Origin of the sequence: Thermococcus sp. AM4 (assembly GCF_000151205.2) — an archaeon.
In the GTDB taxonomy this organism is placed as follows: domain Archaea; phylum Methanobacteriota_B; class Thermococci; order Thermococcales; family Thermococcaceae; genus Thermococcus.
Window position 1 is genome coordinate 2,030,754 of the sequence record NC_016051.1, and the last position, 55,675, is coordinate 2,086,428.

56 protein-coding genes, 1 tRNA gene and 1 rRNA gene (1 of these 58 running past the window's edge) are annotated in these 55,675 nt (G+C 55.5%); 39 read left to right on the top strand and 19 right to left on the bottom strand.

Annotated elements, in window-relative coordinates:
* The 7 genes in view from TAM4_RS11195 to glmM are tightly spaced (at most 39 nt apart) and all read left to right on the top strand, a layout consistent with a single transcriptional unit that may run on beyond the window.
* Positions 1-967, top strand: the 3' portion of a protein-coding gene (locus tag TAM4_RS11195) for an extracellular solute-binding protein (RefSeq protein WP_014123343.1). The gene continues 452 nt to the left of window position 1, outside the view; 967 of the gene's 1,419 nt are visible here — the last part of the coding sequence; the start codon falls outside the window, past its left edge; its stop codon occupies positions 965-967.
* Positions 968-1,002: 35 nt separating this feature from the next.
* Positions 1,003-1,902 (top strand): carbohydrate ABC transporter permease, encoded by a 900-nt coding sequence (locus TAM4_RS11200; protein ID WP_014123344.1) that lies wholly within the window; start codon positions 1,003-1,005, stop codon positions 1,900-1,902.
* Complete coding sequence (locus TAM4_RS11205) at positions 1,902-3,233, top strand: sugar ABC transporter permease (protein WP_014123345.1); 1,332 nt, start codon at positions 1,902-1,904, stop codon at positions 3,231-3,233. The genes TAM4_RS11200 and TAM4_RS11205 overlap by 1 nt, the downstream gene beginning before the upstream one ends.
* A gap of 39 nt (positions 3,234-3,272) precedes the next feature.
* Entirely contained in the window at positions 3,273-7,406 is a 4,134-nt protein-coding gene (locus TAM4_RS11210; RefSeq protein ID WP_014123346.1) for a glucodextranase DOMON-like domain-containing protein, read from the top strand.
* 27 nt (positions 7,407-7,433) lie between these two features.
* A complete protein-coding gene (locus tag TAM4_RS11215) occupies positions 7,434-8,549 on the top strand; it encodes an ABC transporter ATP-binding protein (RefSeq protein WP_014123347.1) in 1,116 nt (371 codons plus the stop codon).
* A gap of 22 nt (positions 8,550-8,571) precedes the next feature.
* Entirely contained in the window at positions 8,572-8,970 is a 399-nt protein-coding gene (locus TAM4_RS11220) for a UPF0146 family protein (RefSeq protein ID WP_014123348.1), read from the top strand.
* 22 nt (positions 8,971-8,992) lie between these two features.
* Entirely contained in the window at positions 8,993-10,363 is a 1,371-nt protein-coding gene (gene glmM / locus TAM4_RS11225; protein WP_014123349.1) for a phosphoglucosamine mutase, read from the top strand.
* Here glmM and TAM4_RS11230 read toward each other — a convergent pair.
* A complete protein-coding gene (locus tag TAM4_RS11230) occupies positions 10,332-11,147 on the bottom strand; it encodes an MBL fold metallo-hydrolase (RefSeq protein WP_014123350.1) in 816 nt (271 codons plus the stop codon). The two genes, glmM and TAM4_RS11230, sit on opposite strands and share 32 nt — an antisense overlap.
* 106 nt (positions 11,148-11,253) lie before the next feature.
* Between TAM4_RS11230 and TAM4_RS11235 the strand changes: the two genes are divergently transcribed.
* The 3 genes from TAM4_RS11235 to TAM4_RS11245 all read left to right on the top strand — a co-directional run bounded on the left by TAM4_RS11235 (position 11,254) and on the right by TAM4_RS11245 (position 14,689).
* Complete coding sequence (locus TAM4_RS11235; RefSeq protein ID WP_014123351.1) at positions 11,254-12,516, top strand: M20 family metallo-hydrolase; 1,263 nt, start codon at positions 11,254-11,256, stop codon at positions 12,514-12,516.
* A 68-nt stretch (positions 12,517-12,584) separates the two neighbouring features.
* Positions 12,585-13,913: a serpin family protein gene (locus TAM4_RS11240; protein WP_237702095.1), complete on the top strand. Its 1,329-nt coding sequence runs from the start codon at positions 12,585-12,587 to the stop codon at positions 13,911-13,913.
* Between the two features lie 29 nt (positions 13,914-13,942).
* On the top strand, positions 13,943-14,689 hold the full coding sequence (locus TAM4_RS11245) for an RlmF-related methyltransferase (RefSeq protein WP_014123353.1): 747 nt from the start codon (positions 13,943-13,945) through the stop codon (positions 14,687-14,689).
* On the opposite strand, the gene TAM4_RS11250 is transcribed toward TAM4_RS11245, so the two are convergent.
* Both TAM4_RS11250 and TAM4_RS11255 read right to left on the bottom strand, forming a co-directional pair.
* Complete coding sequence (locus tag TAM4_RS11250) at positions 14,675-15,967, bottom strand: ATP-binding protein (RefSeq protein WP_014123354.1); 1,293 nt, start codon at positions 15,965-15,967, stop codon at positions 14,675-14,677. The genes TAM4_RS11245 and TAM4_RS11250 overlap by 15 nt on opposite strands.
* Positions 15,968-16,104: 137 nt before the next feature.
* The gene (locus TAM4_RS11255) at positions 16,105-17,295 is read right to left on the bottom strand and encodes a class I SAM-dependent rRNA methyltransferase (protein WP_014123355.1); all 1,191 of its coding nucleotides are present in this window, start codon (positions 17,293-17,295) and stop codon (positions 16,105-16,107) included.
* A 130-nt stretch (positions 17,296-17,425) separates the two neighbouring features.
* Between TAM4_RS11255 and TAM4_RS11260 the strand changes: the two genes are divergently transcribed.
* Positions 17,426-17,734 (top strand): DUF5748 family protein, encoded by a 309-nt coding sequence (locus TAM4_RS11260; protein ID WP_014123356.1) that lies wholly within the window; start codon positions 17,426-17,428, stop codon positions 17,732-17,734.
* A 9-nt stretch (positions 17,735-17,743) separates the two neighbouring features.
* On the opposite strand, the gene TAM4_RS11265 is transcribed toward TAM4_RS11260, so the two are convergent.
* The 6 genes from TAM4_RS11265 to TAM4_RS11290 all read right to left on the bottom strand — a co-directional run bounded on the left by TAM4_RS11265 (position 17,744) and on the right by TAM4_RS11290 (position 24,316).
* Positions 17,744-18,859 carry a tripartite tricarboxylate transporter permease gene (locus TAM4_RS11265; protein WP_014123357.1) on the bottom strand — a complete coding sequence of 372 codons (1,116 nt, stop codon included), beginning with the start codon at positions 18,857-18,859 and terminating at the stop codon, positions 17,744-17,746.
* On the bottom strand, positions 18,841-20,034 hold the full coding sequence (locus tag TAM4_RS11270) for a hypothetical protein (protein ID WP_014123358.1): 1,194 nt from the start codon (positions 20,032-20,034) through the stop codon (positions 18,841-18,843). Before TAM4_RS11270 ends, TAM4_RS11265 begins: the two co-directional genes overlap by 19 nt.
* 56 nt (positions 20,035-20,090) lie before the next feature.
* Complete coding sequence (locus tag TAM4_RS11275) at positions 20,091-20,819, bottom strand: RAD55 family ATPase (protein ID WP_014123359.1); 729 nt, start codon at positions 20,817-20,819, stop codon at positions 20,091-20,093.
* Positions 20,820-20,833: 14 nt separating this feature from the next.
* A complete protein-coding gene (locus tag TAM4_RS11280; protein ID WP_014123360.1) occupies positions 20,834-21,580 on the bottom strand; it encodes an ATPase domain-containing protein in 747 nt (248 codons plus the stop codon).
* Positions 21,581-21,920: 340 nt separating this feature from the next.
* Positions 21,921-23,903 carry an IGHMBP2 family helicase gene (locus tag TAM4_RS11285; protein WP_014123361.1) on the bottom strand — a complete coding sequence of 661 codons (1,983 nt, stop codon included), beginning with the start codon at positions 23,901-23,903 and terminating at the stop codon, positions 21,921-21,923.
* 131 nt (positions 23,904-24,034) lie between these two features.
* Positions 24,035-24,316: a Fur-regulated basic protein FbpA gene (locus TAM4_RS11290; RefSeq protein ID WP_014123362.1), complete on the bottom strand. Its 282-nt coding sequence runs from the start codon at positions 24,314-24,316 to the stop codon at positions 24,035-24,037.
* A gap of 450 nt (positions 24,317-24,766) precedes the next feature.
* Between TAM4_RS11290 and TAM4_RS11295 the strand changes: the two genes are divergently transcribed.
* From TAM4_RS11295 to TAM4_RS11315, 5 genes are all read left to right on the top strand, one after another.
* On the top strand, positions 24,767-26,164 hold the full coding sequence (locus tag TAM4_RS11295; RefSeq protein WP_014123363.1) for an L-aspartate oxidase: 1,398 nt from the start codon (positions 24,767-24,769) through the stop codon (positions 26,162-26,164).
* 46 nt (positions 26,165-26,210) lie between these two features.
* Positions 26,211-26,411 (top strand): antitoxin family protein, encoded by a 201-nt coding sequence (locus TAM4_RS11300; RefSeq protein ID WP_014123364.1) that lies wholly within the window; start codon positions 26,211-26,213, stop codon positions 26,409-26,411.
* Positions 26,395-26,868 carry a type II toxin-antitoxin system VapC family toxin gene (locus TAM4_RS11305; RefSeq protein WP_048150741.1) on the top strand — a complete coding sequence of 158 codons (474 nt, stop codon included), beginning with the start codon at positions 26,395-26,397 and terminating at the stop codon, positions 26,866-26,868. Before TAM4_RS11300 ends, TAM4_RS11305 begins: the two co-directional genes overlap by 17 nt.
* 59 nt (positions 26,869-26,927) lie before the next feature.
* A complete protein-coding gene (gene nadA / locus TAM4_RS11310) occupies positions 26,928-27,836 on the top strand; it encodes a quinolinate synthase NadA (RefSeq protein WP_014123366.1) in 909 nt (302 codons plus the stop codon).
* 128 nt (positions 27,837-27,964) lie between these two features.
* Positions 27,965-28,519, top strand: coding sequence for an HdeD family acid-resistance protein (locus tag TAM4_RS11315; RefSeq protein ID WP_014123367.1), 555 nt, complete (start codon positions 27,965-27,967; stop codon positions 28,517-28,519).
* A gap of 2 nt (positions 28,520-28,521) precedes the next feature.
* On the opposite strand, the gene TAM4_RS11320 is transcribed toward TAM4_RS11315, so the two are convergent.
* The gene (locus tag TAM4_RS11320; protein ID WP_014123368.1) at positions 28,522-29,763 is read right to left on the bottom strand and encodes an NDP-sugar synthase; all 1,242 of its coding nucleotides are present in this window, start codon (positions 29,761-29,763) and stop codon (positions 28,522-28,524) included.
* A gap of 97 nt (positions 29,764-29,860) precedes the next feature.
* On the opposite strand from TAM4_RS11320, the gene nadC reads away from it, so the two are divergent.
* The 11 genes from nadC (at position 29,861) to TAM4_RS11375 (ending at position 38,521) form a co-directional block, all read left to right on the top strand.
* Complete coding sequence (gene nadC / locus TAM4_RS11325) at positions 29,861-30,694, top strand: carboxylating nicotinate-nucleotide diphosphorylase (protein WP_014123369.1); 834 nt, start codon at positions 29,861-29,863, stop codon at positions 30,692-30,694.
* Between the two features lie 85 nt (positions 30,695-30,779).
* Positions 30,780-31,670, top strand: a complete 891-nt coding sequence (locus tag TAM4_RS11330) for a hypothetical protein (protein ID WP_148258762.1) — start codon at positions 30,780-30,782, stop codon at positions 31,668-31,670.
* Positions 31,667-32,446 (top strand): hypothetical protein, encoded by a 780-nt coding sequence (locus TAM4_RS11335; RefSeq protein ID WP_014123371.1) that lies wholly within the window; start codon positions 31,667-31,669, stop codon positions 32,444-32,446. Before TAM4_RS11330 ends, TAM4_RS11335 begins: the two co-directional genes overlap by 4 nt.
* Complete coding sequence (locus TAM4_RS11340) at positions 32,443-32,844, top strand: hypothetical protein (RefSeq protein ID WP_014123372.1); 402 nt, start codon at positions 32,443-32,445, stop codon at positions 32,842-32,844. Before TAM4_RS11335 ends, TAM4_RS11340 begins: the two co-directional genes overlap by 4 nt.
* Positions 32,837-33,589: an ABC transporter ATP-binding protein gene (locus tag TAM4_RS11345; RefSeq protein ID WP_237702097.1), complete on the top strand. Its 753-nt coding sequence runs from the start codon at positions 32,837-32,839 to the stop codon at positions 33,587-33,589. Before TAM4_RS11340 ends, TAM4_RS11345 begins: the two co-directional genes overlap by 8 nt.
* Positions 33,590-33,738: 149 nt before the next feature.
* Positions 33,739-34,746: a pyridoxal 5'-phosphate synthase lyase subunit PdxS gene (pdxS, locus tag TAM4_RS11350; RefSeq protein WP_014123374.1), complete on the top strand. Its 1,008-nt coding sequence runs from the start codon at positions 33,739-33,741 to the stop codon at positions 34,744-34,746.
* 34 nt (positions 34,747-34,780) lie between these two features.
* A complete protein-coding gene (gene pdxT, locus TAM4_RS11355; protein ID WP_014123375.1) occupies positions 34,781-35,374 on the top strand; it encodes a pyridoxal 5'-phosphate synthase glutaminase subunit PdxT in 594 nt (197 codons plus the stop codon).
* A gap of 74 nt (positions 35,375-35,448) precedes the next feature.
* On the top strand, positions 35,449-37,440 hold the full coding sequence (gene fdhF, locus TAM4_RS11360; RefSeq protein WP_014123376.1) for a formate dehydrogenase subunit alpha: 1,992 nt from the start codon (positions 35,449-35,451) through the stop codon (positions 37,438-37,440).
* Between the two features lie 24 nt (positions 37,441-37,464).
* On the top strand, positions 37,465-37,653 hold the full coding sequence (locus TAM4_RS11365; protein ID WP_014123377.1) for an antitoxin family protein: 189 nt from the start codon (positions 37,465-37,467) through the stop codon (positions 37,651-37,653).
* A 122-nt stretch (positions 37,654-37,775) separates the two neighbouring features.
* Complete coding sequence (locus TAM4_RS11370) at positions 37,776-38,036, top strand: UPF0175 family protein (protein WP_014123378.1); 261 nt, start codon at positions 37,776-37,778, stop codon at positions 38,034-38,036.
* Positions 38,033-38,521, top strand: a complete 489-nt coding sequence (locus TAM4_RS11375; RefSeq protein ID WP_048150747.1) for a DUF3368 domain-containing protein — start codon at positions 38,033-38,035, stop codon at positions 38,519-38,521. The genes TAM4_RS11370 and TAM4_RS11375 overlap by 4 nt, the downstream gene beginning before the upstream one ends.
* Here TAM4_RS11375 and purF read toward each other — a convergent pair.
* A complete protein-coding gene (purF, locus tag TAM4_RS11380) occupies positions 38,511-39,845 on the bottom strand; it encodes an amidophosphoribosyltransferase (protein WP_014123380.1) in 1,335 nt (444 codons plus the stop codon). The two genes, TAM4_RS11375 and purF, sit on opposite strands and share 11 nt — an antisense overlap.
* Positions 39,846-39,999: 154 nt before the next feature.
* Between purF and purC the strand changes: the two genes are divergently transcribed.
* A complete protein-coding gene (gene purC / locus TAM4_RS11385; protein ID WP_014123381.1) occupies positions 40,000-40,707 on the top strand; it encodes a phosphoribosylaminoimidazolesuccinocarboxamide synthase in 708 nt (235 codons plus the stop codon).
* Here the strand turns inward: purC and TAM4_RS11850 are convergent.
* Together TAM4_RS11850 and purM are read right to left on the bottom strand one after the other, a co-directional pair.
* Positions 40,679-40,843 (bottom strand): hypothetical protein, encoded by a 165-nt coding sequence (locus tag TAM4_RS11850; RefSeq protein WP_014123382.1) that lies wholly within the window; start codon positions 40,841-40,843, stop codon positions 40,679-40,681. The genes purC and TAM4_RS11850 overlap by 29 nt on opposite strands.
* Before the next feature lie 32 nt (positions 40,844-40,875).
* Positions 40,876-41,880, bottom strand: a complete 1,005-nt coding sequence (purM, locus tag TAM4_RS11390) for a phosphoribosylformylglycinamidine cyclo-ligase (protein ID WP_014123383.1) — start codon at positions 41,878-41,880, stop codon at positions 40,876-40,878.
* 121 nt (positions 41,881-42,001) lie between these two features.
* On the opposite strand from purM, the gene purT reads away from it, so the two are divergent.
* A complete protein-coding gene (gene purT / locus TAM4_RS11395) occupies positions 42,002-43,294 on the top strand; it encodes a phosphoribosylglycinamide formyltransferase 2 (RefSeq protein ID WP_014123384.1) in 1,293 nt (430 codons plus the stop codon).
* 1 nt (position 43,295) lies between these two features.
* On the opposite strand, the gene TAM4_RS11400 is transcribed toward purT, so the two are convergent.
* On the bottom strand, positions 43,296-43,466 hold the full coding sequence (locus tag TAM4_RS11400; protein WP_014123385.1) for a preprotein translocase subunit Sec61beta: 171 nt from the start codon (positions 43,464-43,466) through the stop codon (positions 43,296-43,298).
* Between the two features lie 118 nt (positions 43,467-43,584).
* Here TAM4_RS11400 and TAM4_RS11405 point away from each other — a divergent pair, with 118 nt between their 5' ends.
* Positions 43,585-44,253 (top strand): hypothetical protein, encoded by a 669-nt coding sequence (locus TAM4_RS11405; protein WP_014123386.1) that lies wholly within the window; start codon positions 43,585-43,587, stop codon positions 44,251-44,253.
* Here TAM4_RS11405 and TAM4_RS11410 read toward each other — a convergent pair whose 3' ends face one another.
* The 3 genes from TAM4_RS11410 to TAM4_RS11420 are packed head-to-tail and all read right to left on the bottom strand — an operon-like array spanning position 44,254 to position 47,461.
* The gene (locus tag TAM4_RS11410; RefSeq protein WP_014123387.1) at positions 44,254-45,393 is read right to left on the bottom strand and encodes a DUF835 domain-containing protein; all 1,140 of its coding nucleotides are present in this window, start codon (positions 45,391-45,393) and stop codon (positions 44,254-44,256) included.
* Positions 45,393-46,655, bottom strand: coding sequence for a bifunctional sugar-1-phosphate nucleotidylyltransferase/acetyltransferase (gene glmU, locus TAM4_RS11415; protein ID WP_014123388.1), 1,263 nt, complete (start codon positions 46,653-46,655; stop codon positions 45,393-45,395). Before glmU ends, TAM4_RS11410 begins: the two co-directional genes overlap by 1 nt.
* A complete protein-coding gene (locus TAM4_RS11420) occupies positions 46,652-47,461 on the bottom strand; it encodes an undecaprenyl-diphosphate phosphatase (RefSeq protein ID WP_237702098.1) in 810 nt (269 codons plus the stop codon). The genes glmU and TAM4_RS11420 overlap by 4 nt, the downstream gene beginning before the upstream one ends.
* 39 nt (positions 47,462-47,500) lie before the next feature.
* Between TAM4_RS11420 and TAM4_RS11425 the strand changes: the two genes are divergently transcribed.
* The 4 genes from TAM4_RS11425 to TAM4_RS11440 are packed head-to-tail and all read left to right on the top strand — an operon-like array spanning position 47,501 to position 49,521.
* Complete coding sequence (locus tag TAM4_RS11425; protein WP_014123390.1) at positions 47,501-47,710, top strand: hypothetical protein; 210 nt, start codon at positions 47,501-47,503, stop codon at positions 47,708-47,710.
* A gap of 58 nt (positions 47,711-47,768) precedes the next feature.
* Positions 47,769-48,839 carry an NOG1 family protein gene (locus TAM4_RS11430; protein ID WP_014123391.1) on the top strand — a complete coding sequence of 357 codons (1,071 nt, stop codon included), beginning with the start codon at positions 47,769-47,771 and terminating at the stop codon, positions 48,837-48,839.
* Positions 48,840-48,893: 54 nt separating this feature from the next.
* A complete protein-coding gene (locus tag TAM4_RS11435; protein ID WP_014123392.1) occupies positions 48,894-49,121 on the top strand; it encodes a hypothetical protein in 228 nt (75 codons plus the stop codon).
* On the top strand, positions 49,108-49,521 hold the full coding sequence (locus TAM4_RS11440) for a type II toxin-antitoxin system VapC family toxin (RefSeq protein WP_014123393.1): 414 nt from the start codon (positions 49,108-49,110) through the stop codon (positions 49,519-49,521). The genes TAM4_RS11435 and TAM4_RS11440 overlap by 14 nt, the downstream gene beginning before the upstream one ends.
* 53 nt (positions 49,522-49,574) lie before the next feature.
* On the opposite strand, the gene TAM4_RS11445 is transcribed toward TAM4_RS11440, so the two are convergent.
* A complete protein-coding gene (locus TAM4_RS11445) occupies positions 49,575-49,967 on the bottom strand; it encodes a 30S ribosomal protein S8e (protein ID WP_014123394.1) in 393 nt (130 codons plus the stop codon).
* A 172-nt stretch (positions 49,968-50,139) separates the two neighbouring features.
* Here TAM4_RS11445 and TAM4_RS11450 point away from each other — a divergent pair, with 172 nt between their 5' ends.
* Positions 50,140-52,773, top strand: coding sequence for a DEAD/DEAH box helicase (locus TAM4_RS11450; protein ID WP_048150760.1), 2,634 nt, complete (start codon positions 50,140-50,142; stop codon positions 52,771-52,773).
* Here TAM4_RS11450 and TAM4_RS11455 read toward each other — a convergent pair.
* Positions 52,661-53,449 carry a DUF63 family protein gene (locus TAM4_RS11455; RefSeq protein WP_048150762.1) on the bottom strand — a complete coding sequence of 263 codons (789 nt, stop codon included), beginning with the start codon at positions 53,447-53,449 and terminating at the stop codon, positions 52,661-52,663. The two genes, TAM4_RS11450 and TAM4_RS11455, sit on opposite strands and share 113 nt — an antisense overlap.
* 96 nt (positions 53,450-53,545) lie before the next feature.
* On the opposite strand from TAM4_RS11455, the gene TAM4_RS11460 reads away from it, so the two are divergent.
* The 4 genes from TAM4_RS11460 (at position 53,546) to TAM4_RS11475 (ending at position 55,117) form a co-directional block, all read left to right on the top strand.
* Positions 53,546-54,109, top strand: coding sequence for a DUF996 domain-containing protein (locus TAM4_RS11460; RefSeq protein WP_014123396.1), 564 nt, complete (start codon positions 53,546-53,548; stop codon positions 54,107-54,109).
* 70 nt (positions 54,110-54,179) lie between these two features.
* On the top strand, positions 54,180-54,854 hold the full coding sequence (locus tag TAM4_RS11465; protein WP_048150765.1) for a DUF996 domain-containing protein: 675 nt from the start codon (positions 54,180-54,182) through the stop codon (positions 54,852-54,854).
* A gap of 55 nt (positions 54,855-54,909) precedes the next feature.
* A 5S ribosomal RNA gene (gene rrf, locus TAM4_RS11470) occupies positions 54,910-55,031 on the top strand.
* An 8-nt stretch (positions 55,032-55,039) separates the two neighbouring features.
* Positions 55,040-55,117, top strand: a tRNA-Asp gene (locus tag TAM4_RS11475).
* Positions 55,118-55,675 lie beyond the last annotated feature (558 nt).

A 55,675-nucleotide genomic window follows, 5' to 3' on the forward strand; every position in this document is an offset into this window, starting at 1 on the left:
GGATCTCTTCATCTGGGCCCACGACTGGATAGGGAAGTTCGCCGAGGGAGGCCTCCTCAAGCCCATAGACAGCTACGTTACCCCGAACTTCACCGAGAGCTTCATACCCCTTGCCCAGGATGCAATGCAGTACAAGGGGCACTACTACGGCGTTCCCTTCGCGGCCGAGACCGTTGCGCTGATATACAACAAGGACATGGTTCCGAACCCGCCCAAGAACTTCGACGAGATGAAGCAAATCATGGAGAAGTACTACGACCCCGACAACGGTAAGTACGGAATAGCCAGCCCCGTTGATCCGTACTTCCTCTCCGCCTGGGCTCAAGCCTTCGGCGGCTACTACTTCGACGACAAAACCGAGAAGCCCGGCCTGAACCTCTCGGCCACAATAGAGGGCTTCAAGTTCTTCTTCGACAACATCTGGCCGTACATGGCCCACACTACCGATTACAACTCCCAGGTTGATCTGTTCACGAGCGGAAACGCCCCGATGATGATCAACGGCCCCTGGAGCATCTCAGGGGTTAAGGAAGCCGGCATAAACTTCGGCGTCGTCCCGCTCCCGCCGATCAACAAGGACGGAAAGACCTACTACCCGAGGCCCTACGCGGGCGTTAAGCTGATCTACGTTACCGCCAACGCTCCCGACGACAAGATGCAGGCGATATGGGAGTTCCTCAAGTGGTTCTCCACGAGCGAGGACGTCGCGGTAACCCTCGCCCTCCAGAACGGCTACGTTCCTGTTCTCAAGAGCGTCGCCAACAACCCTGACATCACCAGCGACCCGGTCATAAGTGCGTACATGCAGGCCCTCCAGCACGCCTACCTGATGCCCAAGAGCACGAAGATGGCCGCGGTATGGGGTCCGGTCGGTCAGGCTATCACCGACTACATCGGCGGCAAGAAGACCCTTGAGCAGGCCCTGGAGGACGCCCAGAAGGAAATCCTGAAGGCGATAAGCAGCTGATCTCTTCTTTTTAACTTTCTTGAGAGGTGAAAGGGATGAGAAAGAGCACAGTTGCGGCACTAACGCTGATCCTTCCAGGCATAGCCGCGTTCCTCTTCTTCAACATCTACCCGATACTCTACTCGATCTACATCGCCTTCACGAACGCCCAGCTGGGGAACTTCCCGATTCAGACCCCCAACGCTCCGCCGCTGAAGTTCGTTGGTCTTGACAACTTCAGATGGGCCCTCAACGATCCTGGATTTAGATCGGCTTTCCTCTGGACCTGGATCTTCGTGGCGACCAGCGTCACCCTCAAGGTTCTGGCGGGAATTTTCCTCTCGATCCTCTACAACAGCAGGTACGTCATCGGGAAGTCCCTCTACAGGGCGCTCCTCATAGTTCCCTGGGCCCTTCCCCTCCTGTTCTCGATCACGGTCTGGCGCTTCATGTTCGATCCCATATTCGGGCCCATCAATATAATCCTCCGCGACTTTGGGGTCTCAAATCCCCCGGACTGGATAAACAACGCGACCTACGGCTTCATAGCCCTCAACATCATCGAGGTCTGGCTGGCCTATCCCTTCATGATGACGGTGATAACCTCGGCCCTTCAGTCGGTTCCGGACATACTGGTCGAGGCGGCCATAATAGACGGGGCCAACTACTGGCAGAGGCTCACTAAGGTCGTCATCCCAATAGTTAGCAAGCCGATAGCCTTCGCCACCATACTCACGAGCGCCGCCAGCTTCCAGTACTTCCTGGTTCCATTCCTCTACAACGGCACGCTCTTCGAGGACAGGTTCCTGCTCCTCTACGGCTACCAGAGGGCTTTTGGCGCTTCGATTCCCCATTACGGCAGAGCGGCGGCGGTTCTCTTCATAGCCACCCTGATCCTGGCCGTCTACATGTACATAAGCATGAAGATAACCAAACTGCAGGAGGGGGCTAGCTGATGTTCGATTTCCACTTCAGGAACCGGAGGGAGCTTTTTAAGGCCCTCCTCGCGACGGCCCTGGCGGTAATAGTCATGGGGATAATCCTCTTCCCCGTTTACTACATGTTCACGGTCTCGCTGAAACCTCAGGGAACGCTCGCCTCGACGTCCCTCGACATAATCCCGGACCACGTGACGCTCCAGAACTACAGGGAGGTCATGTTCGGCCACAAGGAGGCGACCGTGAAGACCAAGGTTTTCAACATAACCTCATCCAGGGGCAAGCTGCTCGGAACGGAGTACACCATAGAGTACACGGACGGTGTGCTCTACGGCAAGGCCTACATAAACACGCCCTTCAACCTCAAGTACGTGTCGCACATCAAGGTCGAGGGAGCCAACAAGAGCGTCGAAAACGGTCAGGTCAGGTACGTCAAGGGCGAGTTCGTTTCCATGGACGCGAAGAAGATAAGCTCCACCCAGGGCATCATCGGCAGGGTCTACCTCAAGGCCAGGGAGGTTAAAATAACCGTGAACGGCAAGACGAGCCTTCCACTCGAGGGGCTGACCAGAATCGACAACAACATCTACGTGGGCAAAAACGTCACCCTCAGGCTCTCCGGCAGGGTTAGGCTCGACTCCGAAAAAGGACACTTCGAGGCCAGGGACTTCTTCTACGTCTTCGTGAACCAGGTCGGCGGCGGCTTCTTCGGCTATCTCAAGAGAAGCCTGATCATAGCGTCCCTAACGGTCGTGCTGACGCTGCTCTTCGCGGTTCCAGCGGCTTACGCCTTCTCAAGGCTCAAGTTCTTCGGCAGGGAGCACATCCTGTACTTCTACCTGATGTTCACCCAGGTTGCCGGAGGACTGGGGATAGCGGGCTTGGTTGCCCTCTACGGAATGCTCGTTAAGCTCAACCTGACCAACAACATCTACGTCCTTCCCTTCATCTACGCCGCCGGTGGTGTCCCCTTCAACACGTGGCTCCTCAAGAGCTACCTCGACTCCATAAGCCCCGACTTCGACGAGGCGGCCCTCGTGGACGGTGCGAACTACCTCCAGATAATCTGGCACGTGCTCCTCCCGATGGCCCTGCCCGGAATAGCAACCGTTGCAATCTTCGCCTTCATCGGCGGCTGGACAGAGCTGATCCTCGCCAACCTGCTCCTCAATCAGGAGAACTACCCCCTGACGGTGTGGCTCTTCAGCATGCTCAACGACCTCAGGAACGTTTCATGGAACCAGTTCTCCGCGGCGGCACTGCTCTTCGCGCTCCCGGTGTTCATAATGTTCCTCCTCGCCCAGAACTACATCAAGAGCGGATTGACCGTTGGGGGTCTCAAGGAATGATTTCGTTTTTTACGACTTTGTCTATGGAGGTGTTGTGAGATGGTACGGTGGAATAGAAAAGTTGCCCTTTCCCTGCTCCTGATCGGGTTTATGATCGTGAGTGCATTCAGTGTGCACTTCGGCAGTGCCGATGAGACCAAGCCGAAGCCGCTCAACGTTATCATAGTCTGGCACCAGCATCAGCCCTTCTACTACGACCCCATCCTCAACGTTTACACGAGGCCCTGGGTGAGGCTCCACGCGGCCAACGACTACTGGAAGATGGCCCACTATCTAAGCGAGTATCCGGAAGTGCACGCGACCATAGACCTCTCCGGTTCTCTCATAGCCCAGATAGTGGACTACATGCACGGTAAGGAGGACACACTGCAGATCATCAGCTACAAGATCGCGAACGGAGCGCCGCTGAGCCTTGACGAGAAGTGGCAGGTTCTCCAGGTTCCCGGGGGCTTTTTCGACCACACCATTCCCTGGAACGGCGAGCCCGTTACCGATAAGGACGGAAACCCGACGAGGAAGATCTGGAAGCACTACACCGAGCTCAAGGACAAGCTCATGAACGCAAAGAAAAAGTACTCAAACCTGCCCCTGGAGGAGCAGAAGGTCAAGATAACGGGTGAATTCACGGAGCAGGACTACATAGATCTCGCCGTCTACTTCAACCTGGCCTGGATAGACTACGGCTACATCGTCAGCCACCCGGAGCTGAAGGCGATATACGACAGGGTTGATGAGGGCAACTACACGAGGGACGACCTTAAAACCGTCCTGAATGCTCAGATGTGGCTCCTCAACCACACCTTCGAGGAGCACGAGAGGATAAACCTCCTCCTCGGCAACGGGAACGTAGAGGTCACGGTCGTTCCCTACGCCCACCCGATAGGGCCGATTCTCAACGACTTCGGCTGGGAGAGGGACTTCGACGAGCAGGTTAAGAAGGCCGACGAGCTCTACCGCGAGTACCTCGGAAACGGCACCGTTACGCCCAGGGGAGGCTGGGCCGCCGAATCCGCGCTGAACGATGAAACACTGAAGATCCTCGCCGACAACGGCTGGCAGTGGGTCATGACGGACCAGATGGTCCTTGAGAGGATGGGAATCCCAAAGACGGTTGACAACTACTACCACCCCTGGGTGGCCCAGTTCGGCGACAAGAAGATATACCTCTTCCCGAGGAACCACGACCTCAGCGACAGGGTTGGCTTCCGCTACGCCGGCATGAACCAGTACCAGGCCGTTGAGGACTTCGTAAACGAGCTCCTCAAGATCCAGAAGCAGAACTACGACGGCTCGCTCGTCTACGTCGTAACCCTCGACGGCGAGAACCCGTGGGAGCACTACCCCTACGACGGCCAGCTCTTCCTCACCCAGCTCTACAAGCGGCTCACCGAACTGCAGGAGGAGGGCCTCATAAGAACGCTGACGCCGAGCGAGTACATCCAGCTCTACGGCGACAAGGCCAAGGTTCTAACGCCCAAGATGATGGAGCGCCTCGATTTCACCAGCGAGGAGCACGTTAAGGCCCTTCTGAAGGCCCAGAGCCTCAACGAGCTCTACGACATGGCGGGAATAAAGGAGGAGATGCAGTGGCCCGAGAGCAGCTGGATAGACGGAACGCTCTCGACGTGGATCGGTGAGCCCCAGGAGAACTACGCCTGGTACTGGCTTTACCTTGCCAGAAAGACCCTCATGGAGCACAACGCTTCGATGAGCCTTGCCAGGTGGGAGAACGCCAACGAATACCTCCTCAGGGCTGAGGGTAGCGACTGGTTCTGGTGGTACGGCAAGGACCAGGACAGCGGGCAGGACTACGCCTTTGACCGCTACTTCAAGGTTTACCTGTACGAGATCTACCGCCTCGCGAACGTAACCCCGCCGGATTACCTCTACGGCAACTACTACCCCGACGGCGAGCCCTACATAAGGCGGTCCCTCGACGGCCTCAAAGAGGGCCAGGTGAGGACTTACTCGAGCCTCTCACCCTTGGCCAAGAACGTCAGCGTTTACTTCGATGGCAAGGGGCTCCACTTCGTTCTAAACGGCAACCTGAGCGAGTTCGAGGTGAGCCTGTACGAGGTGAACAGGCGCGTTGGAAACACCTTCACCCTGCTCCAGAGCAGGCCGGACGAGCTGAGATACTCAACCTGGCCGTTCTCGAAGGACAGCGTTGGCCTGATGATAACCAAGCACATTCTGTATAGAAACGGCACTGCTGAAATCTACAACGCGACCGGCTACGATAACTCCACCCTCCTCGGCAACCTCACCGTTGAGAGAACCGGTGACTCTGTTGAAATCACCGTGCCCTTTGACTACATCGAGAGCCCCAGCGACTTCTACTTCGCAGTTTCGACCGTGAGGAACGGCAGCCTTGAAACGATAAGCACCCCCGTCGAGCTCAAACTCCCCACTCAGGTCAAGGGCGTTGTCATAGCGGACATCAAGGATCCCGAGGGAGACGATCACGGTCCTGGAACCTACACCTACCCGACGGACAAGGTCTTCAAGCCCGGCGTCTTCGATCTCCTCCGCTTCAGGCTCCTCGAGGGCACCGACGACTACATCATGGAGTTCTACTTCAAGAACCTCGGCGACAACCCCTGGAATGGACCGAACGGATTCAGCCTTCAGATCATCGAGGTTTACCTCGACTACAAGCCCGGCGGAAACACTTCTGCAATAAAGATGTTCCCCGACGGTCCGGGGGCAAACGTTGACCTCGATCCGGACCATCCGTGGGACGTGGCCTTCAGAATTGCGGGCTGGGACTACGGCAACCTGATCGTCCTGCCGAACGGAACGGTTTACCAGGGTGAGATGCAGATCTCTGCCGATCCAACCAAGAACGCCATAATAGTCAAGGTCCCGAAGAAGTACATCAAGATCGACGAGGATTACGGCCTTTGGGGAGACGTTCTAACTGGATCGCAGGATGGCTATGGTCCGGACAAGTGGAGGCCGGTGGCCGTTAAGGCCGAGCAGTGGAAGGTCGGAGGCGGAGATCCAGACGCTATCATAGCGGGCGTTGAACCAAGGGTGATGGACGAGCTCGTTCCGCCCGGCTTCAAGCCTACTCAGGAGGAGCAGCTGAGCTCTTATGATGCAGAGAAAGGAAAGCGCGCAACCGTAAAGGCGATCCCGCTCCTCAAGACGGGAATAGTCGTTAAGGATCCAGAGGGTGACGATCACGGTCCTGGAACCTACACCTACCCGACCGACCCGGTCTTCGTTCCGGGCGCATTCGACCTCCTCAAGTTCAGGATGGTGAACGAGAGCGACTGCTGGCGCCTTGAGTTCTACTTCAAGAACCTCGGCGACAACCCCTGGAATGGACCGAACGGCTTCAGCCTGCAGATAATCGAAGCCTACTTCGACTTCAAGGACGGAGGCAACACCTCGGCAATAAAGATGTATCCAGACGGCCCCGGCGCCAACGTCGACCTCGATCCAAAGCACCCGTGGGATCTCGCGCTCAGGATCGCCGGCTGGGACTACGGCAACCTGATCGTTCTCCCGAACGGAACGGTTTACCAGGGCGAAATGAAGATCTCCGCCGATCCAACCAAGAACGCGATAATCGTGGAGCTCCCGAAGAGGTACCTCCGGGTCAGTCCGGAGTACGGCCTCTACGCCTCGATACTCACTGGAAGCCAAGACGGCTATGGCCCGGACAAGTGGAGGCCTGTGGCCGTTAAGGCCGAGCAGTGGAAGGTCGGGGGCGGAGACCCCGATGCAATCATAGCCGGCGTCGAGCCAAGGGTGATGGACGAGCTCGTTCCGCCCGGCTTCAAACCCACTCAGGAGCAGCAGCTGAGCTCTTATGATGCAGAGAAAGGAAAGAGGGCCACCGTGTTAATGATAACCCTCATCAAGGGCACCTCCACCGGAGGGGGCACGACAACAACCACGACCACAACGACTACCACCACAACCACGACTTCTAGCACAACTACGACTACGACGACCACTTCATCCGGTGGCTCGGGTTCTGGGCCGACGACCACGACCACTACAACGACGACTACAAGCACCACAACTACCACGACAACAACGACCGCCGCTACCACAACCACAACGACCACTACCTCCTCGAAGGGCGGCTGGAAGCTCTGCGGGCCGGCCCTGATAGTTGGCCTCGCAATAATCCCGCTCCTCCTCAGGAGGAGGCTTTGACCTTTCCCCATTTTTGGAGGTGATACAATGGCCGAAGTCGTGCTCAAGGGCGTGTGGAAGCAGTTTGGCGAGGTAACCGCGGTCAGAGACATGAACCTTCACGTTAGGGATGGTGAGTTTATGATTTTGCTTGGTCCGAGTGGGTGTGGGAAGACGACGACGCTTAGGATGATAGCAGGCCTAGAAGAACCTACGAAGGGGCGGATTTTTATTGGGGGTCAGCTTGTTGCGGATCCGGAGAAGGGGATCTTCGTCCCGCCGAAGGACAGGGATATTGCCATGGTTTTTCAGAGTTATGCCCTCTATCCTCACATGACGGTTTATGATAATATAGCCTTTCCTCTTAAGCTTAGGAGGGTTCCTAGACAGGAGATTGATCAACGCGTTAGGGAAGTTGCGGAAATGTTGGGTCTTGCTGGGCTTTTGAATAGGAAGCCGAGGGAGTTGAGTGGTGGGCAGCGGCAGAGGGTTGCTTTGGGTAGGGCTATTGTTAGGAAGCCTAAGGTTTTTCTTATGGATGAGCCGTTGAGTAATCTTGACGCTAAGCTTCGTGTGAGGATGCGTGCTGAGTTGAAGAAGTTGCAGAGGCAGCTTGGGGTTACGACGATTTATGTGACGCATGATCAGGTTGAGGCTATGACGATGGGTGATAGGATTGCTGTGATTAATCAGGGTGTTCTTCAGCAGGTTGGGACGCCTGAGGAAGTTTACAACAAACCAGCCAACACATTCGTTGCCGGCTTCATAGGCTCACCACCAATGAACTTCCTGGACGCCACCATAACCGAGGACGGTTTTGCCGACTTCGGCGAGTTCAAGCTCAAACTCCTCCCGGACCAGTTCGAAGTCCTCAGGGAGAGGAACCTCATCGGAAAGGAAGTGATCTTTGGGATAAGGCCGGAGGACATCTACGACGCCATGTTCGCCCAGGTTAAGATACCGGGGGAGAACATGACCAGGGCCATCGTGGAGATCATCGAGAACCTCGGAAGCGAGAAGATAGTCCACCTCCGCGTTGGTAGCGTTACATTCCTCGGCTCCTTCAGGGCGGAGTCGAAGGTAAAGGAAGGCCAGGAAGTCGATGTGGTCTTCGACATGCGCAGGGCTCACGTTTTCGAGAAGAACGGAAAGGCAATCTTTTAAACTCCCCCTTCCCCTTTTCTCCATGCTCGAGAAACTGGCGGAGTTCATAGCCGAGAACTTCCCGCGGGGAAAGGCGGTAGAGCTTGGCATAGGCTTCCAGACGAAGGTGGCCCTAAGGCTGACCGAGCTCGGTTACGACGTTCTGGCGATAGACTGGAACGAAGAAGCGGTCGAGAACGCGAGGAAAGCCGGCATAAAAGCGGTCCGCGACGACCTCTTCAGGCCAAGGGTCAGCCTTTACAGGGACGCGGTCCTTCTTTACTCCGTAAGACCGACGCCCGAGATAATGAAGCCCATCGTCGAGCTGAGCAGAAAGACCGGTGTTCCCCTCGTGATTCTGCCCCTGAGCGGTGACTCCGTGCCCAAACAGATGAGGCTCGTGAACTACAAAGGACTGGCAATATACGTTTATAAGCCGTGAGCGAACTAAAGCCGGTGGTGGTATGAGGCTCTTTGGCACCGCGGGAATTAGGGGGAGGCTCTGGGAGAAGGTGACGCCCGAGCTTGCGTTGAAGGTCGGAATGGCCGTTGGAACATACAAGAGGGGAAAAGCCGTCGTCGCGAGGGACGGGAGGACCTCAAGCATCATGTTCAAGAACGCGGTGATAAGTGGCTTACTCGCGAGCGGAATGGAGGTTTTAGATGCCGATTTGATTCCAACTCCAGCTTTAGCATGGGCAACGAGGGAGCACGGCGACGCGGGGGTTATGATTACGGCAAGTCATAACCCTCCGACCGACAACGGGATAAAGGTCTTCAACGGCGACGGGACCGAGTTCTACGTCGAGCAGGAGAGGGAGCTTGAGGGGATAATCTTCTCAGGGAACTTCAAAAAAGCGGAGTGGAACGAGATTAAAACGGTTAAACCCCTCGACGTTATAGACGACTACATCGGAGCGGTTCTCGACTTCGTGAACCACGAGACGAACCTTAAAGTCCTCTACGACGGGGCCAACGGCTCAGGAAGCGTTTTAGCGCCTTACCTGCTCCGCGAGATGGGAGCTAAGGTTATAAGCGTGAACGCCCACGTTGATGGCCACTTCCCGGGAAGGAAGCCAGAGCCCCGCTATGAAAACATCGCCTACCTCGGGGAGCTTGTTAAAGAACTCGGCGTCGATTTGGCTATAGCGCAGGACGGCGACGCCGACAGGATAGCGGTCTTCGACGAGAAGGGTAACTACGTTGACGAGGACACGGTAATAGCGCTCTTCGCCAGGCACTACGTTGAAGAAAACGGCGGGGGAACGGTTGTTACGTCGATAAACACCGGGTCGAGGATAGATGAGGTGGTTGAAAAGGCCGGAGGAAAGGTTGTACGCGTTCCCCTCGGCCAGCCCCACGACGGCATAAAGAAATATGGAGCCATCTTCGCCGGCGAACCCTGGAAGCTTGTGCACCCGAGGTTCGGCAACTGGATTGACAGCTTCGTGACGATGGCGCTCCTGATTAAGATGATTGACGAGAAAGGCCCCCTCTCGAAGCTCGTCTCGGAGATTCCGGTCTATTACCTGAGGAAGGAAAACGTCCCGTGCCCGGACGAGCTCAAGGGGAAGGTCGTCGAGAGGGCCAGAGAAGAGCTTGAGAAGGCCTTAGGGGAAGAAATCAAAGAAATTCTCACGATTTCGGGCTACCGCTTCCAGCTGAGGGACGGCTCGTGGGTTCTCGTCAGGCCGAGCGGGACGGAGCCGAAGATTCGCGTCGTCGTCGAGGGACCGAGCGAAAAAAGAAGGGACGAGCTCTTCGAGTTAGCTTATAAAACGGTTGCAAAAGAAGTGGAAAAGCTCAAACGAAGCGCGCGGGTCGAAGGGTTCTGACTGCTATTTCCCTTTTGTCTATCATGACCTTGAAGCCCTCCTTGGCGACGTAGGTCTTGACGCCGGTCACCGTTTCGATGTACTTTGCCTCCTTGTAGGGGTTGGCGAAGTGCATCTTCATGCCGATGTGGCTCATTATCAGGACTTCGGGCTTTTTCTCCATGCTCTTGAGCATCTCAACGGCATCGTCGGTGCTGAGGTGGTAGGGAATCCCCATATCCCTCGGGCGCGTTATCGCCGCTATGAGAACCCTCGCCCCGTCGTGCCACTCTATAAGGCCGTCAAAGTAGGCCGTGTCCGGGATGTAGGAGATGTCGCCGTAGGCGGTCTTCATGCGGAAGCCGATGGTTGTGGGGTCCGAGTGCTGGCTCGGCGTTATGAGGAACTCCTCCTCGCCTATCGCTATCTTGTTGCCCGGCTCTGGCGTGTGGACGCTCTCAAGGACCTCTATGTGGTACTTGCTTATCGCAGGCGTATGAGTCTCGTCGCCGTAGACGACGCTCTTCGAAGCTATGAGCACTCCCCTCTTCTTGAGCGCACCGCCGGTCATGGCCTCGACCATGACCTCGAGGTCGTTGCAGTGGTCGACGTGCCTGTGGGAGACGAAGATAGCATCGAGCCTTCTCGGGTCGAGCTTGTAGCGCCAGCTCCTGACGAGCGCTCCCGGTCCGGGGTCGACGTAAACGTTCCTGCTCGCCCTTATGTGGAATCCCCCGGTGGAGCGGAACTGGGTTATTGTGATGAACCTCCCGCCCCCGCTCCCGAGGAAGGTTATCTCTATCACTCCCTCACCTCCGTATCCTCTGCGGACGGTAGGGTTTGGGCGGTGGGGTATATAAGCGCTCCGAAACCGGTTTAAGCTCCGGGGAGAAGTAGTGGCGGTGGTTCTGATGGAGTTCGAAGGGGTTCTGAAGGAAGTTGAAAGCTTAAGGGACGAGATGGTAAAGACGCTCGTCGAGCTGATTAAGATTCCGGCCATAAGCCCCGACTACGGCTACGAGGGGGAGTACGACAAGGCGCAGAAGTTGCTTGAGATTATCATGGACTGGCCCTTCGACAAGGTCGAGGTCTATAACGCGCCCGATGAGAGGGCCAAGAACGGGGTCAGGCCGAACGTATTGGCCTATTACTACGGCGAGAAAGGTGAGGAAAGCGAGAGGCTCTGGATTCTTACGCACATCGACGTCGTTCCGCCGGGGGACCTGAGCAAGTGGACCGTTACGGAGCCATTCAAACCGCTCGTCAAGGACGGCAAGGTCTACGGACGCGGAAGCGAGGACAACGGGCAGAGTTTGGTTGCTTCGCTCTACGCTGTGAAGGCCATGATGAACCTCGGAATAAGGCCGAAGAGAACCGTCATTTTGGCCTTCGTCAGCGACGAGGAAACCGGGAGCAAGTACGGAATCGGGTGGCTGATGAAGGAGCACCCGGAGCTATTCAGGGAAGACGACCTCGTTCTCGTCCCAGACGGCGGAAACGAGGACGGAACGTTCATAGAGGTTGCCGAAAAGGGAATCCTGTGGTTCAAGCTCAAGGTCAAGGGCCAGCAGGTGCACGCGAGCATGCCGGACAAGGGCCTGAATGCACACCGCGTCGCACTCGATTTGGCCTACAACCTCGACAAAAGGCTTCACGAGAAGTACAGCGAGAGGGACGAACTCTTTGACCCGCCGGAGAGTACCTTCGAGCCGACGATGGGAGGAAACCCGGCCGACAGCCCCAACATAATTCCCGGCGAGCACGAGGTCGTTTTCGACTGCAGGGTCCTGCCGAGGTACAGCCTTGACGATATTCTCAGGGACGTCGAGGACGTCGCGAAGGAAGTTAAGGAGAGGCACAGGAAGGAGCTTGACGGGAAGGTTCTCCCCGAAATCGAGGTGGAGGTTCTCCAGAGGGGCGACCCGGCACCGCCGACGGACCCGAACAGTGAGATAGTGAAGCTCCTGAAGGAGGCGATAAAAGAACTCCGCGGAAAGGAAGCAAGGGTTGGTGGCATAGGAGGCGGAACCTTCGCGGCGTTCTTCAGGAGGAAGGGAATTCCAGCGGTTGTCTGGGCGACGCTCGACGAAACTGCCCACCAGCCCAACGAGTACGCCAAGATTGACAACATGGTCGAAGATGCCAAGGTCATGGCATACTTAGCTCTGCGCTGACTTTACTTCAACTTCTTTTGAAGCGGTGGAAGGCTACTTATACTCCACCGCCCTACTGTCGATGGGTGGTGGAGGTGCGTCTGGTCAGGGTAACCGCCGTCGTCCTGCTGGTGCTCCTCATCTCGGGCTGTGTGGGTACCAAAAGCACACTCGAGAACCCTTCAAACGGCACTTCAACGGTTCCAGGAAAAGTCTTGGAGAGCTCTTCACCGGAGAACACTTCGGCAGGGGGAGTTTCTGATCACAACCGCTACTCGCCTTTATCTGGAAACTCCACGGGGGTCGTTGCGGGGGAGGTGAGTTTTGCGCTCGACCTGTACCAGCATCTCGCTGAAAACGGGGGAAACGTTTTCTTCTCGCCCTTCAGCATCCATACGGCCCTGACAATGGCCTACGAGGGGGCGCGGGGTGAAACCGCCAGGGAGATGGCCGCGGTTCTCCACCTGCCCGAAAACGACTCCCTCATGAGACTTGAGTTTAGAGGACTTCTCCTCCGTCTCAGGAATTCCACCGGAATTGAGCTTAACGTGGCCAACGCTCTCTGGCTCCAGAGGGGCTTTCCAGTGAAAAACGAATACCTGAGCGTCATCAGGAGATACTATTTCGGCGAGGTTAGGGAGGTTGACTTCGTAAACGATCCCCAGGGCGCTGAGAACGCGATAAACTCCTGGGTGGAGAACGAGACGAACGGCAGGATAAAGGAGCTCGTGAAGGACCTCCCGATCAGCACGAGGCTTGTGATAACGAACGCGATCTACTTCAAGGCCAACTGGACGCTTCCATTCAATCCCGGTGAGACCCACAACGACACATTCAAGCTTTCCGACGGGGGGAACGTGACGGTTCCCATGATGACCCGGCTCGGATGGTTCAACTACGCGGAGACCAGAGATTTCCAGGCCCTCGAGCTCCCGTACAGGAGCTCGGGATCGGGCAACTTCAGCATGGTAATAATCCTCCCGAAGAGGGTTGACGGCCTTGGGGACATCGAGGAAAACCTCAGCCCTCAATTTCTCAGATGGGTTCTGGATTCAATGAGGCGGGAAGAGGTTGAGGTGACGATACCGAAGTTCAAGTTTGAGAGCGGCTATCACCTGAAGAAAGTTCTGATTAGGATGGGAATGGGGTTGGCCTTTACTGATAAAGCGGACTTCTCGGGAATTTCCGATGAGCCGCTGGCGATAAGCGACGTTGTTCACAAGGCATTCATAAGCGTCGCCGAGAACGGAACCGAGGCGGCCGCGGCGACAGCCGTTGTGATAACGCTGACTTCCGCCCATGGAGAAACCCCCGAGTACAAGATCTTCAAGGCGGACCACCCGTTCCTTTTCTTCATCGTCGACAGGGACAGCGGGCTTGTACTCTTCATGGGACGCCTCGTGAACCCGAAGGGCTGAGTTTTTAAGCTCCCTCTCCAACTTTTTCCATGCCCCTCTGGAAGGACGGAAAGCTAGGACTGCCGGTGAAAGAGGCGGTAAAGCTCTTTCCGGAGCTTAGCAATTACCTCGACGAGCGCGGAAGGCTCGACTTCTCAAACAGAAAAGCCAGAATACTCTACAACAGAGCCATAGCGAAGGCCCTCTTCGGGCTGGAGATAGAATACCACCCGCGCGGTCTCGTGACGCCCCAAATATCGCGCTACCTCTTCCTGAAGACGTTTTTGAGGAGTGGGGAGAAGGTTCTGGAGATTGGAACGGGACACACCGCGATAATGGCGCTTCTCGCTGAGAAGCTCTTCAACTGCGAGGTAACGGCAACGGAGCTGGACGATGAGTTCTTCGAGTACGCGAGGAGGAACATCGAGCGAAACCTCGCCAAGGTCAGGCTAATCAAGAGCGACGGGGGAATAATCAGGGGAGTAATTCCCGAAGGCGAGAGCTTCGATGTGATTTTCTCCGCCCCGCCATACTACGAGAGGCCGACGAGAGGCGTTTTAACGGAGAGGGAAGGTGTTGGCGGGGGAAAGTACGGCGAGGCCTTCTCGGTGAGGCTGATAGAGGAAGCGAAGGACTACCTGCAGCCCGGCGGTAGGGTGGCCCTCTTCCTGCCCGACAAGGAGGAGCTGATAAATGCCATAACGGAAAAGGGGGAGGAGCTGGGCTACTCGGTGAGGGGCGTTCGCTTTAAAGCTGGGACGCGGTGGAGGCATAGTTTGATACTAAACAAGGCTTAGGAACGCCCACCATGGAATCATCAGGAGGTTCTCCCTGACTTCAAACTCCTTTCCAATGACTATTCCGAAGTCCGCCCCGGTTCGCTCCATGCTCCTCTTAACCTGGGCGTAGTCAGACTTCCCAAGGCCAACTTCGATGAGGTAACGCTTTCCGGCCCGCGTGAGGACGAAATCCGCGCCACCCTTTCCGGGTTCGTACTCAAGAACACCTTCACCCGAGAGATACAGCGCAACGGCATCCTCGAGCAGGGGGGCGAGTTCAACGACTTCAAACTTGGACAGGAGCGATGCCCTGAGCGAGGGAGCCAAGAACTTGAGCTTCGGACTTCTGCGGATTTTCTTTGATAGGCCGCCAATTGGAGGAATTTCGATGAGCAGTCCGCTGGCGACGAAAGCCCTCACGAGTTCTATAACGGTGCTCTTTGATATCCCAAGGGTTTTTGACAGCTTCTCGTAGCTGAAGCGCTCTCCCTTGGGCGTTGCGAGGAGGGTTAAGAGCCTGAGGGCTGAATCCAGCGTTGACGAGTCGAAGTTCCTGAACTCCGGCAGGTCGCGGTAGACTATCCGTTCAAGAAGGGAAAAGAGAGCATCGTACGCCAGTCGCTCATCCATCTCAAGCGTCAGGGGAAGTGAGCCGAGCTTTAGATAATTCTCCGTCTCACTGGCATAGCGGGCCCCCAAGGAAAGCGCCCTCTCGAGTTCATCAGTCCTGAACTCAAAGAGGGCATCGAGGCCGATTCTCTCAACGTCCTTCCCGCGAAGGTGGAGGTACTCAACGAAGCTCAGGGGTTTTACGTCAACGTGGATAGCTCTCCTCGCGAGGTCGGGGCTTTCTCTCAGCTTTAGGGCGGACGAACCTGTGGCAATTATCAGGGCCTTTCGCCTATCGTGAAGAACCTTAAGGGTTAAATCCCAGTTTTCAGCGTACTGAACCTCGTCGAGCAGGAGAACCGGCCTTTTTGGTCTTAAAACATCGAAGTATCGCTCAATGACCTCGTGGAGGGAAAAACCGAGCAGGCGGACTTCATCTGCGGAGATGTAGATCACGTCTGACGTTTGCGAGAGGGTATGGAAGTAGAGCTGACCGAGGAGAGTTGTCTTTCCAGTTCCCCTGAGGCCCGGTAGGAGGACTGTCTTAGGATTACTACCATCGATATAGGCATCAACAAAACCGGAAAGCTCTTCAAAGAGGAAGCGCTTCCTCAGCTTCCTCGCGTAGTCAAACCTTGAGGGCAACTCCGCGGAGAGCTTTAAAAGATAGTCCGTTATCTCGACCATATTCCCACCTATTTTGGTCGTTTGAACAACCAAATAGAAAAGGATTTCGGTCGGTAGAGCGACCGTAATGGGACTCGGACCGTGGGCGTCTCAGCACTCACGCCGGTCTCAGTGGAGGTGCTTTCTCGTCATCGTCCCTACCGCATATCCTCAACGTAGAGGAAGAGGCACTTAAGGTATTCGGTGTCCTTCGAGGCCATGAGTATCGGGTGGTCCGGGGCCTGAGTCCTATAAGGTTCGAGCATTTTGAGGAACTTGCCGGCCTTCGCCCCAGCGGCGATGACCATGTCCTTGAAGGCCTGCATGTCAACGTGCTGGGAGCAGGAGCAGGTGACGAGGACTCCCCCTTCCTTCACCAGCTGCAAACCGGCGTAGTTCACGTTGAAATACGCTCTGAGCCCGCGCTTGAGATCCTTCTCGTGCTGGACGAAAGCCGGGGGATCGAGGATTACGATGTCGAACTCCTCGCCCCTCTTTATCATTTCCTCCATGACAGGGAAGGCCGAGCCGACGATGTACTTCATCTTATCCTCGACGCCGTTTAGTTTCGCGTTCTCCTTCACCATGTTGATTGCCCAGGGCGACTTGTCGACGGCGACGACCTCATCGGCACCTGCAACGGCCGCGTGCATCGCGAAGCCACCGGTGTACGTGAAAACATCCAAAACCCTCATGCCGGGCTTGACGTATTTTTCCAAAGCGATTCTGTTCTCCCGCTGGTCGAGGAAGAAGCCCGTCTTCTGTCCCCGCATGTCGACGATGAACTTGGCCTTTCCCTCTTCGATTATCGTTCTGTACTTCTCCTTACCGAGGAGAACGCGCTCTATCTCCGGTAAACCTTCCCTTCTCCTCGAGCGCCCGGTGTTCTTCTCGAAGACGGTCTCTATTTCAGGCTCGGCCTCCATTATGGCCTCTGCAACGTCAAGCTTGAAACGCTCCATGCCAACGCTCGAAATCTGGATTGAGGCTATCTCGTTGAAGCGATCGACTATAAGGCCTGGCAGATAATCTGCCTCGCCGTAGACCATTCTGTAAGCCTTGTCGTAGCCGAGAACCTTCTTCCTGTACTCGTTGGCCTTCCTAATCCTCTCCTTGAAGAGCTCCTTCGTTATCGGGGTTTCCCTGTCCTTGATGAGCAGGCGGACCATTATGTTCGAGTTGGGGTTGACGAAGCCCCTGCCGAGGAACTTGCCGCCACGAGTGTAGACCTCGACTATATCTCCCGGCTCAAAGTCGCCCTCGGTCCTCACCACTCCCTTCTTGAACACTATCATCGCGCCCTTTCCGATCGCTCTCGCCGCCTGAGCGTCAACGATTACCCTCGCCATCTTCACCACCGAGGCCAGTACGCGCCCCGCTTTAAAAGGTTGCCCGAGTCGGTGTTCCTCTGGGATCTTCCATTTTCCCCAGCGATAGGTATTTAACTCCGGGGAGCGTATATACTCCGGGGGTGATTCTATGCACTTTGAGGTCGTCAAAGAGTTTCTTGAGGACATCGGGGCGGACTGGATTGAGATCGAGGGGGAAATACACCTCGACCCCGAGGTCTTCTACGAGGTTTGGAAGTACATCGGCCAGCCAGAGCTGAAAACCTACGTTGTTGAGGACGAAGTTGTCGAGCCCGGCTCCTACGATCCCCCCGAGATGAAGTACACCGACGTTAAGAAGATAAAGAGGAAGAAGGTCTACTTCGAGACCCTCGACGGAAAGAGAATCGTTACCGATTACGCCGAGTTCCAGAGGATAGCGAAGGAAAAGGGCTCCTGATCCCTTTTCTCACCTTATGAGAAGAGGCACTATCAGAACGGCCATGCAGTTCGTTCTTCTGACACCGAGTTCCTGTGCCAGGTAACCTATGGCCGACGCGGTGAGTAGAGCCCAGAGGCCGTAGAGACCGTCAAAATAGAGGGAAAGGCCGAGGAGAAACAGCACAACGACGGCGTTCAGGAGGCGATAGTTTAAGGCCGTTACGATCCGCAGGTATGGTTTTGAGATGGCGAGGCCGAGCAGAACCGCGAGCGAGCCGATGAGGAGGGCCGAGGTTAAAATCACCGCCAGATCCTGGGGCTCGGTTCCCGTTTTGCTCAGCGCCACGGCGATGCCGTTTCTCGTTCTCCCGGTTATCAAGTAGTTGATGATCCCGAAGAGGAAGTTCGATGTGTTTATGGAGTAAACAGCCGCCAGAAATCCCCTTTCGTCCCTTGAGAAGAGCGTTGCAATCGTGGCCCCGATCGAGGCAGTGAAAGCCGGGAGGAGGGACGAGATCATGCCGAGGAGCGTTCCGGCGATCGAAAACGTGATTAGAGGCTCCCACTCGATCTCGGGGTTCTCATCCTGTTCTGGGAGTGATGTGCTCCCCCGAAGAGACGCGATCATGACGGGAATTCCAAACAACCCGGTGAAGAGGTGGTAGAAGGGCTCTCTAAGGTTCGTCCCGTTGAGAACCGCCCATCCGAGGGCTCCCGAGAGTGCCATAATCACGATCACCCTGAAAGCTCTGTCCCTTCCGCCGAGCAGGAGGAATGCGAGGAGGAACAGCGCTCCGGCCTTTCCTATGGATGGTGAGTAGCGAGCGGCCAAACTGGAGTATAGGGGCAGGAGGGGGATCGTAAAGACCACCGCGAGCAGGCTTGAGAGGAGAGCTATCCTGAGCACTTCCGGGCCCTTTCCGGCCAAAACCAGCCTATGTGCTGGGAGGATCCCGAGGGCCGTCCCCTCATCTGGAACGCCGAGGAACGTCGAAGGAAACGCGTCCAGGAAGGTGTGGGTAAGGCCCATCGCGAGGAGCACCGCAAAGGAGCTCTCGATTCCCGCGAGGGTGTTCACGTGTATCCCCGGCGTTAGGCCGGTGAAGGTTCCGAGGAAGAGGCCGATCAGCAGTTCCCGGAGCAAACGTCATCCCCCGAGCTCACCTGTAGGGCGGGCTTCCCCCTGTAATCTGTGAAGGTTCCGTAGGCGGTTACACGCGTTCCCTCTTCAACCTCGACCCCGAGGGATTTTGGGAGCTTTAGGAGAACCCAGCATTTCCCGCTCGTTACGTTGGCGAGCGTGAAGCCGTTGTTGTACCTCTTCACCCACTCAACCCTTCCGCTTACCCTTGAGAACATCCCTTCACGGAAGTTGCATACACCGTTGGGGAGCCTTTCCCTCGGAAGGCTCAGACGGCAGTCCAGACAGACCAGACTGGAACCCGTGTTGAGGGCCCTGACTTCTACCGTATCCCCGGCTCTTGCCTCGAATCCCCTGAGCTTTAGGGCTGTACAGTTAAGCTGAAGGCCGCTCTTCATAACCCTGAGGACGAGGCATCTTCCTTCGCCTATCTCCCCGATCGAGGTTTCCCCCACTGGCAGCGCCTTAGGGTGGCCGAGCTTTCTCACGTCGCTCATGTCGTCCACGTAAACGTTCACCCTCGACGTTATCCTGATCCTGCCGAGGATCTCAACCAGAAGGCCCCTCTCAAGGCTCTGGCCGTGGGGGAGGTAGACATACAGCCTCTCGCTTCCGTTCCACAGTACGACCCTGTTATCGCTTCCGAACGTGCCGAGGACCGTTCCCCTTACCAGCGCTGGCATTCCGTCCCTTATCGATCTTGGCGGCTCTTCCGCGCTGATGACCTCCATCGGGTAGAACTTTGAGCCGTATTTGACGCCGAGGGCTTTTACGAGGTTTCCTTTCCGGACGTCGAGCGGCCTGCCGAGTTCCACCCAATCTGGGGTTAGAACGTATTGCTTCCTTCCCCTCGTCCAGTAAGCACCTTCAATCTCCTCAAGCCACGCCGGACGTGTCTGCGGTTCTTCTATGGAGTACCTTCCATTTACCCTCAGGCCGGCTTTCGTTTCCTTGATTTCTCCGCTGATGAGGTACAGCCTTCCGACCTTAAGCCGCCCGGGGACGAGCAGGGTATCGGTTGAGTTGAAGAGAAGGGAGTAGCTTTTCTCTGCCCTCACGCAGATCCCCACGAAGATTTTGGCGTTTCCATCTGTGCTTTTTCCGAGGGTGAAGAGGCCGGCAGTTGAGAGCAGCGCAACCAGTGCGAGCGAGATGTAGAGTCTCCTATCGGCAGTCATCAAGAAAAGATAACCACGAAAATTTAAAAGCTTTACTATTCACAACAGTAGACTGGCTACCCCCTCAACGCGAGCCCCGTTGGCGTTATCTCGTAGGGGAACCACGAGAGGGAGTGGGGAGTTCTCCTCATCCCGTACACCCGTATGTACCGCCTCAGGGTCCTGCCCTCCTCGAACATCCTCATCTCGATGACGCCGTCCACTATGGCCTTTACCATCGCCTCGACCTGGGGTCTCTCGATGCCCGTGTTTATCTCGATGAGCCAGACCTGCTTGTGCCTGTGGGCGATGTCCTTGAGCTCCTCGAGGAACTTGTATATGTCGATGAGCTCACTCTCGAAGAAGAGCGGTGTCAGGGAAGTTATGATACCGACCAGCTGTCCGGTGTAGCCGCCGGAGATCAGGCCGGTCGTGGTCTCCCTTACAAACCTGGCTATCTGGAGAGGGTTGGAGGGGTCTATGATGACGTCCTCCGTGAAGGAGAACTTGGGGGCGCTCTTTATCCTGTGGGAGTAGGCGTCGATGAGGTACAGGTACTCGTCGAGTATCGGGCTGAAGTCCCAGCCGAAGAGGCGGGCGTTCTCAAGGAATTCCCTCTTAGGCATGTCCACGAGGATCGCGAGGCCAGGGGTGCCCCTGAGGACGGTCTGGGTGTAGAGGAACTGGGTCTGGAAGGTAGTCTTACCTGATTTGGGATCCCCTAATACGAGCACAACACTGCCCGCTGGGATACCACCTTGAATAAGGCCATCAATAACCCCGGTCTCTATCCTCTCGATATCCAACTCGACCACCGTGCTCAGTATATTTCTCCGCTCGGGTAGACGACGATGCCGTCCTCTGTTATCTCAAAGGGATACTTTTTCATCGCGTGCTTGGTCTCCCTCATCTTTCTAATCAGGAGGTACCTCTTCAGTTCCACGTCCTTCTCGATGAAGTCCAGCAGGATAACGCCCCTGGCGACGTACTCTTCCACCCCGTACCTGCTGAGTTTACCCCTCTTCGGATCTTCAGCCTCTGTGGTTAGAATAGACGTTATTCCCATCTCAAGGAGAATCGTGTTGAGCTTGAGCAGGACTTCGCGTATGTTCCGCTCTTCCCTCAATCTGATTGCAATGGAGGGAATCGAATCAACAACTAGACGTTTGGCGTTTATGGATTTAACAACCCTATAGATGTAGCGGAGGAACCCCTCTATGTTGAGACCCTCCTCGAGGGCGAAGCGCTCCTCAGAGGGGAGCCCAACGGCGGAGCTCACGCCGTCTATGATGGCTATCTTCCCTTCCTCTTCGTACTTTCTCAGATCCCACCCAAAACTGAGCATCTCTCTCCTCAGATCCTGGGCCCTCTCCTCGAGCGTGACTATTACCCCTGGTTCATCGTAGAGTTCTGCCCCCTTGTAAACGAATTGGACTGCAAACGTCGTCTTTCCGGTTCCGGTGGGGCCGGTTACAAGAACAGTCGTTCCCTTAGGGAATCCCCCTTCAATTAGATCGTCAAGACCGGGAATCCCAGTCTTCACCCTGTCAACATCATACCGGCTCATGCCAATCCCCTCTCCATTCTGTGACCCGATAACTGTTATGTTTGTAATGCCCTTAAACTTTCCTCCAATGTGATGGCACTCGTTTTGATTTTGGGCTGAGATATTATAAAAAGCTTTCGAGACTATGATGAAAGATGCCTAAATTTTGGAGCTCAAACGGGCATCGATGGACGGTTGGAGACCGAGTTCCTTTCCTAACTCGAGAACGACATTACTCGTGTTTCTGATCACAGCGTGATCCACTTTGAGCGCAGTTTTCATTCTCCTGCACTGTGGGGGATTATCCTATCCTGTAATGGAGACGTTGAAAAACAACCAAAGGCGCGTGCCCTTCCAGCAACTACTCTCCGTTGGAATTCAAAGGAACGTAGGTTTCCCTCTCCCTCACGAACTCTACCAGCCTCTTGTAAGTGGGATGCGAGCTCAGCGTCGAGGAGTCGCCTATCAGAATCAGCTTCCTCTTCGCCCTCGTCAGCGAGACGTTTAAGCGCCTCAAATCCTTCAAAAAGCCCAGCTCACCTTTCCTGTTCGAGCGGACGAACGAAAGAACTATAACCTCCTTCTCCCTGCCCTGATAGCCGTCCACTGTCTTGACCTCTATTTCTTCAGGCAAAAGCGAGCTTATCAAATCGCGCTGGTCGTCGTAGGGACTTATAACTCCAATCCACTCGGGCTTAACCCCGAGGCTTAAGAGACCCTCAACGGCTTCCTTCACGAGCCTCGCCTCGAGCGGGTTCTCACGGCTCTCGCTTCCATAGCGCTGTCTCTCGAAGCGGTCTTCTCTTCCGGCCGTGTCTATGAAGACGAGCACGTTCTCCGGTTTAAGCACTTTGGCCCACGCATCTCCCTCTTCCGGCGATTTTACCCCCAAATCGGCCAGCGTTATTCCCCTGACGCTCTCGTCCGCCTCGATTCTGCCGTCGTAGAATTCCCTGCTGGGAAACTCCATTAGGCGTTCGTTCATCCTGTACTGAACTGTAAGCATCTCGCTCTTCCCGGGATAGCGCTCGATTAGACCCTCGAAGAGCGTCTTGCTCAGCTCCTTCGCCTTCTCGCTGAGTATCGTCGGGGGCAGCTGCCTGTGGTCTCCTGCCAAAACGAAGCGCCTCGCGCGGTTGATTGGAATTAGCACGCTCGGTATAGTCGCCTGCGTCGCCTCGTCTATCACCGCGACGTCGTATGAGCCGTAGTCAACTACTTCCAGCCCGGCCGAGGAGTTCGTCGTCAGAACGACGTCGGCTTCCCGTATTATTTCCCTTGCTATTCTCTCTTCCAGCTTCCTCGCATCGTCGAAGGTCTTCTGCACCTGCTCGTTGATTTTGAGCCACTGGGCCATCTCGCGGATTAACCGTGCTGAAACGCCCCTCGTTCCTATTCCCTTCTCAGCTAAGCGGAGAATCTGCCTGTCGGTCAGCCCGCGCCTGTACTTCGGAGCCGGTTTGGTGAAGGTGTCGCGCTTTTCCTTCAGGTTCTCCCCGATTACGCGAAGCTCCCTCAGCTCGCCGTAGAGCTCGTGCTGGGTCATAAGGTAGGCCAAAGTCGTCTCGTGGAGCTTTTTGGAGACCCTGCTCGGGTGTCCGACGCGGACGACCTTCAGACCGGAATCAACCAGCCTCTCGACGAGGTTGTCAACGGCCACGTTGCTCTCTGCAGTGGCCAGAACCCTGTGCCCCCTCGCCACCTCCTGCCGTATCAGCTCGACGAGTGTCCTCGTCTTTCCAGTCCCGAACGGCCCGTGAATCAGGAAGAAGTCCGGGCTTCCAAGGGCCTTCGCTATCGCCCTCCTCTGGCTCGCGTTTAAACTCTTATCAAAGGGCGTGAACTCAACCTCTTCGCCTTCCTCATGCTTCCTCAGGCCGAGGTAGAACTCCAGAGCCTTCCTCCCGCTTTCCCGGAGGTTTTCAAGGTTCTCGAGCCAGCGCTTGAAGGTTATGTCGTTGGCGTAGAGGTCTATCCTAACGTTCTTCAGCGCCCACTCCGGGACGGTCTCCAAAGCCACTGTTATGAACCGCTTCCCTTTCTCGACGACGGTTCCAACCAAATCGCTCTTCAACGGGTCTCTCTTGCTAATCACGACCAAATCGCCGACGCTTATCTCCGTCTTGATTTCCCGCTCGCGCCCGTATTTGACGAGGAAATAGCCGAGCTCCTCGCCGATTACCTTTCCGTTGAGGCCGAGAACGGCCCTTCCGACCTTCTCCCTCTCGCGGCCGGAAAGGCGTTTCATCTCTGCTCTCATGGCCTCTATCTCAGCTTTTCTCTCCATCTCGATGAGAACCTTTAGCTTGGCGATGAACTTTGAGAGCTTCTCGTTTTCGCTCATTTTTCTTCCCGAAGGGCGAAGAGAAGAGCCGTTTAAAAGGTTGAGGGTGGTCAGCCCATGCGAGTTCCCTCACCGCTCGGACGAAACTTCCCTCATCATCCCTGAGAGGGTAGAGGGGAGGGGTTAAAAAGCTAAGCCCCGTCCGTCTCTATCACCGAGACGATGTCCCGGTGGAAGGACTTGATTGCCCTGACGTGCTTTTCTTCGACCCTGCCACAGCAGGCGACGCGCTCGTAGAACCTCTCAAGTTCGTCGAGAAGCCACTCGAGCTGTCTCTTGGAGCTTTCACTGAACCCATTGCCCAAAAGCTTTCCCCTCAGAAACGGCATGACCTCCGAGGGCCGTCCCCAGGCGGCCCAGAAGAGACCTTCCTTCAGGATTTCCTCCAGTATCTCCTCGAAACCAAACGCCAACTCAGCGGAGGGTTTGGCCCTCCCCCCTTACTCTTTCCTGGATCCTTCCTACCATGGAAACCACCGCTATTGAGATGGGATGGAGTTATATTAGGTTTTCGCGACATTGATTGGAAAAATGTCAAAATCACAAGAAATTCCGGGGAAAAATTGAATATTTGCCTGAAACTTGCAAAGCTATCGTCAGGCCGCCAGAGCGAGGAGCCCCATCACCAGCAGGATTGGGGCAGCGTAGGAGAGTGCTATCAGGAGCTTCCTCATGCTATCACCGTGCGCGGATGTATACATCTGTTTTAAAGCTTTACGTTTGTAAACTTGCTAAAAGTAAAGGTTCGGGTTCGAATGTATTCGTCTGCTCAGGCCCGTGGTTCGATTTCACCATCTAAACTCCCCGCCCGCTAAATGGAAAACCGTTTAAGTTCTCCCTCTCTTCTTCCCCCGGGTGGTGGGATGAAAATTGGAATCGTCGGCGATGGAATAGCTGGCTTAACCTCGGCCATAGCGCTCGCCAAGAGGGGTTTTGAAGTTACGCTCATCGGCCCCGGAATAAAGCGAAGCAACTCCTACCTCGCTCAGGCCGGGATAGCCTTTCCGGTTCTCGAAGGCGACTCGATTGGGGCTCACGTTCTCGACACAATCAAAGCGGGAAAGTATCTCAACGACCGCGAGGTCGTTTGGAACGTGATCTCGAAGGGGAGCGAGGCCTACGACTTCCTGCTCTCCCTCGGCCTGAAGTTCGAGGCGAGCGAGACTGAAGGTGGTCACTCGTTCCACAGGGTCTTCACGATTAAAAACGAGACCGGCAAGCACGTCACGAAGCTCCTCCACCTCCGCGCCAGGGAGCTTGGCGTTCACTTCGTCAGAGGAAAAGTTGAGGAGCTCGCGATAAAGAGGGGGAAGGCCTACGGCGTCTTTGTTAATGGCGAGTTCCTCCGCTTCGATGCGACGGTTATCGCGTCCGGAGGATTCTCGGGACTCTTCAGGTTCACTGCCGGCTCTCCAGAGAACACTGGCCTTCTCATCGGCGACGCGATAATGAAAGGCGTTTCCGCTCGCGATTTGGAGTTCGTCCAGTTTCATCCGACAGGTTACATCGGAAAGAACGGCGTCTTCCTGATAAGCGAGGCCGTTAGAGGTGCGGGAGCAAAGCTCGTAACGGACGAGGGAGAGCGCTTCGTGAACGAATTGGCAACGAGGGACATCGTGGCGAGGGCAATCTACCGCCAGATGCAGAATGGAAAGAGAGTTTTCCTCGACGCGACCGGAATAGTGAACTTCAAGAAACGCTTCCCTCAGATATACGCCTTCCTGCGGAAGGACGGGATAGACCCATCGAAGGATCTAATCCCGGTCTCGCCGATAGCCCACTACACGATTGGCGGAATTTCGGTTGACCTCTGGTACAGAACGCCCGTAAAGAACCTCTACGCGATAGGCGAAGCTTCCTGCAACGGCTTCCACGGGGCGAACAGGTTAGCGAGCAACTCCCTCCTTGAGTGCCTCGTTGCAGGCCTTGAAGTTGCAAGGACGATAGCAAGGGAAAGACCGAGGTGCAGAGAGGTTAAGGAACCGGCCTACCACGGCCACGAGCCCGGGGACGTGGACGCGCTGAGGGAACTGCTCTGGAATCACGCCGGAATCGTCAGGAGCGCGAAAGCCCTCAGGGAGGGCCTCAGGAAGCTTGAGGAAGTCGAGGCCGACCCGAGGCTGAAACTGCTTGCAAGGGGCGTTCTCGAGTGCGCTTTAGCGAGGGAAGAGAGCAGGGGAAGCCACTACCGCGAGGACTTTCCGGTCATGAGAAAGACCTTCGAGAGACCGAGCTTCTTCGATGGGAAGTGCAGGCTCTGACCATTCACCTTTTAAATTCTCAAGTCGAAGTTTCGATGGTGAGAAAATGCCCAAGGTGATTGAGGCCGTTTATGAGAACGGTGTTATAAAGCCCCTAAAACCCCTCTCACTTCCATCGAAGCGAATAGTGATTTACATCGAAGAGAAAAAGTTCTCTGAGCTTATTGAGGAGCTGGAGCTTGAGGCGAGGGAGAACGTTGATGAAACCCTTGATTCTGTGAGGGATAGAGATGAGGGTGATTCTTGACACCAGTGTCTTGGCAAAGGCCCTGTTACTCCCTCGGAAAGGTCTGCCTGAGGATATTTATCAAAGAGAACTGGAAACACACAGAAAGGCAAGACTCGTTGTTAAATTGTGCGATAATCACGAGGTCTCTCTTCCAAGAGCCGGGCTTGTGGAAATTGCCCGCGTGCTCAGGAGAAACGGCCACAGAGACGTCATTCCTCAAGTTGTTGAATCCCTTTCGATTTCTTACTCAATAATTGGAGAAGACGAGATTTTTGAGGAAGCCCTTGATGTTGCGTCCCTTACTGGAGCTTCTGGATTTGATACATACTTCATTGCACTGGCAAAGCTAATGGGTGGCCTTCTGATAACCGACGACGTTAAGATGGCAAGACACGCGGAAAGCGTTGGAGTCACCCCACTGCTCCTGAGGGAGACCACAGAAGAACATCTCAGGGATGTCCTGAGTCCCCCATAACCAAAGGTGTCCAAAAACCCTTTTAATTCCCCTCTTCTACCCCCGCTGAGGGGTGTGAAATGGACAAGGAGAGGCTGATTGCCGAGATTGAGAAGCTCAAGGAGGAGCGCAACGCGATAATCATGGCCCACAACTACCAGCTCCCCGAAGTTCAGGATATAGCCGATTTCCTTGGGGACAGCCTCGAACTCGCGAGGAAGGCCATAAACGTTGATGCCGACGTCATAGTCTTCGCGGGCGTCGATTTCATGGCCGAGACCGCTAAAATCCTCAACCCTGAAAAGACTGTCCTCCTGCCCGAGAGAAGGGCAACCTGCGCGATGGCCAACATGCTTAAAGTTGAGCACATACTTGAAGCTAAGAGGCAGTATCCCAACGCGCCGGTCGTTCTCTACGTGAACAGCTCGGCCGAGGCCAAGGCCCACGCCGACGTAACCGTTACCTCGGCCAACGCCGTCAAAATCATCGAAAAGCTCGATTCCGACGTTGTAATCTTCGGTCCCGACAAGAACCTGGCGAGTTACGTCGCGAGAATGACGGGCAAGAAGGTAATCCCAGTCCCGCCCAACGGCCACTGCTACGTCCACAGGAAGTTCACAGTTGAAGACGTCGAACGCGCAAGGAAGCTTCATCCGAAGGCAAAGCTCATGGTTCACCCCGAATGCGAGCCAGAAGTGCAGGAGAGGGCCGACATAATAGTCTCCACCGGCGGAATGATACGGAGGGCTAAAGAGTGGAGCGAGTGGGTCGTCTTCACCGAGAGGGAGATGGTCTACCGGCTGAGCAAGCTGTATCCAGACATAAAGTTCTATCCAGCGAGGGAGGACGCGGTCTGCGTTGGAATGAAGGCGATAACGCTCAGAAGCATATACGAGTCTCTCAGGGATATGAAATACCGGGTGGAGGTTCCAGCTGAGATAGCCGAGAAAGCTAAGAAGGCCATCGAGAAAATGCTTGAGATGAGCTGACCCGGGTTTTCTTTCTCTCTTCTTCTCTTCTTCCGGTTGGGTTTTGAGCTCTGTTAGTTCGGACCTTCTTCGAAAATCTTTTAAATACAAAATGTAACTAAAACTGACAAAACCTCGGAGGTGGTAGAATGGCTCAGTACGGGATGATGGAGAAGAACTGGGTGTGGATGCTCCTGCTTGGCGTTGTGTTCATGACCTTAGGCTTCGCCGGGCTCATGATGCTCCCGCTGATGACGCTGGGCAGCGTGGCGGTGTTCGGAGCCTTTATGCTCGTGGGTGGTGTACTCCAGGTGCTCCACGGACTGATGAAGGCCAAGGACTGGAAGAGCGCGGGTCTTCACACGCTCATGGGTCTGGTGTACATTCTGGCGGGTCTCTTTACCCTTGAGAACCCGGTTCTCGCGAGCGCTACGCTGACTCTGCTCCTCGGGATCTCGCTCATCGTCATTGGAGCGATCAGGATAGGCGTTGCCTTCCAGAACAAGGACGTGAACCAGTGGCTCGCGATGGTTCTCTCAGGCCTCCTAACGGTTCTGCTGGGTCTCCTCATAGTGCTCCAGTGGCCCTGGTCCAGCCTGTGGGCGATTGGTCTCTACGTCTCGGTGGACCTGATAATGAGCGGGGCAAACTTCGTGGCGATAGCGCTCGCGGCCAAGGCCTCGGGGGAGGAGGCTTCCTCCTGATCTCATCTTTTTGGAGCCGTGTGCCTCACGGTGTAGTGCTCAAGCGTCGCGCCCTTCTCGACGAACTCGTGGGGCCATATCTTGACGTTGTACATCCTCACGTTGTCGCTTATTATCGCGTTGTCTCCTATGACCGAGTTCACTATCCTCACGTTGTCACCTATCTCCACGTGCCGCCCTATTATCGAGTTCATTATCCGCACGTTGTTCCCGAGCTTTACCCTGTCCATGACGACCGAGTGGAGGATCTCGCAGCTCTCTCCGACCATGGAGTAGTTGTCGATTATGGCGTCCTCCAGGGCCGTTCCCTTTCCTATCGAGATGTGCCTGCCGAGCAGGACCTTGCCCTCAACGAGTATTTCACCGCGCTTTATCATGTCCCTTATCCTGCGCCTCAAACTCTCGGACATCTCCGACTTGCCCTGCATGTACACGTCCCGCGTTATTTCAACGGCCTCCATGTCCTCTGGGGAGAAGTGGTGGAGCAGGTACATCGCGGCCTTCAGGTACCTCTCGGGCGTTCCTATGTCGAACCAGTATCCCCTCATGGGGTAGCCGTAGACGTCGTAGCCGTGCTCTATGAGCGCGGGGATTATGTCGCCTCCGAAGTCCAGCCTTCTTCGCTCGCGCATCTCCGCCGCCCACTCATCTTCGAGAAAGCTCCAGAAGTCCTCTGAGAGTATGTATATGCCCGTGTTGGCGAGGTTGCTCGGGGCCTCCTCCGGCCTCGGCTTCTCGACGAAGTACTCTATCCTGTAATCGTCGTCTATCTTCGCCACTCCAAAGCCCGTCACGTCGTCCACCGGCTGGAGCGCTATCGTCATGAAGGCTCCTTTCTTCCTGTGCCACTCGTACATCTCGGCTATGTTGAGCTGGTAGATGTTGTCGCCCTGAATGACGACCACGGGCTCCTTAATACCGTAGTAGCGCATGGTGTACCATACGGCGTCTCCGTTCGTGGTGCTCTCGTAGCGGGGCATGTACCTTATTCTAACCTCCTTATCGAGCCCGTACTTCTTCTTCAGCCAGTAGCCCTCGCGGAAGTAATCGAAGAGGGTCGTGTAGTTGACGTAGCCCTTGACACCGAGGTAAACCTCTTCAACGCCGTCCCTCGCGAGGTTCAGTATGGAGTGTTCGAGAATTGGCTTGTTTAAGAGCCTTACGAGCCCCTTGGAGGTCTCAATGGTGAGGGGCCTGAGCCTCGTCGCTTCACCCCCTATCGGTATAACCGCTTTCTTGATCATTGGAATCCCCCTATTAATTAGCCCCCTCAATGATTAAAAGGTATTCCCCGGAGGTTGTGGATGAATGGGAAGATGGCAAAAGTGGGGGGGTTGCTCGATGGTAAAGCTTGACTACTTGCTGAGGTTCCTTGAGGAAGATTCCCCCTTCGGCGACGTGACGAGCGAGGCGGTGATTCCTGAGGGAACTAAAGCTAAGGCGGTAATCATAGCCAAGGGGGACGGAGTTATAGCGGGGGTTGAGGAGGCAAAGGCCCTCTTCGAGCACTTTGGCGTCAATGTTTTGGTCAGAAAACGCGACGGCGAGAAAGTGGAAAGGGGAGACGTAATCCTCGAGCTTGAGGGGGATGCGAGGGCCATTCTGCTCGTCGAGAGGACCGCTCTTAACGTCATGGGCAGGATGAGTGGTATCGCGACCGAGGTTAGAAACCTCGTCGAGAGAGTCAAAGCGGTAAACCCGAAGGTCCGTGTAGCTGGCACGAGGAAGAGCCTTCTAAAGCCGATAGACAAAAAGGCCATCCTCCTCGGCGGTGGAGAACCACACCGCTTCTCGCTGAGCGACGCGATACTCATCAAGGACAACCACCTGGCTTTGGTTCCGCTGGAAGAAGCAATAAGGCGCGCTAAAGCCTTCAGCGTTTACAAGGTCGTCGAGGTCGAGGTGGAGAGCCTTGAGGACGCCCTCAGGGCGGCAAAAGCCGGGGCAGACGTGATAATGCTCGACAACATGAGTCCGAAAGAGATAGCGGGGACGGTTGAGGCTTTAAAGCGCGAGGGCCTGCGAGATAGGGTGAAGATCGAGGTCTCCGGCGGGATAACACCAGAGAACATTGAGGAGTACGCAAAGCTCGACATAGACGTCATAAGCCTCGGCTACCTCACCCACTCGGTTAAGAACTTTGACGTGAGCCTTGAAGTTATTAGGAAGATTTGAATTTTTTCTTCAGCTGGGTTTGTTTTTCTAACCGACCGCAACTTTTATAATTTTCACGTGTAGAGTAATCGGGGGGTCGGTGGGGATGGCAGAGAGAATCGTTAAGGGTCGTGGAGTGGTTTTCCTTCCCATCGCGGTCGTTCTGGTGTTGCTAACTGCCAGCTTCGTCTCAGCGGGGGCCTTTTTAGTGGATGTGAATTCGATAAATCAAACTGGAGAGAACTCGTACTCTGTGTCTATGTTCATTAACGAAACCGCCGCAGTTCAGTATTCGTACACTTTGCTCGTCATGAACGTCACCGCCAAGGATCTCGGCGACATCTCCTTGGTAGGGATAAGGGGGCTTATAATCGACGAGTTTCCCCGCCTCAACCTGACAGGCAGATGGATAAACATGACCTTCAGGGTCAAATCCAGAACCAACACCTTCGTCCTCAATGGGCAGGGGGCTTTCTTTCCGCTGTACATCGTCTCCCCCGAGAGCAAGACCTTCTTCCATTTGGGTGAGATGTTGAAGCGGGAGACTGTAGCCGGGCCATTCCAGCCTCCCTCCAACAGAACGGTAAAGCTCGTTGAAAAATACGTCAAAGTCTATACGAAGCCGATTGAAGTGAACAGCGTTGAGGTAAGGAGCAGGAGGTACTTCAACTACACCATCTGCAACGATCTGCCCCTGGAACTCCAGAGGAAGCTGAACGTGACAGAGGGATCCAACTGCTTCGTTCAGCGTACGCCTTACCTTATCGGAAGTTTTTCAGGCCACAAACCGCTCAGCATAATGGCCCTCTATCCCCGCGATCCCTTCGGGGTCTTCTCCGGGCCCGTTCTTCTCTCGGTTGATTACATCCCATCGAGTCCGGATGAGCTGAAGGATCAGAGTGCCTCAGATAAGAGGGATCTCCTCAAACCCGTCGGAATTGGGGCGATAATCGTCGCCGCCGTTGGTGCCGTCCTGCTGAGGAGGGGTGGGCGTTGAAGCCGATAGGGGTCGAGGTTTCCTCTAAAAGGTCCCTGCTCGCCGTTATGCTCCTCCTTCCCCTCCTCATTGCGGGCTCGGCGTGGTACGTCATGAACGAGCCCATCTCGGTTGGCGTTACCCAGCGCTCCTTCCTAACGCCGCCAGATCAGCTGAACGCTTCCCTCCACCGAACCCTGGAGGGACTGGATGATTTCTTCTATCAGGTTTCGGAGGTTCAGAAGGACGTCTTCACGAAGGGCCTGCGGGTTCTCCTCCTGGGTGTTTTCATCGGGATTACCCTTGTTTCCTCTCTGGTTCTCATCCGGCCGCTCTCCGACGGCACGGTTGCCTTTGAGATAGGGCTGGTGAGGAACAAGAAACGGGTCCTGCTCTACAGGACCGCCCCCATAATCGTGTACACCGCCTACGTCTCGATGGTTCTGGCCCTCTTTGCGTACTCGGTCTTCCCCTTGAAGGTTGGACTCTCTTTTGACATTGGGAAGCTTCTCTGGCTCTCAGTCGTGCTCTTCCTCTCGGGTCTGTGGGGTGTGGCGCTCACCGCCCTCACGGGATTTTACACCCGCGAACCGGCTTATCCACTCGTTGTTTCCTTTCTCGTTTCCCTCGCTTCCTTCACCGGGGCAGGGGATCTGCTCTTTCCCTACTACCGGCTCCTCAACGCCCTCTGGGTTGATGTAAAGCTGCTCAACACGTGGTCGATCGCGGGGCTGGGCCTTCTGTTTGTCTCAGCTTTCCTCGCGCTTCACAGATTTGAACGGGGTGAGTACTATTGAGGCTGTTCAAAACCCTATTAGCTTCATCGATGCTCTTTGCCATCTTCCTCCTGCTGCTCTTCCAGTCCATGACCCACGAGAAAGTGAACGTTGTGTTCTACCAGACCGGCTACAGTCCGGGCTCGTACACGGTTCAGTACGTCGATACAACGCTGCCGCTCGCGGGTGAGTACTCGGTTATCGGCGCAAACGTTACGGTCCTGACGGCGGAGGGTAAGCAGGGAAGCCACTTCAGAACGTCGCTTCGTGCGGTTAGGTTAGTCGGCGTCTTCAACACGAGCGACGACGTCGAGGTTGAGCTCCATCCGAAAGTGGACAAGCCCTGGGGCATTCTTCTCGGAGTCGTCCTCGCGGGGGGTGTGTTCGGCTATGCTTTTAGAGTGCTCGGGTTTGAGTAAGTCCTACGGGGACACGAAGGCCCTCGATGGGGTCAGCTTCAAGCTGGGCAGGGGGCTCTCCTTCATCCTTGGGCCCAACGGAAGCGGAAAGACCACCTTCATAAAGATACTGAGCGGCATAACTCATCCTGACGCGGGGGAGATAAGGGTAATGGGCAGGGACTACCGGGATTTGGGCCCGGATGAGATCGCTTTCTCCTTTGAGAAGACCAACCTGTCCCCCTCGGTGAGAGTCGGTGAGTACCTCAGTGCCGTAGGTGAGTGGCGGGGCGAGGACAACTCAAGGGAAGTGATGGAGATGTTCGAGCTCCGTGGCGTTGAGTCAAAGAGGTTCTCCGAGCTTTCCCAGGGATACAAACGGAGGTTCCTGGTCGCGAGTGCCTTCGTTGGCTCGCCAAAGGTCGTCTTTCTCGACGAGCCCTTCAGCAACGTGGACATAGTGGCCAAGAAGAGGATGATGGAGGTTTTCATGGAGCTCAAGAGAGAGCGCAACATAGTCATTGTCTCCCACGTTTTCACGAACATCGAGGAAATAGACAGCCTCGTCGTGCTCTACAACGGAAAGGTTCTCAGAAACCTCCACGGAAAGGAACTTCGGGAGATCCGGGGCTTCAAGGCGGTCTTTCCCGATGGGTCGGTCGTTGTCAACGATTTGGACGAGCTGGTGGAGAGGATTAGAAACGGCCAGAGACCCGTTTCGATCGAACCGGTAACCCTCGAAGACTGGCTCATGGACTTCTTTTAGCCTTACCGCATTCGCCATCGGGTGAACCCCTTCGGCTTTCGATGCATTTTTCTAAACATTTTTCGTCCAAACCGTTCTATACCGGTGGCAAGGCTTATATTCCCTTCTTCAAATCCAGATCTGAAGGAAAGCCGAAAGGGGTGGTCTGTATGGGAAAGCTCGATATTATTGAGGCAAAGGGAACGGAGAGGCTGAAGAGGGGCTTCGCCAAGATGGTCAAGGGCGGCGTTATAATGGACGTCACCAACGCCGAGCAGGCGAGGATTGCGGAGGAAGCCGGAGCCGTTTCGGTGATGGCCCTTCACCGCGTTCCAGCGGACATCAGGAAGGCCGGCGGAGTCGCGAGGATGGCACCGATTGAGAAGATTCAGGAGATAATGGACGCGGTTACGATTCCGGTCATGGCGAAGGTCAGAATTGGCCACGTGGCCGAGGCGAGGATTCTTGAGGCTTTAGGCGTCGACATGATTGACGAGAGCGAGGTTCTTACTCCATCGGACCCGTACTTCCACATCGACAAGCGCGAGTTCAAGGTTCCATTCGTCTGCGGCAACAGAAACCTCGGCGAGGCAGTGAGGAGGATATGGGAAGGCGCCGCGATGATGAGGACGAAGGGCGAGGCGGGAACCGGCAACATCGTTGAGGCGGTTAGACACGTCCGCCTGCTCAAGGACAACATTGCCCTGCTCCAGCGCATGACCGACGAGCAGGTTTACGGCGTTGCCGAGAAGTTCGCCGAGCCCTACCTCAGGCTGGCCTTCGAGGTCAGGGAAATCAGCGGGCTTCCGAGGCACGTTCTCGAGAACGAGCCGGTTTACGGCCACTACACCTACCGCGAAATCGTCGAGGGCCTCTACAAGATCCTCCTTGAGATAAAGAAGCTCGGCCGCCTTCCCGTCGTCAACTTCGCGGCCGGTGGAGTCGCGACTCCTGCCGATGCCGCACTGATGATGCAGATGGGCATGGACGGCGTCTTCGTGGGCTCGGGAATCTTCAAGAGCTCCAACCCGGAGAAGATGGCGAGGGCCATAGTCGAGGCCGTCAACCACTGGGACGAGCCGGACGTTCTCGTCGAGATAAGCAAGGAAATCGGCGAGCCGATGAAGGGCCAAGACATCGAGGAGCTGGAGGTTCGCCTTGAGGAGAGGGGCGTCTGACTCTTCTCCTTTTTCACCTTTTGGAGGGATAACCGTGGTCAAGGTAGGGGTTATAGGCCTACAAGGAGATGTCAGCGAGCACATCGAGGCGAGCAAAAAAGCTCTTGAGAACCTCGGCGTTACCGGTGAGGTCATATGGCTCAGAAAGCCGGAACAGCTCGAGGGAATCTCTGCTATAATAATCCCGGGCGGCGAGAGCACCACCATCTCAAAGCTCATGGTCAAGACTGGCCTCTTCGAGCCGGTCAAAAAGCTCGGCGAGGAAGGTCTGCCAATTATGGGAACGTGCGCCGGTCTCATAATGCTCTCCAAAGACGTCATCGGGGCAACGCCGGAGCAGAGGTTCCTCGAGTTGCTTGACGTCAAGGTGAACAGAAACGCCTACGGCAGGCAGGTGGACAGCTTTGAGGCGCCTGTAAAGCTTGCCTTCAGCGACGAACCGTTTCCCGGTGTCTTCATACGCGCCCCGAGGATAGTGGAGCTCCTCAGCGACAAGGTGAAGCCAATAGCGTGGCTCGGGGACAGGGTTGTTGGCGTCGAGCAGGACAACCTAATCGGCCTCGAGTTCCACCCCGAGCTGACGGACGACACGAGGGTTCACGAGTACTTCCTCCGGAAGGCCCTTTGACCTTTGACAAATTTTCGTCGATTGTCTTTAAAAAAGTTTATATTTTTGCAATCTTTTTGCCCAAAGGTGGTAGTGTGAAGACGGTCGTGTGCCCCTTCTGCGGCTTTGGGTGCAGGCTCCTCGTTGATGAGAAGAGCATGAGGGTCAAGCCCTATCCCGGCGAGCCGAACAGGGGAAAGCTCTGCCCCAAGGGCCTATATTCGCTCGAGTTCGTCCGCTCTCCGGGAAGGCTGAAGAGGCCCCTCAAGAGGGTCGGTTCGGCGATGGTCCCAATCAGCTGGGGGGTCGCTATAGAGGAGATAGCCAACAGACTGCTCGAGATAAGGGAACTTTACGGCTCCGACGCGGTGGCGTTCCTCTCGTCCTCAAAGGTGAGCAACGAGGAGAACTACCTCCTCCAGAAGATTGCCCGCCTGTTCGGCACGAACAACATAGACAACTGCGCGAGGCTGTGCCACGAGGCGAGCGTTCACGCGCTCAAGCTGACCGTTGGAACCGGGGCGCAGACGAACCCCTACGAGGACATCGAGCGCTTCAACGCCGTCCTGATATGGGGCTACAATCCGGCCGAGACGCATCCAGTCGTCATGGACTACATCCTGAAGGCCAAAAGAAGGGGGGCTAAAATAATCGTCGTGGACGTCAGGGAAACGCGGACGATGGCCTTTGCGGACTACAAACTCATAATAAAACCCGGGACGGACATAGTCCTGGCCAACGCGATTGCCCATGTTATAATCGGGGAGGAGCTCTACGACGAGGACTTCGTAAAGGGCCGGACGAGGGGCTTCTCCGAGGTTAGGATGGCAGTTATGAAGTACACACCCGAGTACGCGGAGAGCGTAACCGGAATTCCAGCGGAGACGATAAGGGAAGTTGCGAGAGCCTTTGCCCTGGCCGGAAGCGGTGCGATAATGTGGGGGATGGGCCTAACCCAGCACGTCTCTGGCGTTGAAAACGTTCTGGTGGTGATAAACCTCGCACTGCTCCTCGGCTACATCGGGGAAAAGGGCGGCCTCTACCCTATGCGCGGGCAGAACAACGTTCAGGGAGCCGCTTACATGGGCGCGCTGAGCGAGTTCCTGCCGGGCTACGTTCCGCTCACCGACGAACGCTTCAGAAAGCGCGTCGCCTCACTCTGGGGCGTTGACGACCTGCCGACGGAGCGCGGGCTTTATTTAACCGAGCTGTGGGAGGCCATCGAAAGGGGTGACCTAAAAGCCCTCTACATCGTCGGCGAGAATCCGGCTGTGAGCGAGGCCGACTTTACGCGCGTGAGACGGGCGTTGAGAAAGCTCGATCTCCTCGTCGTCCAGGACATCTTCATGACGAGAACGGCGCGCTACGCCCACTACATCCTCCCGGCATCGGCTTTCTGTGAGAAGGCCGGCAGTTACATGAACAGCGAGCGGAGAATCCAGTGGAGCCACAAGGTCTGCGAGCCCTACGCCGACTCAAAGCCCGACTGGGAGATTCTGGCGATGCTCGGCCGGGCGCTCGGGCTTCCGGGCTTCGACTACGCCAGGGTTGAGGAAATAACGGCAGAGTACTTCCGTCTCTTCCCGGAGCTTGAGGAGAGGGACGTTGAGGAACTCAAGAACGGCGATGGAATCTTTCTGCCCAGGAAGAGGCTTCACACCTGGGAGTTCGCGACGCCCGACGGAAAGGCCCGCTTCATGGCCGTCGAGAGGATTTCACCCTGGGAGGAACCGAACGGGGAGTTCCCGATGGTTCTAACGACCGTCAGGCTGATAAGCCACTACAACACCGGCGAGATGACGCGGAGGAGTCCCTCACTCGTGAAGCTCATGGGGGAGCCGAGGGCTTTAATCAATGAGCGCGACGCAGAAAGGCTCGGAATCCGCGACGGCGACTGGGTGGAGATTGAAACGCGGCGCGGGAGAATAAGGATGCGCGCAAAGGTCGGGAAGGTCCAGGAGGGCCTCGTCGTGGTTCCCTTCCACTTCAAGGCGAACAGGCTCACCAGTCCCGCGCTCAACAAGGCCGGAACCCCGGCGTTCAAGTTCTCGGCGTGCCGGGTTGGGAAGGTTAAGCCTAACCCTTAAAAGTTCCTCTCCCAATTTTCAATCATGTCCAAGGTGATAGTTGCGGTTTACAGGGGCGACGTTATCGTGCCCCTCGAAAAGCTGAACCTGCCTCCCGGTGCCAAGCTGAGGATAAGGATTGAGGGAATAGAAACGAAGGACGAACTCAAGGAACTCGGTTATCTAAAGCTCCTTCAGGAGGGAGAAGACGCTGAGGAGCTCTTTGAAATTTGAGCAGGGGGACGTTGTTCTCCTCAGGTTTTCTTCTACAAACACATTAAAACCCAGAACTCCAACGTGAACCCAATCATTAACATTTTTATGGACTTTTGGTTAATCTTTTTTCGGGGAGAGATATGGGGGAAGTCCTTGTCAAGGTTCCATCTGACCTCATGAGAATCCTTCGCCTCGACGAGGGGGAGCTTGAGAGGGCGGTTAGGCTGTATTTAGCCATTGAACTTTACCGCGAAGGAGTTGTCAGCCTCGGGAAGGCAGCAGAGATAGCCGGCTTAAGCCGGTGGGAGATGATGGAGTTGCTCGCTTCGAAGGGCATCCCCTTGAATTACGATGATGACGACCTCAGGGAGGACGTTGAGACCCTTGAGGGGTTGCTATGACTGTGGTCTCGGATTCTGGCCCCTTAATAGCCCTATCGAAGATAGGGAAACTCTACGTTCTCCGTGACCTATTTGGCGAGGTTCTGATTCCCAGGGCCGTTTGGGTTGAAGTCGTTGAAAAAGGCAGAGGAAAGCCAGGGTCCGATGAAGTCAGGAACGCGGGTTGGATTCGTGTCGTTGACGTGAAAGACCGCCTTGGCGTGGAGATTCTTGAGAGAGAAATCGAGAGGGGCGAGGCGGAGGCGATAGTCCTCGCCAAAGAACTGGGTGCGTCTCTTCTTCTCCTCGATGAGAAGATTCCAAGGATAATCGCCAAGTCTCTCGGTATCAAAGTTACAGGAAGCCTTGCAGTTCTCTTCATCGCTAAGAAAAAGGGACTCATAGATGAAGACCTTGACTCCCTGCTCAAAGAGTTGAGGCGCAAGGGAGTCTATTTTAGCGACAAGGTAGTGGAGGCCCTAAAGGAGATGTACTCTAAAACCTGAACGCCCACTCTGGATACTCGCCAGTTAGACAGGCCGTGCAGAGGTCTTCCCTGCCGACGGCCCTCTTCAGGCCCTCAACACTGAGATAAGCTAAGCTGTCCGTCCCTATCGCTTCCCTCACCTTTTCAACTCCCCCGAAGGCCGCTATGAGCTCGTGCCTCGTGGGAATGTCGATGCCCATGTAGCAGGGATACCTTATCGGCGGCGAGGCTATTCTGACGTGTACCTCCCTCGCGCCGGCCTTCCTCAGCATCGCGACGATTCTCTTCATCGTCGTGCCCCTGACTATGGAATCGTCGACCAGAACGACACTCTTTCCAGCTACGACTTCCCTAACAGGCGAGAGCTTGAGCTTGACCTTCAGCTCGCGGTTGAACTGGCCCGGCGTTATGAAGGTCCTCCCGATGTAGCGGTTCTTTATCAGGCCTTCGGCGTAGGGAATTCCGCTCTCCTGCGAGAAACCTAAGGCGGAGGCCCTTCCAGAGTCGGGAACCGCTATGACGACGTCTCCCTCAGCAGGACTCTCGCGAGCCAGCTCCCGGCCCATCCTGACCCTCGCACCGTAGACGCTCGTCCCGTCAAGAACGCTGTCCGGCCTTGCGAAGTAGATGTACTCAAAAACGCAGTGATGGTGGCTTTCCCCCGCGAGAACCCTGCTCTCGACGCCGTTTTCTGAGAGAAGGAAGACCTCCCCCGGCTTCACGTCCCTCGTCTCCTCCGCGAAGAGCCTCAATGCAGAATCCTCGCTCGCGAAGTAGTGGCCGTCCCCTGTTCCGTAGCTCAGGGGCCTGAAACCAACGGGGTCCCTCGCCACGAGGATTTTGCCCTCGAATAGGAAGGCAACGGAGTAAGCGCCTTTAACTTCGCTAAAGACAGCTTTCATGGCCTCAAACTCGTCCCCAGTCTCGCGAAGGTGCCAGAGGAAGGAAATCCCGAGCAGTTCGGAATCAACCGAGTGACGGAACATGACGCCGAGCCTTTCATACCTCTCCCGGAGGGGTCTGAAGTTGGTGAGCGTCCCGTTGTGCGCCACCGCGATTCTCATTCCACAGCACTCCGTCTCAAGGGGCTGGGTCTCGTTGAGCGAGCCCGATGTGGAGTAGCGGACGTGGGCTATGGCGAGGTTTGACTTCAGCTTTGCGAGCTCCTTTCCCCTGAAAATCTCTGTAACGAGACCGAGGCCTGAAACCGTTCTTATCCTGCCCCGCCAGACGCTTATCCCCGCACTCTCCTGTCCGCGGTGCTGGAGGGCGAGCAGGGCGTAGTAGGCCTTCTTTGCGGAGTTCTCTGAGAGTGTTGCAAAGATTCCGCACTTTTCCCGCATCGCCACCACCGATTGCCATTGGAATGTCAATAGCCTTCAAACACTCCGGCCTGGTTTAAATTCTCGTGCTTAAAAACTTTGCCCAGTTTTTAACAATAATAAGGCAAAACAACCCTTAAAAACGAGCAAGTTTTACACAAAAATGGTGATTCCAATGGAGGCTTACGAGGGTAAGGCCAAGAAGATAATCCCGCTCGACGATGGGAAGGCGATAATGGAGTTCAAGGATGATGCCACCGCCTTCGACGGCAAGAAGAAGGCCCGGTTCAAGGGTAAGGGCTGGCTCAACGCCCAGATTAGCGCGGTTCTCTTCAAGGTTCTTGAGGAGAACGGAATCAAGACCCACTTCATAGGCGTTGCCGGCGACAACAGGCTCATCGTTGAGAGGCTCAGGATGTATCCCCTCGAGGTTGTCGTCAGGAACGTCGTTGCAGGAAGTTTGAAGAAGCGCCTCCCACTCGAGGAAGGAACCGAACTTCCGGAGCCGATAGTTGAGCTCTACTACAAGGACGACGGCCTCGGCGACCCGATGATTAACCGCTACCACGCCAAGGTTCTGGGCATAGGTGAGGACGAGGTTCGGGAGATGGAGAGGATTGCCCTCAGGGTCAACGAGGTTCTCAGGAAGTACTTCGCCGAGCGCGGGATAATTCTTGTTGACTTCAAGCTCGAGTTCGGAAAGAACAAGAGGGGCGAGATAGTCCTCGGGGACGAGATTAGCCCCGACACATGCCGCTTCTGGGACGCCGAAACGAGGGAGAGCCTCGACAAGGACGTCTTCCGCTTTGACAGGGGCGACCTGATTTCAGCCTACGAGAGGCTCTACGAGAGGCTCACGGGCGAAACTCCGAGTCGTATGTGATTAGCACCGTGTAGCAGCCCTTCTCGTCCTCATCTATTTCTATCCTCCTCAGCCGGATTCCGTAGGTTGTAACGGCCTCTTCCACGATACCCGGAAGCTCCTCGATGAAGGCTTTTCTCCTCACGGTAAGCTCCATACCAGCACCTGAAAAACAAAAGGTCGGGGAGATTAAAGCTTTATCCCGTAGTTCTCGACCATAATCGATGGTTCCTCCGTAACAACCCCAAGCTCAAAGCTCTCGTAATGCTTGTTGAGGATTTCCAGGGCATCCTCCTTTTCCTCCGGAGGAACAATCGCGACGAGGCCCACACCCATGTTGAAGACTCGGAACATCTCCTCCAGAGGAACGCCGTTCTCGTGGATGAGCCTGAATATCCCCTCAATCGGGGGCATCTCGATGGAGAAGCCGTAGTTCGTGAGGCGCTTGAGGTTCGTAAGCCCGCCGCCGGTTATGTGGGCCAGCCCGTGGACTTCCACCCTTTCGAGCAGTTCAAGAACCGCCCTCACGTAAATCCTCGTCGGCTCAAGGAGCCACTCCCAGAGCTTTCTTCCCTCGTATTCGTAGTCGAGGCCGTACTTCGGAATGAGGAGCTTCCTCGCGAGGGTCAGGCCGTTTGAGTGGATTCCCGAGCTCGAAATTCCTATTACAGCGTCGCCGGGTTTTATCTTCTCGCCGGTGATTACCTTTCCCTTCTCGACGATTCCGATGGCAGTTCCTGCCAAATCAAAGCCGTTTACTAGGTCGGGCATCACGGCAGTTTCCCCGCCGACTATCGCTATCCCGGCCTGTTCCGCTCCAGCGTAGAGGCCCTTTGCTATCTCCCCAAAGACTCTCTCATCGGGCTCCCTCACCGCGAGGTAGTCAACGAGGGCTACAGGCTCAGCCCCAACGCAGAGCAGGTCGTTCACGTTCATCGCTATCATGTCTATCCCTATCGTGTCGAACTTGCCAACCGCCTCAGCGACGAGAACCTTTGTTCCAACTCCGTCTGTCGTCATGGCGAGATAAAATTTCCCAAAGTCGAGCAAAGCGGAGTAGTGGCCGAGGTTTTCCGCGGGCTCCCCGGACTTTCCCCTCCTGAACCTGAACGTCTCCCTCGCGAGGTTGATTATGCTTCTCAAAGCCCTGGCAGTTTTCTCGTCGTCAACTCCGGCCTGGGCGTAGGTCAGCATGAGCATCACCGGTGGAAGTTCCGCAGAGGACTTAAAAAGTTTGCCATTTTTTTGCCAAAAAATGCTTAAATATCTGGAATTTTTAACATTAAAACGTCAAAACCTGCCAGGGGTGGTGGCTGTGATTAAGCCCCGCGATGAACTTGGAACTGCCATGACGGATTCCGCTCAGAAGATACTCCTTCTCGGGAGTGGAGAACTCGGAAAGGAGATAGCGATTGAGGCTCAGAGGCTCGGCGTGGAGGTTGTAGCCGTTGACCGCTACGCCAGCGCTCCGGCCATGCAGGTCGCCCACCGCTCCTACGTGAGCGACATGAGGAACGCGGACTTCCTCTTTTCGGTCATCGAGAGAGAGAAGCCCGACGCGATAATCCCGGAGATTGAGGCGATTAACCTCGATGCCCTCTTCGAGCTTGAGAAGGACGGCTACTTCGTGGTTCCGAACGCGAAGGCGACCTGGATTGCCATGCACCGCGAGAGGACGAGGGAAACCCTTGCGAAGGAAGCGAAGGTTCCAACTTCACGCTACGCCTACGCGACCACACTCGATGAACTCTACGAGGCCTGCGAAAAGATAGGCTATCCCTGCCACACAAAGGCTATAATGAGCTCCTCTGGAAAGGGCTCCTACTTCGTTAAAGGCCCCGAGGATATACCCAAGGCCTGGGAAGTCGCTAAAAAGAAAGCCCGCGGCAGCGCCGACAAGATAATCGTTGAGGAGCACATCGACTTCGACGTCGAGGTTACGGAGCTCGCGGTGAGGCACTACGACGAGAACGGCGAGGTGGTTACCACTTTCCCGAAGCCCGTCGGCCACTACCAGATTGACGGCGACTACCACTCCAGCTGGCAACCTGCTGAAATATTGGAGAGGGCAGAGCGCGAGGTTTACAGGATAGCGAAGCGCATCACCGATGTCCTCGGCGGTCTCGGACTGTTTGGCGTCGAGATGTTCGTGAAGGGCGATAAGGTCTGGGCCAACGAGGTCTCGCCGAGGCCCCACGACACCGGAATGGTAACTTTGGCTTCCCATCCGACCGGCTTCTCCGAGTTCGGGCTTCACCTGAGGGCAGTCCTTGGCCTTCCGATTCCGGGCGAGTGGGTAAACGGCTATCGTCTGTTCCCGCTCCTGACTCCCGCTGCCACTCACGTTATCAAGGCCAACGTCTCCGGCTACTCGCCGAGGTTCCGCGGATTAGCTAAGGCCCTCAGCGTCCCGAACGCAACGGTGAGGCTCTTCGGCAAGCCAGAGGCCTATCCGGGAAGGAGGCTTGGAGTTGCAATAGCCTGGGACAAGAACGTGGAGGGGGCGAAGAGGAAGGCCGAGATGGTTGCCCATTCAATAGAGCTGAGAACGCGCTCCTCGGACTGGCACGGGCAGGAATATGAGAAGAGAAAGCATCTGATGGGGTGAATCATCCAAAGATGCTCGGTCCGAAGAGGTGCAGGAACACTTCGAAGGCTATGAGCACGAGGGCTATCGCGATGACGCCCTTCGGGCTGACCTTAATCGCCCTGGTGTCCTCATCGAAGAACCTCATAAGCCCGGCGCCTGTTGGGGGAAGGGTCGTCTTGTCCTTTGCCATCCTTTACCACCTTCCTTCATTTGGTGGAACGATTAAAAAGCTTTGCCCCGGGGCTCGTTTTTAAGTTTTTTCACTAAAGTTTATTAACGTTCGCGCCCATCCCTATGCGGTGGGGAGCATGGACTACGGCAGTCTGAGTCCGAGGATGAAGAGGGTCTACACCCAGGTTCGCTACCTTGACGATTACCACTGGAACATCAGCGGTGAGGCCATAGAGGGAATCCACAAGAAGAGCGGGATAAGGGTCCTCATTCTCGCGGCCGACAACAGAGAGCACGCTTTGAAAATGGCGGACGAGATCAACGAGAAGGGCATCGTGATCATAGCCGTCCCGGAGAAGGGCGTCTTCACGGTTCACAACGGGGCCTTCATCATGACTTACAAGTACGCCAGGGCTACGCTGAGTGACATACACGACCACATCGTCTGGAGCGGTTTCAAGGTCGTTGAGAACGGAAACCTGCTTGAGCAGGAGGACATCTACGAGTACCTCGGAGGCAGGCTCATCGATCACATAAAGGAGAACGCCGTGATCGGCCAGGATTACGTTTTCTGGCAGTTTTACCTGTGCGAGGAGTGCGGCAAGTACGTTGATATCGACAGCTTAGAGGCCCATTTGAAGGGTCACGGGATAAAGCTCCACGAGAAAAGTGAGGAGAGGTACGAGATCTTTGAGATAAACTTCCGCGATGGCAAGGTGTACGATAAGTTTGGGGAGGAGGTTCCCCTCTCGAAGTTCAGCGACGAGGCGAGGGATTTCCTAAGGGAGTCGATGGAGGGGAAGTGATCACTCCCTCTGGTTTTTCTCGGCCTTCTTCAGGCTTTTCAGGGGTGTGAACTCCCTCAGCACGAGCTTCCATTCCTGCTCCTTTAGGGCTTCCGGGTTCGCAACGAGGACTAGGGTGCCGCCCTTGGACAGCACGAAGTCCCTCACAGAGAGCAGGAACTTAAAGGCCACCTGGAAGCCGACCTCTATCACGAGGTACTCGAAGGCGTCAACGTAGACCGTTCGGTAGCCCCTCTCGATCTCCCTCACGATTAGATCCTGGAGTATGCCCAGTTTGGTCGGCGAGATGGCTATCACCTTGGGGCTGTCCGAGACCTGCCCCTCCTTGGCCTTGGTTATCCAGAACACCATAGACGCCGGCGTGAACTTCCCGACAATTTCCGCCGGCGAGAGCCTTGTAACGGCTATTATATCGTTCTCGAAAAACTCGGGGAGGATCTTCTGGATATCCTTTCTGTCCCGGGCAAGGTAGGAGCCAGGAGTAAGGGGCGGCGATTCGGGTCTCCTCATGGGCTCTGAGAGCGGGTAGAACACGAAGGTGAATGCTCCAACGGCCGCGAGAAGCCTTCCGATCGCCGCGAGGAAGAAGGCCATGTTGGAGTACCACACAACAGGTCGTCCGAAGGGATACGTCAGGTTTAGCAGGCCCACTATGCCAAGGCCTACGGGGAAGAGCCTGTCGAGGAGCCTCCTGGAGACAACGTGGTTCCAGAGAACGTAGCTGACGTAGATCAGGGACCCCCCGAGGAGGAGGGAGGGGAAGAGGGCCTTGACGGTGAAGTTGTTCCCGAAGAAGTTTATCGCCAGGAGGAAGAGCCACACGTAGGAGGCAACGAGGAGGATCGCGAGGTAGATGACGTGGTTAAAGTTCGTCTTCTCGTACCTGAGGTGCAGCGCCCCCCATATCGTCAGCAGGGCTATGTAGAAATCCGGCACCTTGGAAGCGACGTCGTAAGCCGGCTGGGGAATCGTTATTCCCAGTGGGGAGAGGATGTAGTTCTCTATGTCAAGGGCCCCGATGAAGAGCGCCGCCGCGAGGAGGGCCCAGCCCTTGTCCCTGGTTTTGTAGGCCTTCCACGCGACGGCTCCGAAGAGCAGCCACCTTGAAAAGAAGTTCAGGAGGGGGATGAACTCGGACATCATCTCACCCTTTTCTCGATCTTTTCCTGCTTGAGGAGAACCATGGTTCCGGGCGGGACGTTCTTGTCGACGACCACGCCGGGCCCGATGAGGGAGTAGCTCCCTATCTTTCTTCCCGGGTATATGCTGACGTTTATTCCCGTCTTCACCCCGTGCCCGATTATGGCCCCGAGCTTGTGCCTTCCAGAGTCCTCGAGTTTTCCCTTGATCTCGACCTTCACATTGCCCCTGTCGTGCCTTAGGTTGGCGGTTATCGTCCCCGCGCCGAGGTTCGTGTTCTCGCCGATTATCGAGTCGCCCACGTAGTTGAGGTGCGGTGCGTTGCTGTTGTCCATTATGATGGAGTTCTTGACTTCAACTGCGTTGCCTATGTGGCAGTTGTCGCCTATGCTCGTGTGGGGTCTTATGAAGCAGTTCGGACCTATGCGGGAGTTCCTGCCGATCTTCACGGGCCCGATGATGTAGGCCCCGCTCCTCACGATGGTGCCTTCCCCTATCTCAACGGGTGGGATTACCGTCGCCCCCTCCTCAACCGTGCCTCTGATCTCGTGTCTGAGCTTGTTTCTGAGGAGGTACTCGTTGAGCTCGAGGAGGTTCCAGGGTCTTCCTATGTCGTTCCAGTAGGAGGAGTAAACGGCGTAGGCGACCTTTTTGCCTGCCCTGATCATCAGGTTGATCGTGTCCGTTATCTCGTACTCGCCCCGCTCGCTGAGGGGCGTTCTCTCGATGAAGTGGAAGACCTCCGGTTTGAAGAGGTATATCCCCAGGTTCGCGTAGCCCGGAACCTTCCCGGGCTTTTCAAGGATCCCGGTAACTTTCTCCCCGCTGACCTCAACCTTGCCGAAGTGGCTCAGATCCTCGAAGTGCTTGAGGACGAGTGCGGCGTCCGCCTTCTCCCTCCTGAACGCAGATACCAGCTCCTTTATCGCCTCGACCTCGAAGTAAATGTCACCGTTCGCCACTATGAACTCCTCGTCCCCAACGTGCTCCCTCGCCGATTCGACGGCCTTGGCTGTGCCTTCCCCGGGGCGCTGATCGACGTAGGTTATCGGCTTCCCTCCGAACTCGTCTCCAAGGGTTTCGATGATCTTCTTCTTTTCGTAGCGGACCACTATCACGAACTCGTCCACGAAGGGATAGAGGTTCTCGATCACGTACTCTATTATCGGCCTGTTTGCAACCTTAAGGATGACCTTTGGCCGGTCGTCGGTGAGGGGTCTGAGCCTCTCCCCTTTACCAGCCGCGAGTATGACCGCCTTCAAATTAACACCCCCATCAGGTACAGCAGGGCTCCAACCGTGCCGTAAAAGGCTAGGAAAGTTCTGTTTTCAAGCCTTTCGGTCAGCCGGAACAGGATCCAGAGAATGAGAAACGTCACAAAGAACGACGAGGCGAAGGATACGGGACCGAGCCACTTCGGCTTGGGCTGGCATTGGCCGGCCCTGATGATCTCGACGACGAGGTAAGCCGGAGCAGCCTGGAGCGAGAACTTCAGGATTCTCTTTGCATCGTATCCACTGAGCACCAGTGCTAGGGCACTCGTTCCACCCCTCGGCAGGCTGAAGAGTACCGCCAGGGCCTGAGCGAGCCCCACGGAGAGGGCATCCGCCGGCGTCGGTTCCTCCTCGAAGATCTTCCTTATCCCTTCCAGCGGTTTAAAGCCGTAGACGAGGGCGGGCAGGAGGGCTATAACGGCTCCCGCAATCGCCAGTTTCTCTGCTCCAGCCGTTGCCCTCGGGAGGAACCCGAGCACGAGGGTCAGCGCCGTTGCGAGGATCGCGTACTTGAGCTGGGCCGGGCTGAAGCCCCTGAGCGCCATAACCGGCTCCCTTGAGAGGATCTCCCGGAAGTAGAAGAGCAGGGCAACAAGGGCTCCGGCGTAGGCGGGAACGAGAAGGTTTACGTCCATGGAGAAAACTACCGTGGACGCGGGGAAAACCACTGCCAGTGCCGTCAGAAGGCCCGTGAATATAGCGCCGGCGACTCCCGTCATGTGGATCAGATTGTGTAGCCCTCCCAGGAGATAAACCTTTCCCTCGGCCTGCGATAGGTTTTTATATTTTCGCACCAATTCGGTTTTTAGAACACACCAAAGGAGGGTGAAAACATGGGGCTGGGTGCTATAGTGGACAAACTTAACAGGTACGAGGGGCTTTTTGAGAAGCTCGGGCTGCTGCTGGTCATCGTGTTCTTCCTGATGGTGATAGCCGGCTTCACCGACTCGTCGCACGTCGGGAAGCTGATGAGCCTTGTATTGCTGTTCCTCGTTGCCCTCGCGTCCCTGATTGGGGTAATCATCTACCGCTCGCTCGATTGAATACCTTTTTAAGGCCCCTCCCCAACCTTTTCTCCGCGAGATTGAGGGAGGGGTGAGAATGAAGAATCCGTTTGAGAAGATGCCGACGGTTCTTACCGCTGACGAGCTCATCGACAAGGCCTTCCGAAGGGCCGAGAGGGCCGCATCTGCCTACAACCCGCCCGGCGGGAAGGTCGCGAAGGCGAGACAGCGAGAAGAGCTCAGAGTTAGAACCGTCTCGAACGTCGTTCGCGACAACCTCAGGAAGATACTCGACAGAACTCCCGGTGTCTCGACGCTCCCGAGGTTCTATCAGGAGTTGGTTGACACGCTCGTTGATAGGGACCAGTTTCACAAATCCCTCGCGAGGGTCAACTGGGCGATAAAGACCATCAGGAACCTCGAACAGCGTTACGTGGAGAAGATACGCTACGAGCGCGACCCGAAGGAGATAGCCAAGCTCAGAAGGGCCTTCTACGGCCGAGTCGCGGACATACTCCACGAGATTGACGACGATTTGCGCTATCTGAATCAGGCCAGAAACGTTCTCAAGGAGTTACCAGTCGTCGATTTGGAGCTTCCTACCGTGGTTATAGCCGGCCACCCGAACGTTGGCAAGAGCACGCTTTTGAGGGCTTTAACCAACGCAAAGCCAGAGGTGGCGAGTTATCCCTTCACAACAAAGGGCATAAACGTCGGACAGTTCGAGGAGCACTACCTCCGCTACCAGGTTATAGACACGCCCGGTCTGCTCGACAGACCGCTCAGCGAGAGAAACGAGGTTGAGAAACAGGCGATTTTAGCGTTGAAGCACCTCGGAGATGTCATCGTCTACATCTTCGACCCGAGCGAGTACTGTGGGTTCCCAATCGAGGAGCAGATGCACCTCTTCGAGGAGATACTGAACGAGTTCGGCGAGTTCCCGTTCATAGTCGCAATAAACAAGGTTGACATAGCCGACGAGGAGAAGACAAAAGCCATCGAGGAGTTCGTTAAGGCCAAGGGACTTGAGCCCGTTAAGATTTCTGCCCTGACGGGCGAGGGCCTCGACGAGCTCAAGAAACGGGTAATAGCGGTCGTCGAGCCGAAGGCGAGAGAACTCGCGAGGAAGATTATGGAAAAGGAGCTTTCGAAGTTCAGGGAAGGATAGTGTAATGCGGAACTTTTATATTTTGTAATACCAATTTCTCTTTTGGTGGACTACATGGGCTCCGCGGTGATGAGCATAAGGATTCCGCAGGAACTCAGGCGGGAGATGAAGAAGTACGACATCAACTGGAGCGAGGAGATAAGGGAGTTCATTCGGAAGAGGATTGAGGAAGAAGAGAAAAAACGGGCCCTTCAGGAGGTCATAGAACTCGTCGAGTCACTTCCCGGAGTCCCTGAAGGGACCGCAAAACGGCTCGTGAGGGAGGATCGTGATAGTCATTGACACCTCGGCCCTCTGTAAGTTTCTGCTGAAGGAGAGCGGATGGGAAAAGGTCATACCCTACCTCCAGCCCGAGAACGATGCCCGAACTGTTGAGATGCTCATCACCGAGTGCGCCAACGTCATCTGGAAGAACGTTAGAATATACAAAACCCTCCGGAGGGAGGAAGGAGAGAGGCTCCTTGATGCCCTCGGGCTTCTCGTTGATAAGAGAGTCATAACGGTTGAGGAGAACCGAAAATACCTTCGGGAAGCCTTTGAACTGAGCGTTGAGCACGGCATAGCGGTCTACGATGCCCTCTTCATAGCGCAGGCCAGGGAACTCAACGCAACCCTCGTTACCTGCGACGAGAAACAGGGGCGGATAGCCGAGAAGCTTGGAGTTAATACAGTAGTTATTTGAGCTCAAACCAAACGGACCAGAACAACAGGACCAAAGGCAAATTAGAAAAGGGTTCAGGCGTTCTCCTCCTTGAGGAGAACCGCGTTGACGACTCCGTCCTGGCCGGGCCTGCTGGTGACGACGGCCTTACCAATCTCGGTCTCGATTATCGCTCCCTTGGTGATGATGTTTCTCCTCGCGTACTGCCTGTTGGCCGGGTTCTCAACGACGTTGAGTATCTTGACCTTCTTGCCCTTTCCACCCTCGAAGACGTTCGCGTAGAGGGCTTCAACGAGGCGAACCTTCCTGTTACCGCCGTAGGTTCTGATTATCTTCCTCTTCTCCCTCTCCTCTGCGACGCGCGTGTTTGCGGGCTCTCTTCCGAGCTCCCTCTTCCTCTTCTTCCTGGCCAAGACGATTCTTCCACCCGAAGGCTTTTTGAGTGATCTTCCCTGCCAGATGGCCATTTTTCTCACCCCAGATGATCCTGAGTTAGACCTAACGCCACTTTGAAGGGTGCGTTTATAAGCTTTTCTTACGGGGAGCCTTTATAAATCCTCCCACCTACTCGGAACGGCCGATGAGGACGCCTCCCGACTCTGAGGTGTGATGAGTGGACGGCTGGCCGAGGCGGTGAAGATGCTCTTCGTAATCAGACCCGGAAGGAAGAAGAACGAGCTCGAGGCCTTCTTTATCGAGAACGAGCCGGAAAAGCTTAGCGAGATGAGGAACCTGAAGGCCGAGCGGATATTCCGCCTCATAATGAGAGAGGGAAGGCTCTTCAAGGTCTTGGAGGGGAGCAACTACCGCAATCCAAAGGAGATTGAAAAGCTCCTTCGCCAGGCGAGAATAGTCCTCGTAAACGCGGACGAGTGGGAGGACTACTTTAAGAAAAGGCTCCAGAACAAGCGCGTTGAGAAGGCCGAATTGTGCCGTCTCTGCCTCCTTGAGGGCAGGATAACCGTCCTAACGCCAGGCAACAGGATAAAGTACCGGAACGAGTACATCTGTGAGCGCTGTGCGGAGGACGAGCTGAAGAGGGAGCTCAGGTTTAGATTCAACAGCATAGCGATGTTCGAGCAGGCGAAGAAGCTCCTCGACAGGTTTAGAGACCTCGATAAGGTTTTGTATGCCTTCGACCCGCGCTTCGACCCGACGAAGCACCCTGAAATAACTAAATGGGACGAGCTGAAGGCCAAGCACGTCAAGGTCGAGAAGGTCAAGGTTGACGAGCTTCCGCTCCCGGAGAAGTTCAAGGAGGTTTTAGCGGCCGAGGGCGTGAAGGAGCTCCTCCCGGTTCAGAGTCTGGCCGTCAAGAACGGCCTCCTCGAAGGCGAGAATTTACTCGTCGTTTCCGCGACCGCGAGCGGTAAGACGCTAATCGGAGAATTAGCGGGAGTTCCCAAGGCGATGGAGGGCAAAAAGCTCCTCTTCTTGGTCCCGCTCGTGGCCCTGGCGAATCAAAAATATGAGGACTTTAAGCGGAGGTACTCAAAGCTCGGCCTCCGCGTTGCCATTCGCGTTGGCATGAGCAGGATTAAGACCCGGGACGAGCTGGTAGTCGTCGATACCGGCATAGACGCGGACATCATAGTGGGAACCTACGAGGGAATAGACTACCTCCTCCGCACCGGAAGGAAGATAGGCAACGTCGGGACGATTGTCATAGACGAGATACACACGCTCGACGACGAGGAGCGCGGGCCGAGGCTCGACGGACTAATCGCGAGGCTGAGGAGGCTCTACCCGAAGGCCCAGTTCATAGGCCTTTCCGCAACCGTCGGGAATCCTGAGGAGCTGGCTAAAGAGCTCGGATTAAAGCTCGTCCTCTACGACGAGAGGCCGGTTGATCTGGAGAGGCACATCATCATAGCGCGCAGCGAGTCCGAGAAGTGGCGTCACATAGCCAACCTCTGCAGAGCGGAGGCGATGAGAAAGTCGAGACAGGGCTACAAGGGGCAGACGATAGTCTTCACCTTCTCAAGGAAGCGGACGCACGAGCTTTCGGCCTACCTCACGAGCAAGGGCCTCCGCGCGAAGCCTTACCACTCCGGTTTGCCCTACAAGCAGAGGAAGCTTACCGAGATGGAGTTTTTAGCTCAGAGGCTCGACGTCGTTGTCACGACTGCCGCGTTGGGAGCGGGCGTGGACTTTCCAGCGAGTCAGGTCATCTTTGAGAGCCTCGCGATGGGCAACAAGTGGCTCACCGTCCGGGAGTTCCACCAGATGCTCGGAAGGGCTGGAAGGCCCCTCTACCACGAGAAGGGAAAAGTTTACCTAATAGTCGAGCCCGGGAGAAAATATTCGGCCCAGATGGAGGGAACCGAGGAAGAAATAGCTTTCAAGCTCCTTACCGCGCCGATAGAGCCCGTAACTGTGGAGTGGAGCGACGAGCTTGAGCAGGACAACGTCTTGGCTCATTCCTGCGTCTTCAACCGGCTTGACGTTATAGAGGAAGTTCAGGAGCGTTGCTTGGGAGCCAACCAGAGCGCCGAGAAGGTTTTAGAAAAGCTGGAGGAGTTCGAGCTCGTAAGCCTCAAAAGGTCCCTCGTCGAGGTTACACCTTACGGAAGGGCCGTGAGTATGAGCTTTTTACTGCCAAAGGAGGCCGAGTTCATACGGAGGAACCTTCGGGAGAAGCCCGCTCGCTGGATTGCGCTCAAGCTTCACCCCTTCGAGAACCTGTATCTAAGCGGAACGCTCCAGAGAGAGCTTGAGGGAGCCGTGAGAGGCAGGATAAGCGCCAACGTATTCTCGCCGAGCTTCGCCTCCATCTTGGAAGAGCTTGACAAGGTGATTCCCGAGCTCAGTCCAAACGCAGCCGAGAGGCTGTTCACGATTTATCAGGAGTTCTTCATGTGCGGTGAGGAAGACTGCACCGAGTACGCGATGGAGCGCGTTGGAAACCTCATAATCGAGCTTCGCAGGAGCGGGAAGCACCCGACCCAGATAGCGGAGCACTTCAGGAAGGTCTACGGTCTAATCGTTTATCCCGGCGACGTCTTCACGTGGTTAGACGGCATCGTCAGGAAGCTTGAGGCGGTGGAGAGAATCGCGAGGGTCTTCCGCGTGAGAAAGGCTGAGGAGGAAGCGAGGCTCCTCAGAAGGGAAATAGAAGAGGGCAGGTCGTTCGATGCCCAAAACCAAAGGAGAGAAGGAGTTAGATCTGGAGCACCATCTGGGCCGGATCCCTTATTGCGGGACCGAGACCGAGGACGTAGATGGCCAGATACCAGAAGCGCCGCTCCTCCTCGTCGGGGACGAGGTGTTTGAGCCCGTAGTAGACCGCTATGAGGATTATTGTTATCCAGGGATAGTAGATGTAGGCCCCAAACCATTGGACGAGATGGTGCTCGATCCAGTGGACCTCTCTGTAACCGTAGTAGTGCAGGCCAACGACCGTTGAGCCCATATCGTAGTAGTGAGCGAGGACGGCGTAGAGATAGAGCTTGTCAAATGGTCTCCATTTGTAGAACGCAAGCACGACCGCCCATGAAATCAGGGTGTGGATCATCGTGAGCTCGTATGGCTCCCAGCTCTTGGCGTGAATTGCCAGCTGGTAGTTGGCCCAGAGTGCCAGCAGAGTTCCCCACGCTATCGTTATTTTCGGGTACGTCTTCAGCTTGGCATCAGCAACTATCGCCGGAACTATTAGGACGAAGGCCGTGAAGAATATCCCCGGGGTTAGAATTAGCGGGTTTTCCGGCAGGACTCCACCATCGACGAGGGCCCTCACAGTGGCCCCAAAAACCACCATCGGCGTCACGGCCCAGAACAGTCTCTCGTCCACCTTGATTCCAAGGGGCTTTATTATATATCTGTAGGAGTAAGTCACTCCAAGTCCAAAGAGCACCGCGTAAACCAGGGTGTTGATCGCGTTGTAGCCGCTTCTCGTGAACATGGGTTCCCAGAAGTACTGGTTGAAGAAGTTCCAGATCGCTTCCAGCATCTCCACCACCGCACCCACTACACGAACTGGTTAATAAGCTTTGAGCTAACGAATAACTTTTTAAAGTCTGAATTCTCCAACTATGTGGTGGTGTCAATGGAAACGGTTGAGAGCTCGTTCCAGTACGAGGAGGTAGACGTCAGCACCGAGCGAATGTTGGGACTGATAGGAGTTCTGTCGCCGATAGCGTCTTTAATCCCCTACATTGGAGGCGCCTTCAGTCTGCTGGGATGGGTACTTGTGCTGATAGCCCTCCACGGGATTGGTGAAAAACTCGGTGACGATAGACCCTTCACCTACTACCTCTACGGCTTCATAATCGGCTTTGTAACCTTAATCCTGATCGTCTTCATGATCGTTGCTCTCCAGATGGGCGGGGTGATACTGGCTTTGCTCATCGGGATACCATTGATTATCGCGAGCCTTTATTACAGGAAGGAAGCTTGGTATATGCTGGGTAGGATCACGGGGATAAATGAGTTCGTGGAGGCCTCCAAATTCCTCTGGTGGGGCGGTTTGACGATGATAATCCTCGTCGGCTTTGTGCTCCTCCTCGTTGCGTGGATATACCAAATCCTCGGCTTCGTTAACATGCCTAGGACTCTGAAGAAAGGCAGACTGAGCAGCGCGCTGAGGAGCGAGCCCTATCAAAGCTGGTAATTCTCTTGTTTCCCCATTTCTTTGGGTAATTTTTTAAGGGGTTCGCTCGATTATTCCCTTGGGTGGTACAATGGAGGTTGGGGCAACTGTGGGATCCGGAGGAGAGACAGTGGATATAAGCACCGAGAGGACTCTGGGCCTCGTGGGATCGGTATTGGCTTTTGCCAGCATCATACCCTACGTGGGAACACTACTGTCGTTGCTGGGACTTGTTCTGATCCTCATAGCGCTCCATGGCATCGGGAATAAGCTTGGGGACGACAGGCCCTTTAAGTATTACCTCAAGGGCATACTCATAGGTATTGTTCTCGTGATAGTGGCGATAATACTCATAGTGGCAGCGTTGGCCGCGTCCTCTGCTTCTACGGGATCAATGGAAAACGAGTTCACAATGTACCCAGGATCCAACGTGAACATTATCGAGGAGGACTCAACGAATCTCTCGGATACGGGGATAGCGTTGGTGCTTGTAGGGGGAGTGATCGCCATAGCCGCCATCATCATCGGGGCATACTTCCAGAAAAAGGCATGGGAGGCCATGTACGAACTAACAGGAGTCGATGCATTCAAGAGCACTGCCAATTTCCTGTGGTGGGGAGCGCTAACTTTGGTGGTACTAATAGGCGCAATACTGCTCCTGATATCGTCTATCTTCCAGATAATAGCCTTTGCAAATCTCCCCCAGAAGCTCTCCAAACGGTCAACGACACCAGCTCCAACGCCCGTGGAGGAGCTGAGCTGGTGATCTTTAATTTTCTGAACCGTAAAATTTATAAATGCATCCCGGTAGGTGTTATCGGCACGGCGGCCATGGCGGCGGGGTTACACCCGGTCTCGTTTCGACCCCGGAAGTTAAGCCCGCCTGCGTTCCCGGGTGTACTGCCCTCCGAGAGGGGGCGGGAAACCGGGAACGCCGCCGGCCACTCAAACGCCCGGGTGGTGTAGCCCGGCCTATCATACGGGACTGTCACTCCCGTGACCCGGGTTCAAATCCCGGCCCGGGCGCCACAATCCTTTCTGGCAGGAAACTTTGTAGCAGTCTTTAGAAAGAGGCTGGCGAAAAGCTCTATTCTCCCCAACGAGCAAAAGTCGGTCGTGCACTAACCAAGTACAATTTTGGCGGAGTTTAACACTAAACAAACCCCTTCGAGAGTTTCAACTTACTATCGGCGTTCAAAGGGCGCCGTCTTAGAGTGAAGCACTCACAGACAAGCTTTTGGAAAAAGCTTCACCAAAAGTTGGTAACTCTCTCCCAAAGGCTCGAATGAAAGATGTTTTACTCATGAAATCGCTCTTTCCAAAGGAGAACCCTCTTAAACAGCCCTTTTAAAAGGGTTTATTTTCCCTGACGCCCTTCGGGCGTCGATTTTAAGGCAAACCCACAGTCCAAGAACAATTTGATAGGTTCTCGCGCTCAAACCAGCCAATTGGAGGGAAAATCACTCAAAGTTTAGCTTTTTAGAAGGAGCTACGAACCTTGGTCAAACTCTGCGGGACTATCGTCCCTTGCGTCGAGCAAAGCTTGACATCGCGCAGGCGAAGTTTGGGGGTGTGGGGGCGTTAGCC

Excerpts from the sequence above, each read along its gene's own strand:
- TAM4_RS11370 (WP_014123378.1), top strand. The coding sequence starts at position 37,776 with ATGGGGGAAGTCCTTGTCAAGGTTCCATCTGACCTCATGAGAATCCTT.
- TAM4_RS11260 (WP_014123356.1), top strand. The coding sequence starts at position 17,426 with ATGCACTTTGAGGTCGTCAAAGAGTTTCTTGAGGACATCGGGGCGGAC.
- TAM4_RS11205 (WP_014123345.1), top strand. The coding sequence starts at position 1,902 with ATGTTCGATTTCCACTTCAGGAACCGGAGGGAGCTTTTTAAGGCCCTC.
- TAM4_RS11445 (WP_014123394.1), bottom strand. The coding sequence starts at position 49,967 with ATGGCCATCTGGCAGGGAAGATCACTCAAAAAGCCTTCGGGTGGAAGA.
- nadA (WP_014123366.1), top strand. The coding sequence starts at position 26,928 with ATGGACAAGGAGAGGCTGATTGCCGAGATTGAGAAGCTCAAGGAGGAG.
- TAM4_RS11215 (WP_014123347.1), top strand. The coding sequence starts at position 7,434 with ATGGCCGAAGTCGTGCTCAAGGGCGTGTGGAAGCAGTTTGGCGAGGTA.
- TAM4_RS11210 (WP_014123346.1), top strand. The coding sequence starts at position 3,273 with ATGGTACGGTGGAATAGAAAAGTTGCCCTTTCCCTGCTCCTGATCGGG.
- TAM4_RS11430 (WP_014123391.1), top strand. The coding sequence starts at position 47,769 with ATGAAGAATCCGTTTGAGAAGATGCCGACGGTTCTTACCGCTGACGAG.
- TAM4_RS11280 (WP_014123360.1), bottom strand. The coding sequence starts at position 21,580 with ATGAGCCGGTATGATGTTGACAGGGTGAAGACTGGGATTCCCGGTCTT.
- TAM4_RS11255 (WP_014123355.1), bottom strand. The coding sequence starts at position 17,295 with ATGGCGAGGGTAATCGTTGACGCTCAGGCGGCGAGAGCGATCGGAAAG.
- TAM4_RS11235 (WP_014123351.1), top strand. The coding sequence starts at position 11,254 with ATGGAGTTCGAAGGGGTTCTGAAGGAAGTTGAAAGCTTAAGGGACGAG.
- purM (WP_014123383.1), bottom strand. The coding sequence starts at position 41,880 with ATGCTGACCTACGCCCAGGCCGGAGTTGACGACGAGAAAACTGCCAGG.
- TAM4_RS11465 (WP_048150765.1), top strand. The coding sequence starts at position 54,180 with ATGGAGGTTGGGGCAACTGTGGGATCCGGAGGAGAGACAGTGGATATA.
- TAM4_RS11295 (WP_014123363.1), top strand. The coding sequence starts at position 24,767 with ATGAAAATTGGAATCGTCGGCGATGGAATAGCTGGCTTAACCTCGGCC.
- nadC (WP_014123369.1), top strand. The coding sequence starts at position 29,861 with ATGGTAAAGCTTGACTACTTGCTGAGGTTCCTTGAGGAAGATTCCCCC.
- TAM4_RS11330 (WP_148258762.1), top strand. The coding sequence starts at position 30,780 with ATGGCAGAGAGAATCGTTAAGGGTCGTGGAGTGGTTTTCCTTCCCATC.
- TAM4_RS11285 (WP_014123361.1), bottom strand. The coding sequence starts at position 23,903 with ATGAGCGAAAACGAGAAGCTCTCAAAGTTCATCGCCAAGCTAAAGGTT.
- TAM4_RS11435 (WP_014123392.1), top strand. The coding sequence starts at position 48,894 with ATGGGCTCCGCGGTGATGAGCATAAGGATTCCGCAGGAACTCAGGCGG.
- TAM4_RS11455 (WP_048150762.1), bottom strand. The coding sequence starts at position 53,449 with ATGCTGGAAGCGATCTGGAACTTCTTCAACCAGTACTTCTGGGAACCC.
- purF (WP_014123380.1), bottom strand. The coding sequence starts at position 39,845 with ATGCGGGAAAAGTGCGGAATCTTTGCAACACTCTCAGAGAACTCCGCA.
- TAM4_RS11375 (WP_048150747.1), top strand. The coding sequence starts at position 38,033 with ATGACTGTGGTCTCGGATTCTGGCCCCTTAATAGCCCTATCGAAGATA.
- TAM4_RS11450 (WP_048150760.1), top strand. The coding sequence starts at position 50,140 with ATGCTCTTCGTAATCAGACCCGGAAGGAAGAAGAACGAGCTCGAGGCC.
- TAM4_RS11400 (WP_014123385.1), bottom strand. The coding sequence starts at position 43,466 with ATGGCAAAGGACAAGACGACCCTTCCCCCAACAGGCGCCGGGCTTATG.
- TAM4_RS11460 (WP_014123396.1), top strand. The coding sequence starts at position 53,546 with ATGGAAACGGTTGAGAGCTCGTTCCAGTACGAGGAGGTAGACGTCAGC.
- TAM4_RS11300 (WP_014123364.1), top strand. The coding sequence starts at position 26,211 with ATGCCCAAGGTGATTGAGGCCGTTTATGAGAACGGTGTTATAAAGCCC.
- glmM (WP_014123349.1), top strand. The coding sequence starts at position 8,993 with ATGAGGCTCTTTGGCACCGCGGGAATTAGGGGGAGGCTCTGGGAGAAG.
- TAM4_RS11245 (WP_014123353.1), top strand. The coding sequence starts at position 13,943 with ATGCCCCTCTGGAAGGACGGAAAGCTAGGACTGCCGGTGAAAGAGGCG.
- TAM4_RS11410 (WP_014123387.1), bottom strand. The coding sequence starts at position 45,393 with ATGTCCGAGTTCATCCCCCTCCTGAACTTCTTTTCAAGGTGGCTGCTC.
- TAM4_RS11365 (WP_014123377.1), top strand. The coding sequence starts at position 37,465 with ATGTCCAAGGTGATAGTTGCGGTTTACAGGGGCGACGTTATCGTGCCC.
- purC (WP_014123381.1), top strand. The coding sequence starts at position 40,000 with ATGGAGGCTTACGAGGGTAAGGCCAAGAAGATAATCCCGCTCGACGAT.
- TAM4_RS11850 (WP_014123382.1), bottom strand. The coding sequence starts at position 40,843 with ATGGAGCTTACCGTGAGGAGAAAAGCCTTCATCGAGGAGCTTCCGGGT.
- TAM4_RS11405 (WP_014123386.1), top strand. The coding sequence starts at position 43,585 with ATGGACTACGGCAGTCTGAGTCCGAGGATGAAGAGGGTCTACACCCAG.
- TAM4_RS11250 (WP_014123354.1), bottom strand. The coding sequence starts at position 15,967 with ATGGTCGAGATAACGGACTATCTTTTAAAGCTCTCCGCGGAGTTGCCC.
- TAM4_RS11305 (WP_048150741.1), top strand. The coding sequence starts at position 26,395 with ATGAGGGTGATTCTTGACACCAGTGTCTTGGCAAAGGCCCTGTTACTC.
- pdxS (WP_014123374.1), top strand. The coding sequence starts at position 33,739 with ATGGGAAAGCTCGATATTATTGAGGCAAAGGGAACGGAGAGGCTGAAG.
- TAM4_RS11200 (WP_014123344.1), top strand. The coding sequence starts at position 1,003 with ATGAGAAAGAGCACAGTTGCGGCACTAACGCTGATCCTTCCAGGCATA.
- TAM4_RS11220 (WP_014123348.1), top strand. The coding sequence starts at position 8,572 with ATGCTCGAGAAACTGGCGGAGTTCATAGCCGAGAACTTCCCGCGGGGA.
- TAM4_RS11320 (WP_014123368.1), bottom strand. The coding sequence starts at position 29,763 with ATGATCAAGAAAGCGGTTATACCGATAGGGGGTGAAGCGACGAGGCTC.
- TAM4_RS11270 (WP_014123358.1), bottom strand. The coding sequence starts at position 20,034 with ATGACTGCCGATAGGAGACTCTACATCTCGCTCGCACTGGTTGCGCTG.
- TAM4_RS11425 (WP_014123390.1), top strand. The coding sequence starts at position 47,501 with ATGGGGCTGGGTGCTATAGTGGACAAACTTAACAGGTACGAGGGGCTT.
- TAM4_RS11315 (WP_014123367.1), top strand. The coding sequence starts at position 27,965 with ATGGCTCAGTACGGGATGATGGAGAAGAACTGGGTGTGGATGCTCCTG.